Origin of the sequence: Achromobacter sp. UMC71, assembly GCF_014170305.1 — a bacterium.
In the GTDB taxonomy this organism is placed as follows: Bacteria; Pseudomonadota; Gammaproteobacteria; order Burkholderiales; family Burkholderiaceae_B; genus Achromobacter.
This window is the reverse complement of sequence record NZ_LZZT01000052.1, coordinates 1-56,285: the sequence shown is the minus strand read 5'-3', so window position 1 is coordinate 56,285 and position 56,285 is coordinate 1. Positions and strand designations below refer to the sequence as shown.

Below are 56,285 nucleotides of genomic sequence, written 5' to 3'. Positions count from 1 at the left end.
CCGTCGGCCACCGTGTGCGCCCGGCCGGCTTCGGGCTGGAAATCGGCCCAGGGATACTGCAGCTTCTGTTCGTTGGGGTTCATTGCCTCGCTCTCCACGCTTGACGATCGGGTCAAGTCATCATAATTTACGTTTACGTAAACTGCCACACGCCGCATGCCCTCGTCAACCTGGACCATCTCCGAGCTCGCCCGCGAGTTCGACGTCACGCCCCGCACGATCCGCTTCTATGAAGACCAGGGGATCGTCAGCCCGGCGCGGGAAGGGCGCAACCGCATCTTCGGGCCGCGCGACCGCACGCGGCTGAAGCTGGCCCTGCGCGGCAAGCGGCTCGGATTGCAGCTGTCCGAAATCCTGACGCTGATCGACATGTACGACGGCCCGGGCGACACGGAAGTCCAGTTGCGGCAATACCTGGCGGTGCTGGAGCAGCACCGCGCCACGCTGGAACAGCAGCGCCGCGACATCGAAGACACCTTGCAGGAAATCGCGGTGCAGGAACGCCAGTGCCGCGACCTGCTCGCGCAGCATCCCTGACGGCGGCACCATGGGCATACTGCAAACCCTGGCGCTGTTCATCCTGACGGCGCTGGCCGAAATCGTCGGCTGTTACCTGCCTTACCTGTGGCTGCGGCGCGGCCATTCCATCTGGCTGCTGGCGCCCGCCGCCGCCAGCCTGGCGCTGTTCGCCTGGCTGCTGACCCTGCATCCCACGTCGTCCGGGCGCGTCTATGCGGCCTATGGCGGCGTTTACATCGGCATGGCGCTGCTGTGGTTGTGGGCGGTGGATGGCGTGCGGCCCAGCGTCAGCGACTATGTCGGCGTGGGCCTGTGCCTGGCGGGAATGCTGGTCATCATGTTCGGGCCGCGCGGCGGCTAGGGCGCCGTTATCGTCCATATCCCGCCAAAAAAAGGCGCGCGCTCCTTGCGGATCGCGCGCCTTTTTTACAGCAGTGCCTATTCAGACGTCTGCGTCCCGGGCGGCGCCGTCTGAGGCAGCTCCACCCGGGCGGCTCAACCTAAGTGTCCCGTCACTCCGCCTTGATGTTGCCTTCCTTGATCAGGCGGGCATTGTTGGCGAACTCGGCCTGCACCTGCTTGGCGAAGGCCTCGCCCGTTGCGGTGCCCGGTTGCAGGTAGGACTTGGCCAGCAGATCCTTGAAGTCGGCGCTGGCAACGGCCTTGGCCAACGCGACCTGCAGGGGACCTGAGACCGTCGGCGGCAGATTGGCCGGCGCGAAGATGCCGAAGTTCGAGTAGTACTGGGCCTGCGGCAGCTTCAGTTCGGCCATGGTGGGTACGTCGGGCCAGGCGGCCAGGCGTTCGGGCGCCATCACCGCCAGCGGCTTGAGCGCACCGCTAGCCACATGCGGCAGCACCACGTCGGTATTGACCACCAGCAGTTCGACCACGCCGCCCAGGCCGTCGGTCAGCGCCTGGCTGTTGCCGCGGTAGGGCACGTGCAGCATCTTGGTGCCGGTCTGCGCGGTCAGCGCCGCCATGCCGATGTGGGCCACGGTGCCCTGGCCCGGCGTGCCGTAGCGCACGCCGTCCGGGTGCGACTTGGCGTAGTCGATCAGGCCGGCGAAGTCCTTCACGGGCAGGGACTTGGTCGCGACGATGGCCACCGGGGCCACGGCCACGCTGGCCACCGGCGTCAGGTCCTTCATCGGGTCGTAATTGGTCTTGGCCAGGTGCGGAAAGATGGTCAGCGGGCTGGTCGACGCCAGCAGCAGCGTGGTGCCATCAGGCTGGGCCCGCGCCACGAAATCGGTGCCGACGGACGCGCCCGCGCCCGGCTTGTTTTCCACGATGACGGTAACGTTGGCTTCCTTGCGCAGGATGTCGCCCAAGCGGCGCCCGATCGCGTCGGCGCTGCCGCCGGCGGTGTAGGGCACGACCAGCGTGATGGGCTTGGCCGGCCAGGTTTGCGCCATTGCGCCACCCGCCATGATTGCCAGGGCCGCCCCCGCGGCCGTGAACAGCATCTTCTTTTTCATACTTTCCTTGTGGTGTTGCGTAGCACTGCGTCAGGTAAAGCGTGTTGCAAAAATCGCGTCAGGCCGCAAGGCGTCATGCGCGCCCATGCTGGCGTCAAAGTCGGAATCAGGCCGCGAGGTAACGCTGCGTCAGGCGGATCCAGTAGGCCGCGCCGGCCGGGATCAGGGCATCATTGAAGTCGTAGCTGGCGTTGTGCAGCATGCACGGGCCCAGGCCGTGGCCGGCCATGCGGTGGTCGCCGTCGCCGTTGCCCAGGAACACATAGCAACCCGGCTTGGCCTGCAGCAGGAAAGCGAAATCCTCGGAGGCCATCACCGGCTCGATGACGCGAGCACGGTCGGCGCCGGCCACGTCGCGCATGACGTCCATGCAGAAATCGGTCTCGGCCTGCGTGTTGACCAGGGCCGGGTAGCGGCGCTCGAAGAATACGTCGGCCTCGCAGCCGTGGGCGGCGGCGATATTGCCGGCGATCTCGTGCATACGGCGTTCGATCAGGTCGACCACATCGGTGCTGTAAGCGCGCACCGAGCCGCCCAGCCAGGCGCTGCCGGGAATCACGTTGATGACGCTGCCGCCGGCCTGCACCTGGGTGATGGACAGCACGGCGGCATCCAGCGGGCGTTTGCTGCGGGTCAGGATGGTCTGCAACGACTGGCCGATGGCGAACAGCGCCGGCACCGGGTCGGCACAATCCTGAGGCGCGGCGGCGTGGCCGCCCTTGCCGCGCACGGTGATCTTGAAGCCGTTGGCCGCGGCCATCATCGGGCCGGCGCAGACGCCGAACGACCCGGCTTGCAGGCCCGGCCAGTTGTGCATGCCGAATACGGCTTCGCAGGGGAAGCGGTCGAACAGGCCGTCCTGGATCATCGCGCGCCCGCCCGCGCCGCCTTCCTCGGCGGGCTGGAAGCAGAAATAGACCGTGCCGTCGAAGCCGCCCGACTGTTGCAGATGCCGGGCCGCGGCCAGCAGCATGGCGGTATGGCCGTCGTGGCCACAGCCGTGCATCTTGCCGTCGTGGCGCGAACGGTGGTCGAACTGGTTTTCTTCCTGCATCGGCAGGGCGTCCATGTCGGCGCGCAGCATGATGGCGCGGTCCGAGGTGCCGCGCTTGATCACGCCGACCACGCCCGTCTTGGCAATGCCTGTGTGCGTCTCGATGCCCCAGCCGCTCAGGGCGTCAGCTACCACCTTGGCGGTGCGGTGCTCTTCGTAGCAAAGCTCAGGGTGCGCGTGCAGATCACGCCGCAGCGCCACAATATCGTCCAGATTGGATAGTTCGAGCACCGCCTACTCCGTCACAAATTTCAGGTTTCAAGGATCGGGGGCAATAGTACCCAGGGCGCTTGCCCGGGGACGCAAACATTTGCCTAGGGAAAACCCGACTCAAATTTACGTTTACGTAAACGTAATATTTGCGGTGCATCATTGCGTAGCCCCAGCCGATCGGCGCATCATGAGGTCACGCGACAAGCCATGGCGCGGTAGCTGGCGCCCATAAAAATGTAAGTACCCACTATCACGGAGACAGCGATGAACCTTCCCGGCCTGAATTTCGACCTGGGCGAAGATCTGGACATGCTGCGCGACGCGGTGCGCACCTTCGCGCAGGCCGAAATCGCGCCGCGCGCCGCCGACGTCGACCGCAACGACCAGTTCCCGATGGATCTCTGGCGCAAATTCGGCGACCTGGGCGTGCTGGGCATGACGGTCGGCGAAGAATACGGCGGCGCCAACATGGGCTACCTGGCTCACATGGTGACGATGGAAGAAATCTCCCGCGCCAGCGCCTCGGTCGGCCTGTCCTACGGCGCGCACTCCAACCTGTGCGTGAACCAGATCAATCGCAACGGCACCGCGGCCCAGAAAGCCAAGTACCTGCCCAAGCTGATCTCCGGCGAACACGTGGGCGCCCTGGCGATGAGCGAACCCGGCGCCGGCTCGGACGTGGTCAGCATGAAGCTGCGCGCCGACAAGAAGGGCGACCGCTACGTGCTCAACGGCACCAAGATGTGGATCACCAACGGCCCCGACGCCGATACCCTGGTGGTCTACGCCAAGACCGACCCCGAGGCTCACCAGCGCGGCATCACCGCCTTCCTGGTCGAAAAGGGCTTCAAGGGCTTCTCCGTCGCGCAAAAGCTGGACAAGCTGGGCATGCGCGGCAGCCACACCGGCGAACTGGTGTTCCAGGACTGCGAAATCCCCGAGGAAAACGTGCTGGGCCAGGTCAACGGCGGCGTGAAGGTGCTGATGAGCGGCCTGGACTACGAACGCGCCGTGCTGTCCGGCGGCCCCATCGGCATCATGCAGGCCGTGATGGACGTGGTGGTGCCCTACATCCACGACCGCAAGCAGTTCGGCCAGGCCATCGGCGAATTCCAGCTGATCCAGGGCAAGGTCGCCGACCTGTACACCACCCTGCAGGCCAGCCGCGCCTTCTGCTACCAGGTGGGCAAGAACCTGGACCGCCTGGGCGCCGAACACGTCCGCCAGGTCCGCAAGGACTGCGCCGCGCTGATCCTGTACACCGCCGAAAAGGCCACCTGGATGGCGGGCGAGGGCGTGCAGATCCTGGGCGGCAACGGCTACATCAACGAGTACCCGGTGGGCCGCCTGTGGCGCGACGCCAAGCTGTACGAAATCGGCGCCGGCACGAGCGAAATCCGCCGCATGCTGATCGGCCGCGAACTGTTCAACGAAACCGCCTGAGGCCTGCTGCGCCATGATCCGCACGTCCGACGTCCAGCACATCGAGCCGGCGCCCGCCAAGGGGCCGTCGCCGCTGGACGTCGCACGGCTGATCCTGGCCGGGTTCGATCGGCATTACGCGCTGTTCCGCTATAGCGCGCAGCGCGCCAAGGCGCTGTTCGAATCGGGCGATTGGCACGGCATCCAGCAACTGTCGCGCGAGCGCATCGAGTACTACGACATGCGGGTGCGCGAATGCGCGGCCCAGCTCGAAGGCCTGCTGCGCGGCCGGCCCGAGGGCGCGGTGGGCGCAAACGGCGCCGCCAGCCCGGCCCTGACCGCTGAGCAGACCGCGTACTGGCAGCAGATCAAGCAGGAATTCGTGGGCCTCTTGGCCGAGCATCGCCAGCCGGAATGCGCCGAGACCTTTTTCAATTCGGTGTCGTGCCGGCTGCTGCACCGCGACTACTTCCACAACGATTTCCTGTTCGTGCGGCCGGCGGTGGCCACCGAGTACCTGGACAGCCGCATGCCGTCGTACCGGGTGTATTACCCGGCCACCGAGGGCCTGCAGAAAAGCCTGATCCGCATGGTCGCGGACTTCGGCCTGGCGCTGCCCTTCGAGGACCTGCCGCGCGATGCCCGGCTGCTGGCGCGCACGGCGATCCGGCAACTGCGCACGCTGCTGCCGCGCCATGTCGGCCGTCGCATCGCCAGCGATTGCCAGGTGCATGCGCTGGGCGCGCTGTTCTTTCGCAACAAAGGCGCCTACATCGTTGGCCGCCTGATCAACCAGACCACCGTCTACCCCTTCGCCGTGGCGCTGACGCGCAACCCGGCCGGGCAGGTCACGCTGGACGCGCTGCTGCTGGGGTCCGACGACCTGAGCACGCTGTTCAGCTTTACCCGCGCGTACTTCCTGGTCGACATGGAAACGCCCGCCGCGGTGGTCAATTTCCTGTCCAGCCTGCTGCCGCGCAAGCCCAAGGCCGAGCTCTACACCATGATCGGCCTGCAAAAGCAGGGCAAGACGCTGTTCTACCGCGACTTCCTGCATCACCTGGCCCATTCGCGCGACGCCTTCGACATCGCCCCCGGCATCAAGGGCATGGTGATGTGCGTGTTCACGCTGCCTTCGTATCCGTACGTGTTCAAGCTGATCAAGGACCGCATCGACAAGGACGGCATGGATCACGCAACCGTGCGGCGCAAGTACCAGATGGTCAAGCTGCACGATCGCGTCGGCCGCATGGCCGACACCTGGGAATACTCGCAGGTGGCGCTGCCGCGCAGCCGCTTCGCGCCCCAGTTGCTGGACGAATTGCGGCGCCTGGTGCCCAGCCTGATAGAAGAAACCGGGGACACGGTTGTCATCCGTCATGTCTACATCGAACGGCGGATGACGCCGTTGAACATCTACCTGACGCAAGCGCCCGACGCGCTGCTGGAACCGGCCGTACGCGAATACGGCGACGCCATCCGCCAGCTGGCCGCCGCCAATATCTTCCCCGGCGACATGCTCTACAAGAACTTCGGCGTCACGCGCCTGGGCCGGGTCGTGTTCTACGACTACGACGAAATCCAGCGCATGACCGAAATGAATTTCCGGCGGATTCCGCCCGCCCCGAACGAAGAGGCCGAAATGGCCGCCGAACCCTGGTACGCCGTCGGCCCGAACGACGTGTTTCCGGAGGAATTCGGCCGCTTCCTGCTGGGCGACGCGCGGGTGCGCGGCGCCTTCCTGCGCCACCATGCCGAGCTGCTGGAACCGGATTGGTGGCAGACCTGCCGCGCCCGCGTGGCGCAAGGCCGGATTGAAGAATTTTTCCCTTACGATACGGACAGGCGCCTGCGCCCGGCACACGCCGGCGCAGCCTGAAAACATACGCTGTCCCGACCCTCACAGGAGCTAGTCATGTCAGATCCCGTTGTTATCGTTTCCATCGCCCGCACCCCCATGGGCGGCATGCTGGGCAGCCTGTCCGGCCTGGCCGCGCACGAACTGGGCGCGGTTGCCATCAAGGCCGCCGTCGAACGCGCGGGCCTCAAGCCCGAGCAGATCGAAGAAGTCATCATGGGCAACGTGCTGCAGGCCGGCCAAGGCCAGGCGCCCGCGCGCCAGGCCGCGCTGGGCGCGGGCCTGCCGCTGGGCGTGGCGTGCACCACCATCCACAAGGTGTGCGGCTCGGGCCTGAAGGCCGCCATGTTCGGCCACGACCTGCTGGCGGCCGGCTCGGCCAACGTCATCGTCGCGGGCGGCCAGGAAAGCATGAGCAATGCGCCCTACCTGCTGCTCAAGGCCCGCCAGGGCTACCGCTTCGGCCACAACACCGTGTATGACCACATGGCGCTGGACGGCCTGGAAGACGCCTACGACAAGGGCAAGGCCATGGGCGTGTTCGCCGAAGACTGCGCCGCCAAGTATTCGTTCACCCGCGAGCAGCAGGACGCCTTCTCGCTGGAGTCGCTGCGCCGCGCCCGCGCCGCCACCGAAGACGGCACCTTCAAGTGGGAAATCGCCCCCGTCACCGTCGCCGGCCGCAAGGGCGACACGGTGGTCGACACCGACGAGGCGCCCACCAAGGCCATGCCGGAAAAGATCCCGACCCTCAAGCCCGCCTTCAAGAAAGACGGCACCATCACCGCCGCGAACTCGTCGTCGATCTCCGACGGCGCCGCCGCCATGGTGCTGATGCGCGCGTCCACCGCCGAAAAACTCGGCGTCAAGCCGCTGGCGCGCATCGTGGCCCACAGCCAGCACTCGCAGGAGCCGGGCTGGTTCACCACGGCACCCGTCGGCGCGCTCAAGAACCTGTTCACCAAGACCGGCTGGAAGGCCGAGGACGTGGACCTGTACGAGATCAACGAAGCCTTCGCCGTGGTCACCATGGCCGCCATGACCGACTTCAAGCTGCCGCATGAAAAGGTCAACATCCATGGCGGCGCCACCGCCCTGGGCCACCCGATCGGCGCGTCCGGCGCCCGCCTGATGGCAACCCTGGTCGGCGCGCTGCGCAAGACTGGCGGCAAGCGCGGCGTGGCCACGCTGTGCATCGGCGGCGGCGAAGCCGTGGCCATGGCCATTGAAATGATCTAAGCACGGCCCCGCTCCCTTCGGGGAGCGGGCTGCCCGCAAGGCGGGCATGCATTCCGCTGCGCCTTTCCGGCATGGCGCTGTCCGCGGCGGGTCGGCCGCGGGCCGTGCAGGAAGGGCGCACAGGAATGCATCCGCAGAAACGATAGAACGCTGACAAGAACGCCTGGCCCACCAGGCGGCGAGACAAACCGCTCTCATCTCGTAGAGAGCGCCTTCAAATTCCAATCAAGCAGGACGGGTGGAACCCCATGCCCATCATCGAATCCCGCATCAATCCGCGGTCGCAGGACTACACCGACAACGCCCGCGCCATGCAGGCGCAGCTGGATGATCTGAACCAGCAGCTGACGCAGACCGCCCTGGGCGGCAGCGAAGCGTCCCGCGCCAAGCACGTGGCGCGCGGCAAGCTGCTGCCGCGCGACCGCGTGGAGCAATTGATCGACCCGGGTTCGCCGTTCCTGGAACTGTCGCCCATGGCGGCCCACGGCATGTACGACGGCGACGCCCCCGGCGCGGGCGTCATCACCGGCATCGGCCGCATCGCCGGCACCGAATGCGTCATCGTCTGCAACGACGCCACGGTCAAGGGCGGCACCTACTACCCGATGACCGTCAAGAAGCACCTGCGCGCGCAGGAAATCGCCGCGCAGAACCGCCTGCCCTGCGTCTATCTGGTCGACTCGGGCGGCGCCAACCTGCCGCAGCAGGACGAGGTCTTTCCCGACCGCGACCACTTCGGCCGCATCTTCTACAACCAGGCCCAGATGTCTGCGCAGGGCATCGCACAGATCGCCGTAGTGATGGGGTCGTGCACCGCCGGCGGCGCCTACGTGCCCGCCATGAGCGACGAGTCCATCATCGTCAAGAACCAGGGCACCATCTTCCTGGGCGGCCCGCCCTTGGTGAAGGCCGCCACCGGCGAAGAAGTCAGCGCCGAGGACCTGGGCGGCGGCGACGTGCACACGCGCCTGTCCGGCGTGGTCGACCACCTGGCCGCCAATGACATGCACGCGCTGCAACTGGCGCGCAGCGCCGTGGCCCGCCTGAACCGCAAGAAGCCCGCGCCGCTGGCCACCGTGCCGGTGCGCGAGCCGCGCTTTGATCCGCAGGAACTGAACGGCATCATCCCCGCCGACACGCGCAAGCCCTACGACGTGCGCGAAGTCATCGCCCGCATCGTCGATGGTTCCGAATTCGACGAGTTCAAGGCCCGCTTCGGCCCCACGCTGGTCACCGGTTTTGCGCACATCCACGGCATGCCTGTGGGCATCGTCGCCAACAACGGCATCCTGTTCTCGGAATCGGCGCAAAAGGGCGCGCACTTCATCGAACTGTGCGCGCAGCGCAAGATCCCGCTGGTCTTCCTGCAGAACATCACCGGCTTCATGGTCGGGCGCAAATACGAAAACGAAGGCATCGCCCGCCACGGCGCCAAGATGGTGACGGCGGTAGCCACCGCCGCCGTGCCCAAGTTCACCGTGCTCATCGGCGGCTCGTTCGGCGCCGGCAACTACGGCATGTGCGGCCGCGCCTATTCCCCGCGCATGCTGTTCATGTGGCCCAACGCCCGCATCTCGGTCATGGGCGGCGAACAGGCCGCCAGCGTGCTGGCCACCGTCAAGCGCGACGGCATCGAGGCGCGTGGCGGCCAGTGGTCGGCGGACGAAGAAGCCGCCTTCAAGGCGCCCATCCGCGAACAATACGAACACGAAGGCCACCCGTACTACGCCACCGCCCGGCTGTGGGACGACGGCATCATCGCCCCGGCCGACACACGCCGCGTGCTGGGCCTGGCCCTGTCGGCCGCGCTGAACGCGCCCATCGAAGACACGCGCTTCGGCGTCTTCCGGATGTAAGGCGGCACCGCCCCAAGACGCGTTCACGACGAATTCCAGCCAGGATCACATTCATGTTCGACACTTTGCTGATTGCCAACCGCGGTGAAATCGCCTGCCGCGTCGCCGCCACCGCCCGCCGCCTGGGCATCCGCACGGTTGCCGTGTATTCGGACGCCGACGCTAACGCGCGCCACGTGGCCGCCTGCGACGTCGCCATCCACATCGGCGGCCCGGAGCCCCGCGCCAGCTACCTGCGCGCCGACGCCATCCTGCAGGCCGCGCGCGACAGCGGCGCCGGCGCCATCCACCCCGGCTACGGCTTCCTGTCCGAAAACGAAGCCTTTGCCGAGGCCGCCGAAAAGGCCGGCATCGCATTCGTCGGCCCGCCCGCGTCCGCCATCGCCGCCATGGGCAGCAAGTCCGCCGCCAAGACGCTGATGGACAAGGCCGGCGTGCCGCTGGTGCCCGGCTACCACGGCGACAACCAGGACCCGCAGTTCCTCAAGGAGCAGGCCGACGGCATCGGCTACCCGGTGCTGATCAAGGCCAGCGCCGGCGGCGGCGGCAAGGGCATGCGCGTGGTCGAATCGTCGGCCGCGTTCCTGGACGCGCTGGCGTCCTGCCAACGCGAAGCCGCCTCCAGCTTCGGCGACGACCGCGTGCTGATCGAGCGCTACCTGCAAAAGCCGCGCCACATCGAAATCCAGGTGTTCGCCGACACGCACGGCAACTGCGTCTACCTGTTCGAGCGCGACTGCTCGGTGCAGCGCCGCCACCAGAAGGTCATTGAAGAAGCCCCCGCGCCCGGCATGACCGAAGAACGCCGCCGCGCCATGGGCGAGGCCGCCGTCGCCGCGGCCCGCGCCGTGGGCTATGTGGGCGCCGGCACCGTGGAATTCATCGCCGAGCCGGACGGACGTTTCTACTTCATGGAGATGAACACCCGCCTGCAGGTCGAGCATCCGGTGACCGAAATGATCACCGGCCACGACCTGGTCGAATGGCAACTGCGCGTGGCCGCCGGCCAGCCACTGCCCGCGCGTCAGGAAGACCTGCGCATCCAGGGCCACGCCATCGAAGCCCGCATCTACGCCGAGAATCCCGAAAAGGGCTTCCTGCCGTCGATCGGCACGCTGGCCTACCTGGGCCTGCCGGCCCACACGGCGTTCGCCAATGGCGATATCCGCGTCGATGGCGGGGTGCGCACCGGCGACACCATCACGCCGTTCTACGACCCCATGATCGCCAAGCTGATCGTGCGCGGCGCCGACCGCGACCAGGCCCGCGCCCGCATGCTGCAGGCGCTGGCGCAGACCCAGGCGGTAGGCGTGCAGACCAACGTCGCCTTCCTGTCGCGCCTGATGCGCGACAGCGCCTTCGCCGCGGCCGACCTGGACACCGGCCTGATCGAACGCCAACGCGCGACGCTGCTGCCCGAACCCGCACCCGCCGCCCCCTTGGCGCTGGCCCTGGCCTCGGCCGCGGTGCTGGTGCGCCAGGGCCTGGCGCAGCCCACCGCGCCGGCGGCGGCCGCGCGCCCCGCCGATCCCTGGGACGCCCGCGACGGCTGGCGCCTGGGCAACCGCTACCAGCGCACGCTGCAATGGATCGACAACGGCGAGACCCGCCACGTCGTGGTCGCACGCCAGGGCGGCGACTGGACCCTGGACAGCGGCGCCGGCCCGCAACCGTTCACCTGGCGCGCGCTGGGCGGCAACGCGGCCGGCACGCCGGGTTTCGTCCATGACCTGCGCATCACCCTGGGCGGCTTGGAAAGCGCCGGCACGGTGGTGCTGCACGCCGACAAGGCCCACGTGTACGGCACAGGCGAAACCGGCGGCGCTCACGTGCTGGACCTGTACGACCCGCTGGCCCACGCCCAAGACACCCAGGGCGAACATGGCGGCGGCCTGACCGCGCCGATGCCGGGCAAGATCATCTCCATCGCCGTCAAGGCCGGCGACAGCGTCACCAAGGGCCAGCCGCTCCTGGTCATGGAGGCCATGAAAATGGAGCACACCATCTCGGCGCCCGCCGACGGCAAGGTCGAGGAACTGTTCTATGCCGTGGGCGACCAGGTGACCGAAGGCGCCGAGCTGGTGGCCATCGGCCAATAGCCGCCGCGCGGTTGTCGAGCGTCTCGACAGCCGCGCTTCCTCTTTCCCCGGAGTCCTTGCCATGACCCCATCCGCCCCTCGTCTTTTCCCCACCCTGCGCTGCCGCGACGCGAACGCGATGGTTCGCTGGTTGATCGGCGTATTGGGCTTTACCGAAGTCGCGGTCTATCGCGACGGCACCGTCATCCAGCACGCCGAACTCGCCTATGGTTCATCCATCCTGATGCTGGGCCAGGACCGCGACGACGCCTACGGCAAGCAGGTCGGCTCGCTGCAAGGACGGCGCACCGATGCGCTGTATCTGGCCGTGGATGACCCGGACGCGCTGCACGCGACCGTGAAGGCCGCCGGCGCCCCCATCGAGACCGAGCTGTACGACACGCCCTACGGCAGCCGCGAATTCGCCTGCCGCGACCCGGAAGGCAACCTGTGGAGCTTCGGGACCTACTGGCCCAAGGTCTAGGACCGGCCGGGGCGGTTGCGCCCGCCAGTCCGGCCCTCTTAGTTTCCCGTCAGCGTGTTCTGCCTAGAATGCACATTCCGGCGCCGCCCGCGCGCCTGCCGCGCGTTCTTTGCCAATGCCTGCCCCCGACTCCCCCAGTCCGCTGTACCGTCCCGCATTCCTGCATTTCCTGTCCGCGCGCATCGGCGCGTCGCTGGCCTTCCAGATCGTCTCGGTGGCCGTGGGCTGGCAGATCTACGCCCTGTCCGGCAGCGCGCTCGACCTGGGCCTGATCGGCCTGGCGCAGTTCCTGCCCATGGCGGCCCTGACCCTGGTGGTGGGACACGTGGCAGACCGCTACGACCGCCGCAAGATCGTCGCCCTCTGCATGGCGGTCGAGACCCTGGCCACCCTGGTACTGGCCATTGCCGCGCTGCATGGCTTTGGCGGCAAGCCCCTGATCTACGCCACGCTCATCCTCATGAGCTCGGCGCGCGCCTTTGAATCGCCCACCCTGTCCACCCTGATCCCGGCGGTGGTGCCGCGCGAATGGCTGCCGCGCGCCACCGCGCTGTCCTCGTCCGCCGGCCAGATCGCGCAGATCGCCGGCCCGGCGCTGGGCGGCATCGGCTACGGGCTGGGCGCCGGCTGGATCTACTGCGTGGCCGCCGCGCTGTACCTGTGCGGCTTCGCCTCCATCGCCAGCATGTCCATCGACCGCGCGCCCCCGCGCAAGGAACCCACCACCTGGCGCACGCTGTTTGCCGGCATTACCTTTATCTTCCAGCGGCGCCTGCTGCTGGGCACGTTGTCACTGGACCTGTTCGCCGTGCTGCTGGGCGGCGCCACCGCCTTGCTGCCGATCTTTGCCAAAGACATCCTGAACGCCGGCCCCTGGGCGCTGGGCGCGCTGCGCGGCGCGCCGGCCTGCGGCGCCATGCTGATGTCGCTGACCCTGGCCCGCCTGAGCCTGGGCGAACACGTCGGCCGCCTGCTGTTCGGCGCGCTGATCCTGTTCGGCCTGGCCACCACCGTGTTCGGCCTGTCCACGTCGATCCCGCTGTCGATCGGCGCGCTGGTCGTACTGGGCGCGACCGACGCCATCAGCGTGGTGGTGCGCTCATCCCTGGTGCAGCTGAACACCCCCGACCACATGCTGGGCCGCGTCAGCGCCGTGAACACGCTGTTCGTCGGCGCATCGAACCAGCTGGGAGAATTTGAATCCGGTGTCATGGCCGCGCTGTTCGGTGCGGTGCCCGCGGTGGTGATCGGCGGCGTCGGCACTATCGCGGTGGCGGGGCTGTGGATGCGGTGGTTTCCTGAACTGAGAAAACTCAAGAGCCTGCATGGGGAATCGGCGCCCGCCTAGCCCCGCGCGGCGGACGGCGCAGGCCGCCTCATCGCATCGGACGCATTATCCTATCGCCACGCATCGTTCCGTGACCACGCGGGCGCGCGCTGGCCCCCCGCTTCATCCCCTCATCACGTAAAGGTTCTTGCCATGACAGCTTCTTCCCAAACCCCGTTGATCCTGATCACAGGCGGCAGCCGCGGCGTGGGCGCGGCCACCGCGCGCCTGGCCGCCGAACAGGGCTACGACGTCGCGATCAGCTACGTCTCGAACGAGTCCGCCGCGCATGACGTCGCCGCCCACATCGAAGCCCATGGCCGCCGCGCGCTGGCCGTGCGCGCCGACAGCGCCGACCCCGAGCAGGTCACCCAGCTGTTCGCCGCCATCGACCGCGAATTCGGCCGCATCGACGTGCTGGTCAACAACGCCGGCATCATCGCGCAGCAGTCACGGCTGGAAGACCTGGGCTACGAACGCATGCAACGCATCTTCGCCGTCAACGCCATCGGCCCCATCCTGTGCGCCCAACAGGCCATCAAGCGCATGTCCCACCGCCACGGCGGCCGCGGCGGCGCCATCGTCAATGTCTCGTCGGGCTCGGCGCGGCTGGGCAGCCCCAATGAATACGTCGACTACGCTGCATCCAAAGGCGCGCTGGAAACCTTCACCATCGGCCTGGCCAAGGAAGTCGCGCGCGAAGGCATCCGCGTGAACTGCGTGCGTCCCGGGCACATCTACACCGAGATGCATGCCAGCGGCGGCGAACCGGGCAGGGTGGACCGCGTCAAGGACACGATCCCCATGGGGCGGGGCGGTCAGCCCGAGGAAGTGGCGCGCGCGATCCTGTGGCTGGCAGGGGCGGAAGCGTCGTTTGTGACGGGGACGTTCCTGGATGCGACGGGCGGGAAGTGAGGGCCCGTCATCCCCACCCCAGCGCCCCCGCCACCCCATCCCACAACAGCTTCGTCGCCGTCACCACCAGCAAGCCATAGCACGCCCGCACCATCTGCGCCTGATTCAGCCGATGGTGCAGCCGCCACCCCGCCCACACGCCAAAAAACGCCGCGGGCAGGCAGATCGCGACTAGCCCCCAGAACCCCGCCGTCAGTTCCCCCACCGCCAGCCAAGGCCCTGCCTTGAGCAGGTTGCCGAGGGTGAAGAACATGCTGGTCGTGCCGCCATACATCTCCTTGGACAGGCCCAGCGGCAACAGGTACATGGCCAGCGGCGGCCCGCCCGAGTGCGCCACCATGGTCGTGATGCCGGATGCGCTGCCCGCCAGCAAGGCCTTGTTCTTCGACCTGGGGCGTTCCACCACCGCCGCGCCGCCACGCCACCACAGCCAGGCAAAGAGCAACGTGGTGACGGCCATCAATATTTCGACGAAGTGCCGGTTCACATGGCGCAGCACGAAGTAGCCCGCCAGCACGCCCACCAGCAATCCCGGCACCAGATACGCCAGGTCCGGCCGCGACCATGTGCGCGGACGCCAGTAGCGGAAGGCATAGAAATCGGTCGCCACGAAGATCGGCGCCAGTAGGCTGCCCGCCTTGATCGGGTCCATCACCAGCGCCAGGAGCGGAATGCCGATGATGGCGAAGCCGCCCCCGAACGCCCCTTTCATGAAGCCGATGACACCGACGGCGACGACGGATACCGCAATGACCTGAAAACTGAAATCCATGATTGAAAACCGCTGACACTGGCTATCGGATACGCACCGCCCGGTGCGTTGTGCGATGCCATCCTAGGCCCGATAATCGGCGCATCCAAATAATCGTCATGGATACGCTTTTCCATGCCCCTGTCCCGTTATAAAGACGTGGTCGACCGGCTGGCGTCCGACATCCGCGCCGGCCGCCTGCGCCCCGGCACGCGCCTGCCCACGCACCGCGACCTGGCCGCCCGCGAAGGCCTGGCGCTGGCCACCGCCACACGCGTCTATGCCGAACTGCAGGGGATGGGACTGGTCAGCGGCGAGTCCGGCCGCGGCACCTTCGTCAAGGAAGCGCTGCCGCGCGGCCACGGCATCGACCTGCGCGCCTGGAGCGACGACACCACCGAACTCACCTTCAATTCCCCGACCCTGCCGGGCCAATCCGACCTGTACCGCACCGCGCTGCGCCGGCTGGCCGCCAAGGGCGACGCCGACGCGCTGTTGCGCTATCGGCCCCACGGCGGCAGCGAGGCCGAAAGGGCGATTGCAGCGGCCCACATGGTGGCCCGAGGCGTACCGGCCACCGCGGACTCGGCCTTGCTCGTCAGCGGCGCGCAGCACGGCCTGACCATCGCCGCCATGGCCTTGTTCGAGCCGGGCGACGTGGTGGCCGTCGACGCGCTGACGTACCCCGGCTTCATGCTGGCGGCGGAGTTCTCGCGATTGGAACTGGCCCCTGTGCCCGCCACGCCGGACGGCATGGATCTGGATGCCTTGGCGGACCTGTGCCGCCGCCGGCGCGTGCGGGCGGTGTACACCATGCCGACGCTGCACAATCCGTTGGGCTGGGTGACAAGCCTGGCTTGGCGCGAGGCGCTAGCGGCGATCATCCGCCGGCATGGATTGATATTGATCGAGGACGGCGCCTACGCCTTTCTGGCCGAACCTGCGCCGCTTCCGCTGGCGGCCTTGATACCCGAGTCCACGCTATACGTCTCCAGCCTGTCCAAGAGTGTGGCCACGGGCCTGCGCGTAGGCGCCATCAGCGCGCCGGCGGCCTGGGTGCCGAAGCTGGAACGCGCCATCCGCGCCACCACCTGGAACACGCCCGCCACCATGACGGCCATCGTCTGCGGCTGGATCGAAGACGGCACCGTGGCGCGGCTCGAAGCCGAAAAGCGTCGCGACGCCGCACAGCGCCAGCGCATCGCCGCCGACATCCTGGACGGGCTTGGCCCGGTCAGCCACCCCACGTCCTACTTCGTCTGGCTGCCGCTGGCGCAAGAGGTGCGCGCCGACGCCATCGCGATGGCCTTGATGCGTGAGCGGATCTCGGTCTCTACGGCGCATCCCTTCGCCGTCTCGCACGTGCCGCATGCCATCCGCTTGGCGCTGGGGTCGGTTGGGCTGGACGAACTGCGGCGGTCGTTGACAGCCGTGGCGCGGGTGATCGCAGACCAGACCGACCGGTAGTTCAATGAGCGGTTCGCGATCAAATGGGCTGATGCGTTTTCAGCCAGTCTTTCAACGCATTGTTGATGCGCGTCTGCCAGCCTTGCCCCGTTGCTTTGAACGCGGCTAGGACTTCCTCATCAAGACGAATGGTCGTGGCCGCTTTGCGCACCGCCGCGGTACTGCCTACCGGCCGACCGCGACGCCGCACGATCTCCTCGGGCGTGTGCACACGCGCATACTGACCATTGACGGCTTGCTTGGCACTACGCAACAACGCGGCTTCCAATTCAGATATCTCATCGCGTTTCTTGGGCATCAACGCACTCCTTGAGTTTGGCGAGTACGGGCTTTCCCGTACCGGGAGGCGACCCTCGAACTTTTCTGCACCCTCCGGGATGCCTGAAACAACGTCACCCGCCTCTCGGTTAACTGCGATCCAAGCGAGCTTTTTACAGATGACCCGTTCGCCGCTGGGATAAGCGAGCGATCCAGAACGTCTTCAGCCGATCATTGTGCAAGCGATCTCCCCACAATTTGCCCTGATACTGCTGATCTCAGACCAAGCAACGCAACAAGTCACTGCCAGGTCATCTCCAACGGTTGGCCGCAGACCAGACCGACCGGTAGCACCCGGGTAAAACCCGTAGGCGGCCTGCTGTGCCACCGCCCCGTTTCCCCCTTATGATCAATAACGCGCCAGCCCTGCCACCCGCGGCCGGCCGCCAGAACGTCATCCCCGTTCCCAGTACCTTCCTAACGGATACCCGCCATGTCCTCACGCGTTGAATCCGGCCACACCCTCGTGCCGGCAAAAACCGCCTTGCTGGTCATGCACTACCAGACCGACATCACCACGCTGTTCCCGTCGGTTGCCCCCACCTTGCTCGCCAACACGCGCCAGCTCTGCGACGCCGCGCGGCACGCCGGCATCCCCGTCTATTTCGCCAAAATCCACTTCAGCCCCGACTACCCCGAGGTCAGCCCGCTAAACAAGAACGGCCAGGGCATCAAGCAGATGGGCCTGTTCACCGACGACGAAATCTCGCCCGAGCTCGGCCGGCGGGTCAGCGAACCCGTCATCATCGCCCACCGCGCCAGCGTGTTCTTCGGCACCGACCTGGAACTGCGCCTGTCCGCCCAGGGCATCGATACGCTCATCATGGTCGGCATCGCGTCCACCGGCGTCATGCTGTCGTCCATCGCCTATGCCAGCGATGCGGACTTCCGGCTGTACACCGTCAAGGACTGTTGCTTTGATCCGGACCCGGTCGTACACGAGCATCTGTTCGCCACGGCCTTCGCCTCGCGCACCCACGTGCTGTCGCTGGATCACGCCTTGTCGTTGCTGGCCTGACAGCACGGCAACGCACGCGGACGCCAGCGGCCGGCAGCCACCCGGCGATCCGTCAGCCAGGCCCACCAATTGCAGTCCGACACAATTGGCAAACTGCTGTCCGACGCGTAGCCGGGCAGCCCACTAACATGGCGCCGCACATTGCGCCCAGACGCGGGCGGCACTGAAGATCCAGGCCGTCACCCGGGAGGGGCTTGCCCTGGCAATCGCTTGCCAGGGCAGGCAAGCGCAAGGCGCTTTTCACGAGTCCGACAAGAAGATATCCAACATGCAAACCCGTCCGAACGCTCGCTTCCCCACCCGCCGCCTGCGCGCCGTCCTGGCCGGCCTGTGCGCCGCTACCCTGGCCACGGTATTCGTGCCCGCCGCCACCGCTGCCGAGGCTGCCGCCCCCAAGCTGGACGTCGCCCAGGGCGCCGCCGTGACGCCGCCCGACGGCCCCACGGTCCTGTACTTCATCTACCAGATCGACGGCAAGGGCGCCGATTCCTACGAAGTCGCCAACGGCAGCATCGCCACCTACTGGTTCGGCCACGCCTTCGAACTGGACGGCACCCGCTACTTCACCGGCTTTGCCTGGGACACCCGTGAAAAATACGGCAAGCCCGGCGAAGACGACGTCGGCCCCGAAACCCAGGTCAACCTGGCCGAAGCCACCTTCACCCTGACCGGCTCGTCGCCCGAACGCCCCTGGCAATTCCGTGGCATGGAACACACCATCGGCCAGTTCGGCGCCTACGAGCGCCCCGAGAACGTCGACACCCGCCGCAAGCCCCTTGAATACCGCACCCCCGCCGGCAAACTGCTGCTGGCCGTGCCCACCGAAGGCTTCGAAAACGGCGTCAGCTTCGAAGGCTACGCCCTGTTCGTCTTCAACATCGGCCCGCGCGACGAACTCAAGGACAACGTCTGGACCTACGTCGGCAGCCTCCTCACCGGCGATGACAACGCCGCGGCTTGCGACGGCGGCGAGGTCATGCCTTGCGCCACCCGCAGCGGCAAACTGGGCTTTGCCGCGCAGGCCGGCAGCGACATGCCCCGCCTGACCGTCACGCCCAGCGGCACCATGATCACCGGGCCGGGCAAGACGCGCCAGCTGGGCGCGGCCGACACGGTCACCTACGTCTACGACGCGGCCAAAAAGAAGTACGCCGAGAAGTAAGCCGCAAGGCAAGCCGCGACAATCACATTGCAAGCCCGCGGCCGGACCCGCGGCTTGCGATGAACCCCGTGTCGTCGGGGACGTGTAGGGCCCGAAGTGACCTGCGATCGCCAAGGCCCATTGCATTGGCACCCACGGCGACATCATCCACCCCAGGCGCGAGCGCACGATGCAGAAAATCGAAGGCGCGACATTGCGGATGGCCCATGACAAAGGCCAATCCCATTTTCAGGACCTGCATCTGCACGACTGCACGTTCGACAACTGCAGCTTGTCGATGGTGAAAATTCCCGCGCGCATGTCACGCGTGCAGCACGTCCGCCTGTCCGGCTGCCGCGCCGTCAACGCGATGATCATGCCCTGCGTGTTCGAAGACGTGGTGGTCCAGGACTTGTCCACCAACCCCATCCTGCTCGTGTGGGCCTCATTCTTTCGGCGCGTGACACTGGTCGGCAAGATCGGCAAGATCAACCTCAACCTCACCCCCGAAGCCTTCTGCCAAGACGGCCCGCGCCTGGCCCAGTTCGCCGCCGCCCGCGCCGCGTTCTACGCCAACACCGACTGGGCCCTGGACATCAGCGAAGCCAAGCTGCTGGGCCTGCGCTGCGAAGGCGTACCCCTGCACCTGATCAAACGCGATCCGCGGACTCAGGTCATCCTCGACAAGCGCGGCCGCTATCCCGGCCACCATGCCCTGGACAAACGCTTTGCCCAGGCCTTCCCCATTGCCGACAGCGTGCTGAGGGGATTCGATGAGTCCGACCATCCCGCCATGCTGATGGCCGCGTCGCTGGCCGCGCCCAAGAAGCGGCGCGACGAAGAGCTGGGCGCGATTGCCGAGCTGCGAACCCTGGGGTTTCTGGAAGACGCCTAGCCTAGCGCAGCGCCGCGACTTCAACCGAGCGCGCGCCACATGCCTGCACCAGCTCGGGATCATGGCTGGCGAACAGCACCACGCGGTCTTGCGCCCAGGTCTTGAACACCTCGGCCAGCACATTGCGCGCCGCCGTATCCAAGCCATTGCTCGCGCCATCGGCAATCACCACCGCCGGATGCCCCAGGTTGGCCGCCGTCAGATAGACCTTGCGGCGCGTGCCCGTCGACATCTGCTCGAAGCGCTTGTCCAGATGCGGCTCCAGGCCCAGGCGGCGCGCAAGATCGAGCGTGGCGTCGTCCAGCGGCACGCCTTTCTCGGACGCCACCTGCGCCAGCAAGCCGCGGCCCGTCTGCATGGGCGCCGTCAGGCAGTTGTCCGGCACATACGCCAGCCGGGCTCGGGCCGCTTGCGGCGCGTGCGTCAGCGAATGGCCGTCGATCCAGACGTCGCCGGCATCCGGCGCGACCACGCCCGCGATGATGCCCAGCAGGCTGGATTTGCCCGTGCTGTCTTCTTCGCACAGCGCCACGCAGCCCGGCGGGAACGTGTGCGTCAGGCCTTGGAAGACGACGTAGTCGCCGTAGTGTTTGGTGAGGTTGTCGATGCGTAGCATGGGGGGAGTTTACGCAGGAACATCGTGCGGAGCCAGATCGAATGGCCTTCGGGCGGAGGGTTCGTGTCGGAATCGCGAGCCGACATGCGGTGCCCCAAAATGCACCTGAACTTTTGCCGGTTTTTTTCCCAATTTGTCCGGTCTCTATTCCATTGAATTTTCAGGATTCTTCAATGAAATTGACCACTCTGCTGTAGAGAAAATTTCCGGTTATTTTGCCGCTCTATTTGCCGATTTATTGGCCTATTTTTTCCAGAATCCGGACTACCAGCCCAGGGGCTGTGGGCCCTCCCACCCTGGCCAGCGTCAGAATGGCTTCACCACCACCAGCAGCACAATCAGCACCGGCGCCGTGAGCACCACCGGTAACAGCCGTCCGCGTCCCAAGTCGCCCGCATCCCCCGCCGCGTCGGCCAGCCGCCGCAACCGCCCCGCCTGCATTCCATGCACCGCCGCCAGGGCCAGCACCAACGCCAGCTTCACCGACAGCCATCCGCTGCCAAACCATCCCGCGCTCGTCGCCAGATACACGCCGCTGGCCAGCGCGCCCACCATCGCCGGCGTCGTCAGCATGCGCTCCCACTTGCGCAGCAGGCGCAGCCGCGCCAGTTCCTGCGGCAGCGCCGGCCCAGGCAGCTTGTCGGCCGCCGCCAGCACGAACGCCTGCACCACCATCCCCGACACCCAGAACAGCACCAGCGCGAGGTGCAGCGACTTGACCATCAGATACGCCATCGCCTACGCCCGCACCGTGCGGCCCAGCGACCGCGCGATTACAAAGCCGCCAAACGGCACCGCCGTCGCCACCAGTGTCCACACCAGCCGCTTGCGAGGCCACCCCTGCGCCGCCGCCACATTGCAGGCCAGTGCGATATAGACCATGAACGCCACCCCATGCACCGGCCCTACCCACGACACCACGCTGGGCATGCCGGCAACGTGCTTCAACGGCACCGCGATGCCCAGCAGCACCAGCAGCGTCACGCCTTCCAGCATGGCTGCCCATTTGAACAGGACAGGGGTTGAGGGGTCGGGGTCTTTCCGGGACATGGCGTTGGTGGCTCGTGATGGGATCAGCCGCATTGTCGGGGGTGGCAGGATTGACGGCCATTGGCCAAAATGCCAATCTTCGAAAGAAATCGGCCAAGTGGGTTTTATTGCCGGATCCGGCGGCGTCGGTCGTCCAAAGTGGGGCTGGCGTCCTTATCCGGCGGCCACTGCCGCGCCAAGCGGGTGTGGCCGCCCAGATCCGCCTGTCCCCGCCATCCCAAGCGGGTCCGGCAGTCTGATCTGCCGGCCCCAGCCGCCCGCCCCAACGCACCTCCAGCCCACCCCTTCGGAACTTGATGCATGCCCAAGCCAGCCCCCCACCGCGTCGCCGTCCTCGCCTTTGACGGCCTGGTCGCGGGCGACCTCGCCATGCCTTGCGAGATCTTCCAGCTTGCCGAAACGCTGGATGGACGTTTGCCGTACCACGTCGACGTCTGCGCCAGCCGGCCGCGCGTCAAGAGCCATGCCTACGACCTGCACGTCCGAGCGCGGCTCGACGTGGCGCGTACGGCGGACACCCTCGTCATTCCCGGCTTGGCAGACCCCAGGCAAGACGTGCCGAACGACATCGTGGACGTCGTTCGGCACGCCCATGCGGCGGGCGCCCGGATTGCCTCCATCTGCACGGGCGCATTTGTCCTGGCTGCCAGCGGCATCCTCGACGGCCTGAAGGCCACCACGCATTGGAAAGCCGCTGATCAGCTGGCGCTGCGCTATCCGAAGATTCAGGTGAACCCCAACGTGCTGTTCGTTGACAACGGTCAGGTGCTCACGTCCGCGGGCGCGGCGGCCGGCATGGATCTGTGCCTGCACATGATCAAGCGCGATCACGGCGCGGCGGTCGCGGCCAATAGCGCGCGGTTGGCGGTGGTGCCGTTGGAACGCACGGGCGGGCAGGCGCAATTCATCGTCAGGCCAACGCCCACGTCGCATACAGATCTGACGCAATTGCTGCATTGGATAGAAGGCCGACTGGGCGAGAACCTCGCCGTGCGCGCGCTGGCCGACCAGGCTGCGGTCAGCGTCAGGACGTTGAATCGGCGGTTTCAGGAACTGCTGGGGGTGAGTCCGCTGCAGTGGGTAATCCAGGCCAGGGTGAATCGTGCGCGCGGGATGCTGGAGACGACGGACCTGCCGGTGGAACGGGTCGCGATGGAGGTCGGGTTTGGGTCAGCGGTGTCGCTGCGGGAGCATTTCTTGGGGATCGTGGGGACGAGCCCGATGATGTATCGACGGGCGTTTCGACGGATGGGGTGAGGGCTTGGGTGACGGTTTGGCTGGCGGCTCTGGTGTGACGGCTGGGCCTTGATGCGCATCGCATCGTCAGGCCCGAGCCGTCTGAGCAGGCCTACTGCATCGACCTGGGCGCGTCGTGTGTAAGGCAGCCCAGGCTTGCGTCATCCGTGCAGGCACGCGCGGATTCCAGCAGGGCGTCGGTCAAGGTGCCCACATGCGCGCACAGGCCTTCCACACCGCCCATCAATGCGGTGATGGTCCATGCATCCAACGGCTGTGCGCCGGTTGCGTCGGGTTCGGAGGCGCTGTTGCCGACGAGGCGTGCAATGGTCTCGATCGCGAAGCGGGCGCGTTCGATGTTGTAGAGCGGGGCGAGGGGAACCAGGCCGTGTTCCGGGTCGGTGTCGACCAGCCAAGGGTTTTGGGTGAGGGGGTGGGATTGCATGACAGGCTCCAAAGACTGATGAAGCCCGCTCCCCACTTCCAAATGGGGTGGGCGGGCACGAGGCAAGGTTGGAAGACCGGCGTCTTTGGAAACCGGCGTGCGCGAACGCACCCTCGCCAAGGCCCGCCCATAGGGACGTGCAAAGGCGCTCGGACATGAAAAAGCCGCCAGAGCGGCGGCGGTCCGCCAAAGACATTGCCGGCTTCCAAACCGGGCTACCGGTGGTGCGGTAGTGAAGGGGAGTATACGGCGGCGACCTCAGGCGTTGGTAGGTAGGAAGACCAATTCGCTACAGGATTAAAGCGGTCCATGTCGAGACCACGTCCACCTTCTACCGCTTGGTCACGCGTCAATCGGACGCTAGGTTGTATAAGCACTCGGCTGCATAGCAGCACGACGGATCAGGAAAATCGTAGTCTGAAACCATATTTTTTCCCGCTACGAATGGCTGTCCCAGTATGAATGGGAAAACCTTGAGCATGTACAGGAACACGCCACGAGGTGGATGTGGTCCTACAATCACGAACGCCCAAATATCGCCTCGAGCAGCATTACTCCAAAAAAAGCGGTCTGCCATGGCCACTTAGTTCCTCCTTCTGCTAACCGTGCAAAACAGGGGTATTACCGAGCCCCCAGCCTTAGTCCATAAAATAATTATTTTGAAATTTTTGTATTAAGACATTAGTCAAGCGATGACAAATCATTAACCCAATATATATTATTTTCTCGCTCCCCCACCTTACATAAAGCTCACCCAATCATGAATGAAAAAGAAATCATAGATTATCTAAGAAATGTTCAAAAATCCGCAGAAATAGAAGCAAAGATAAACGGCATAAATATTTGGGCACTTTTGGGCGCGGCAGCACTTATTGCTTGGCAACTTTTGGGCTCCATCGCGCTATGGGATGATATTTATGCCGAGCTGGCTCTACGCGCAACACTGTGTGCGCAAGCACTATATTTTTTGATTTCCCTTACTATACCAAGCAATTATCGCAAAGACGAACCTCGATACATCTCCACTTTCCGCGAAGATGCCTACACACCATTAATTGTAGGCGTCGTGGTATTGCTCCCGGTTTTTTTATATTGGCATTTTATCGGAAGTTCGCTCATCCTAATCCTCCCCGGACTGTTCGGATGCGTTGCCATGTGGATAAGTATAAGCACAATATGTCATTGGCTTAGAGGACCTCACGAGCACCAACTAGATAGACTTCCTAAATCCCACCTATCACTATCTCCCGTGCGCGATCACGTGGTTACTATTATTTTTATAATTTCATTCGGAGTCATGATCGCGAGTGAGCTAAAAAACATGATCCCTACCCTGGCCGTATTACCAGCGGAAGTAAGCAAGAGCTTATGTCTGGTCGCCGTCCTATATATGGTAATTTTGGCCATAATAGCAAAGCGCCAAAAAAATCATAGCATTTCGTGGACATATGGACTGGAAACCGATCTGTTGCTCAAATTAACAGCGCCTGAAGACGCACTAAAGCAAATCGAATACCGCCGCTTGGGCATCCGCCTTCAGGAAGTTATGAACAATTTTTTTAATGATTTGGATGAGACATTTGAAAAATTTGATTATGCTGTGAGACTATGCGCAGAGCAATTGAACACGGCTAGCCAAGTTCCCTCGTATGATGCCGAGGAACGTGCCGCGAGAAGTCAGCGAATAGCCAGCACAGCAGCCAGCCTAATTGCAGAGGCAGAGACAGAACTGGGCAAACTCATTGACTACTTGGATAGACTTGATATCAAACATAAGCTCGATAAGAGGTCGATAGCGCTTGTTTTGCGAAACATTCGAAAACGCCAAGAGGAGTATTCTTCGAAGGCAGTTCAAAAGAAGCGCGAGCTCCAGCTGTTGGTAGAACAATACGCACCTGAGCCTAGATCCAATAAAAACATTTAGAGACTATCGAACCGATATTAAGCTGAAATTTCTCTCGATCTAATTTTAGGCCTCTAGCTGTGCAACTGCAGGGATTCAAGCGCCTCAGCTTTTTTGGCCTGTAGGTCGCTTGCCAGTATGCTCTCCAGCACCCTCTTGATTTTTTATAGTGTCGCGAAAAATAGTGGGAGAACCTCAGAGTCTGACACTTTATTTATCTACCGTATAAAACTTCCGCGGAGCGTCAATTTTGTCTAATATCTACAAATATGCGGGTCCAGACACCTTGGATTTGATTGTTAAAGATAACGGTATTGCGACGCTGAAATGTTCGTACCCGAAGGATTTTAATGATCCGTTTGAACTCTTTCTCACAATTGATTATCAAACCGAGCCAGAGCTTCTTGCGTATTACGAAGAAATTATCGGAGAAATTCCACAACTACCAACGACGTGTTTTTCTCGCTCCCCTGCGGTCGCTCCTATGTGGGCACACTACGCGAACAATCTTCAAGGGTTTGCTATTCAGTTCGATGAACCCTTATTACAGGAAGGACTCCCCGATAGTGGATTCGGCAATGTGTCGTACCTTAGTGGGCCGTCAAAAGGTCTGTTAGATCTTTTAGAAAAGGCCTACACCCTACAAAAACCTAGATATATTGCATGGCTGCAACAAGGTGCTTTCCAAGCGGCATACTATACAAAGGCCGACTATTGGAACTACGAGAATGAACGGCGCATGATCGTCGGGGAAAGCGAAGTTCGATCAATCGGTAGCGTGATGTTGATGGATGCGCCTAAGGGCAGCGTTACCGCCCTCATAGCAGGCCCGCGCGCAAGTGGGGAGCTGTGCCGAAAGCTACAAGAAAAGGCGGATTTATTTGAATGTGAATATTTTCAAATGAAAATCGGGCGTAGCTCGATAACGCCATTTTTTTTAGATGCGGATGGTATCGCCTATCAATTTAACGGGCAGAATTTAGTGCTTGGCCGTGATTTGTGCGATGTTTGCCAAGAGCCCGTGCGAGTCGGGATGGCAACGTGCTCATGGTGCCGGATAAACAAATCGCATCGGGATGAGGCCGCCGGCCGAAATACATTTAGGATAATGGAGAATTATGGAATCCTGGATGGTTATTTGGAAAGTGTTCGACGAATGAATTCAAATAAATGAGCAATTTGGCTCAATTTCGTGATGCTTCTGCTTTTGTTTATTTGGATTTCGCCGATTTAATTTTTTGGATGCCGTTCGTTCCCGACATTCACTAAATATAGCAATGTTGCTGACTTGAGTGCTTCGGCGGACAGTGAAATTAACGGTGTCAGACTCTGCGGTTTCCCCACAAATTTATCGCAATCCTCCCGTGGGTTCAGCGGGTTTGAACGGTCTTTGCAAAAGGCCAAGCATTGACGCCTCAGTCAAAGTCAGCGCACGCTCGGTATAGATCATGGCCCCTAGCGTAAGCAACGAGATGGTTGGCCGGTCTTAGCGATTGTTGGATTCGTAGGGCGGTCTCAGTTTCTCGCGCTCGGCCAGTTTGCCCACCAGCCACAGCAGAAACGTTGCCAACGCGTGGATCAACAACAGAACCTGCAAGCGTGCCGCACCCGCACTTTGGCTGTCCTCGAACGAGAATCCGAACTGATGGGATTTCAAACTACGGAAGGTGCATTCGATGCTCATGCGCTTGCGGTAAATCTCAACAACCTCACGTGCGGTCGTCTCGATTAGCGACAACGATGCACACAGCAACCATTGCTCGCTTTCGCGCCGGGCGCAGACCTCGCTGTGGCTGCTGCGCTTTCGCTGCTTGAATTGTGTCAGGGCCTGGCGTTGCTGGGGCGGCTTGCGTTACAGCACGAGCCGCGCTTGCACAGAGCGCGCTCGGATCATTTCCTGCTCGCCCAGATCTGTAGGTCCAGAACTGGCTGCTGCGTAATCGTCCGTGCATCGACGCCACGGTTCTTGGCCTGAGCGCAGGAACGTGCGGCCACGGATGCGTCCTACCCAGTACCAGTTCAGCTGATTTAGATGACTGAACCAAGGCCCTCGGTCAACAAGAATTTGAGCGTGGTCAGAAATGTCTGTTCTACGTTCGGCGAGTTCTGATCGCGTAGCGGATACACGCTCTCGTAAATCGGCATGGCCGCGCCGCGGGTCGATAGTGCCGCTCGCAATACCAACCAACTGCGATCAGCCTCCAAATCAGACCAATCCACCAGGATCACGGGATGCTGGGCCTGGCCCATGAACTCGCGGCACAGCAGTTAATAGAACATGGGCGTTCGCCATGCAGATGGGTATTGCCCAGCAACCAGTCCATTCGCTTGACCCGATGCCGGATTGCCTGGCCGGCCGGTAAACCGCGCGCCAGTCAGCTTAGGGTCAGCCGGCGCGGTGTCATTGCACTTCGCACCGCGCTCATCAAGGCCTTGAGCCGACTCAGATGCAGGCTTAGGATCGTATCCTGAAGCAGTTTCTGCAATACTCCGACTGCGTGCATGGCCTGTCTTCCTTCAAACGGTTTGGTCGCCTGATGAAGGGTATAGGACTGGGGCCATGCACGCCCTGATCATCCAGCAGCGAATCGTTTGACTTCGCCCGTTATCTCAAGCTTCTGACTTTAAATGAATTTTCCTGAAAATTCATGGGAAAACCTCAGAGTCTGACATCTTTTTCATGCACATTAATGAAAGACGACAAAGTGCGCGAAGGGGCAAACATTTCACTAGTAAGTGTTATGCCGTAGTCTTCTAATATCCGCCGTTTAAAGGGAAATATTTATACATGCGCACCGCCCGCTCCGCTTCTTGCTCCGAAACACACTACATCATTTACCCGCTCAACCCTAGCTTATCAAACAGAATGCGATTACGTCGCTGAGCATTCCGCAGCAACCTATCGTATGAAATCACTTCAATGTATGCAGGAAGATTCGGGGGTTGAAAGTAATATCCCTCCCCATCAAAAGTCTCATGGGCAAAGCTCCGCAGACAGCGCTTTAACGACGGCGTAAGGTCAGCGATAAAATAACCGACAAATCTCAAATTTTTACCATTGATTTGGCGACCCGTGACTGAAGTTACCGAACCATCCCTCAATTCAAAGAAACGATCTGTAATTTGTCTTAATGGATCAGTAATTGAAAAATCATCTCGCTTCGGTCGCTTGAATTCGATTACAACGGCAGCGCCTGTAGCATCCTCAGAATCTGGCCCTACAGTAATTGCACGATCATAAAAGCATCCAATAATGTCAGGCTCTTTATTGGATGTACTCTCAAGACCTGGAATTGATTTCATCTTTTTGTCGGAAGCCAAAATCGAATGAAAACTAAGCCCCTCATCAATTACCCACAAATTCTGCTGATCTCTGAATATATCGACAGAAGTCTTTCCCATTGGAAAAACAAGATTATGTAGATCTTGTTCTAAAGCATATTTTTCATCGTTGGCCAATTTTTGCAACGATCTGTCCAGCAGATCCAAAATGACACGACGATGCACGATATATTTGGCCAACTGGGATTTTCCAAGCTCGTTTTCAGTTTCTGTATATTCTTCCAATCTTTGACGATAATCTGCTTCCAACCCATCGTCCAACAACTTGCGTATTTGCGAGCCTTCGGCGCGATGGTCGGATTCAATCTCTCGAAGCTCCCGCCACAATTCCGCCTCGATGGCATTTCTCCCTCCGCTAAATCTCACTCGCCGAAGGACACGAGCACGGTATTTTGTGTGTGACAGAATTCGATACTCAGGCATCTCTCGGACAAGCTCTTCCAATTGAGCTTCCCTTTTTGAGACAGTCTCGTCAATTTCCTTCCTGAATCTATCTCGCACAGTCTCCCCGATTTTTTCCAGAAGATCTGCTTTGTTAATTAGCTGTTCGTCTTCGAACTCACCGTTATCGCTCTGAAAAATTACGCTGGTACGCGTTAGATCCAAATGTCGATCTAGATAATCACCACTTACAAGCACCCGAAGCCCGTATGGTTTGCCATTCTCATCGAGCAGACGTTCAGGCATTTCTGTAGCAATTTTTCCAAGCTCTTCTTCGGTAACAGCCCTTCCGTTTCCGCACAACACAATCCGAGGCACCGCGTTTGCTCTATAACTCCGGACATAAGCTAGTTCGAAGGGATGCCCTAGATAGTTGATCGTATCTCGCGCCGTACGTGATCCAATACTGTCATCATACAAAGCCCTGAGATCTACTGTCCTGTCACCAGCTCGCACCGAGATTTTTGGCATCCGTCCCAACGCGAACAGCGGCAAAAAGTGCTCAATTATTCGTTCCGCTACTACTGTAGGATCCGACGGAAGAAATCTGACATATGTTTCACGAGCGCCCCTCAGACGAATAGCCGTTTGGCACGGCCCCACATATTCAGCCTTCGATTCGATCTGAACTTCATTGGCCGCATCAAAAGTGAAGCAAATGCGTTCGTATAGCCGATCACCATTTCCATACACACTCTCCACTTTCGCATCAGCGAAGACTTTCAGGAAGGTAAATCGGCCAAAACCCTTTCCGCCAATTCCGAGTTTTCGATTGCTATAGACCTTTTTAAAGGAAGCCAAATTATCGGCATGAAAGCCAGCGCCATTATCTGCAATGGCAATTTCGTCGACGGGCCAGGCTGCACCCTCCGTTTCTGGAGCGCCCAGCAGATCACGACGTTCGAATATATCGACTTCAATTACACCTTGCCGCGTATCGTCGTCGAACCGTTCGTCGATCGCATGCATGCTGTTTGAAACTGCTTCAAACAGCGGAATCATTGCCCGCTTGGCAGGCAGACCAATCGATCGAACCAGGTTTTCTACGTCGCTATCCACAGGCGTCCTCTTTTTGGCGTTGCTCTATTTCTCTTCGTAGCGGGCAAACCGTCAGATTTTCAACAAAGCGGTATTGCAAACTAATGTTCCATTGAGCATAGAGTGAAATATATCTCTGTTTACGTATCAGCGATAGTATATGTTTCGAAGCCAGCTTGAACCATTATGTGGAATTAGCAAATTCAGGGTTCGCACTGACATGGAGTCATCGACTGAGAACCTATTCGGATCTTACTTGTTTTCAAAGACATTTTTGAAAGAATCGCCGAACAACCATTGAAACCGCCTTACACTTTTCACACCTATAAACAATAACCGCCGATAAAACAAGGGCCGCAAATGCGGCCCTTTTTAAAACATAAAAACAGATTACTCTTTACGCACCCGCGCAATCAACCCATCCAGCTGCTTGAGCATCGTCTCAATCTCCTCAGCCGTCACATTCAACGCCGGCATGAAACGCAGCAGATTCGGACGCGGCGCATTCAACAGCAACCCAGCCGGAGCCAGATTACGCGCAGCTTCAACGATGGCGGGGCCGTCGTCGCGATCCATGATCAGAGCGCGCAGCAACCCCATCCCACGCTCGCCCTTCATGCCGTACTTAGCCGACAGCGCCAACAGCCCTTCGGACAACTGCTTCGCACGCGCATTGACCGACTCCATAAACCCAGGCGCAGCCAGCGCATCAAACACCGCCACCCCCACAGCCGCCATCAACGGATTGCCGTTATACGTGCCGCCCTGGTCCCCGTGCGAGAACACGCAGACTTCCTGACGCGCCAACAACGCCGCCAGCGGCACACCGCCACCAATCCCCTTGGCCAGCGTCATGATGTCCGGCACCACGTCCGACTGCTGATACGCAAACATCGTGCCCGTACGGCCCATGCCGGTCTGCACTTCATCCACAATGAATAGCAGCTTGTGCTCATCGGCCAGCTTGCGCAGGCCCTGCATGAATTCCTTGGTCGCGGGGATGACGCCAGCTTCGCCCTGGACGGGTTCCAGCATGATGGCGACGGTCTGATCATCAATCAGCTTGCGCACCGATTCAAGATCATTGATCTCCGCCTTCGGGAACCCTTCCACCTGCGGCGCGAACATCTTGTCCCAGCCCGGCTTGCCCGACGCGGACATCGTGGCCAGGGTGCGGCCGTGGAAGCCGTGGTTCATGGTGATGATCTTGTAGGCGCCTTTCTTGTTGACCTGGCCCCACTTGCGCGCCAGCTTGATGGCGCCTTCGTTGGCTTCGCCGCCGCTGTTGGCGAAGAAGACGCGGTCGAAGACCGAGGCGCCGGTCAGGCGCTGGGCCAGTTCGATGGACGGGAGGTTGTAGAACGCCGGAGACGGGTTCATCAGCAGTTTGGACTGCTCGAGCAGGGCTTTCTGCATTTCCGGGGCGCAGTGGCCCAGGGTGTTGACGGCCCAGCCCTGGACGAAGTCCAGGTATCGCTTGCCCGCGTGATCCTCCAGCCAGGATCCCTGGCCGCGCACGAACACGAGGTCCGGGCGGGAGGTGATCTCCATGAGGGCGTTGACGTTGAACTGGCTGAATTCCATGGCGGTTCCTGCTGAAATGGGAGGACAGGGGTTGAAAAGGGTGGGAAACGCTAAAAGGTGAATTTAGCACCGGCGCGGGAATGCTATCGTGACGCACCCCCTGCCGATCCGCCCCCGGGCCGCCCCAAAAGGGCCGCCAGCGCGGGGCTCTCTATTTTATGCAACAGGCGCGGCACTGCGCGGCGCCTTCTGTCGCTTTTTACTGACCGATCATGACAAGAATTCTTTCCAGTCTCGCCGCCGGCCTGGTGCTGGCCGCTGCCGCCACGGCGGCGCACGCTGAATATCCCGACCGCGCCATCCGCCTGATCGTGCCTTTCCCGCCGGGGCAGGCCACCGACATTTTTGCCCGGGCCCTGGCCGAAAAGCTGGGCACGGCGCTGAAACAGCCCATCGTGGTGGAAAACCGCGCGGGCGCGGGCAGCAATATCGGCATGGAGCAGGCCGCGCGCGCGACGCCGGACGGCTACACGCTGGTGATCGCGGGCTCTGCCGCGGCGGTGAACCAGACGCTGTACAAGACCATCAATTACAGCCTGACGAACGATTTTGCGCCGGTCTCGGGGGTGTTTTCGGTGCCGCTGATGTTCCTGGCGACGCCGGCGTCGGGGATTACGTCGCTCAAGCAATTGGTGACGCAGGCGCGCGCCAATCCGGGCGAGCTGGCCTACGCTAGCGCGGGGATCGGCGGCACGCAGCATTTGTCGGCCGAGATGTTCAAGGCGGCGGCCAATATCGATATCCGCCACATTCCGTACAAGGGCAGCGGCCCGGCGCAGGCGGATTTTCTGGGCCATCAGGTGCCGTTGATGGTGGATTCGGTGACGGCGGGCCTGCCGCACGTGCAGAGCAAGAAGGCGGTGGCGCTGGCGGTGACGACGGCCAAGCGCCTGCCGCAGTTGCCGGACGTGCCGACGGTGGCGGAAAGCGGTTATCCGGGCTTTGAGGCGATCGGCTGGGCGTCGGTGCTGGCGCCGCGTGATACGCCGCCGGCGATTACGAAGTACCTGAGCCAGCAGATCGGCCATGTGCTGGGCACGCCGGAAATGCAGAAGTTCTTCCGGGATCGTGGCGCGGAACCGATGCCGCTGACGCCCGAGGCCACCGGCACGTTCATCGCGGGCGAGGTGGACAAGTGGGGCAAGGCTGTGAAGCAGTCCGGCGCACAGGTGGACTGACGGCGAGTGAAATAGGACGGGTCGCAGGCGTTTGCCCCATGGGCGCTGCGACCGGCCCGCCCGCCAATGCGTGGCTGGCCAGCCATCAATGCGACGAGCAGCGGCCGCATGGCGTGACGTCCTGCGGCCGCTGCCGTTCGCCCAGCCGGCAGCGCAACGCCGCCGGCTTGCCCCGGGTCAGGTGTTGTCTTTCACCGTGGGGGTCGGCCCGTTGGTCTTGACGGACGCAATGCCGTTATCCCGGGCCGAGGTGCTGGAATACATTTCGCTGCGGCCAAGGGTCTGGCCGTTGGATGCGGTCAAGGTGAAGTAGGGCGAGTTGTCGGAGGCGGTCTTGCGCTGATAGCGCGCGTCGATGGGCGAGTTCTGCTGCACCGAGCGGATGCCTTCCTGTGCGCTGGCCTTGGTGGTGTAGCGCTCGCTGGTAAGTATGACTTCGTGGTTCGCGGCTTTCAGATTGAACAGGTACTGGTCGCCACTGCGCTTCAAATCGTAGTAACCACTCATGGAAATCTCCGGTCAGGGGATGGATTCAAGAATTGGCCAATACTGCGATGCGTGCGTTGTGAACGCCGGGCCATCGTAATGGATGTGCCGCCCAGGGGAAATAGCGGCGCAGGTTCCAAACCGGTGCGCGCCATGCGCCGGGACGACGCGTCACGCACCAATCGGGTGCACATTCAGCGGCCCGCTACGCCGTGCTCCCGGCGGCGGCGAAATGGCACGGAACTTGCTTTTCCAGTTTTGTATACCGAATTGGTGTGCAACGCCGAACCCCGCTCTTGGGACGGCGCGCCCTGGAGAGTTCCTCATGAAGCGTAGAACCCTGTTGCTGTCCCTTTGCACCGCCGCCACGCTGCTGGCCGCGCCGCTTACGCATGCCGACACGCTGGACGATATCGTCAAGAGCGGCACCATCAAGATCGCCGTGCCGCAGGACTTTCCGCCGTTTGGGTCGGTGGGCGCGGACATGAAGCCGCTGGGCTACGACATCGATACCGCGGCGCTGATCGCCAAGCAGCTGGGCGTGAAGCTGGAACTGGTGCCGGTGACCAGCGCCAACCGGGTGCCGTACTTGCAGACGCGCAAGGTGGACCTGGTGATTTCCAGCCTGGGCAAGAATCCGGAACGCGAGAAGGCGATCGACTTCTCGGACGCGTATGCGCCGTTCTTCAATGGCGTGTTCGGCCCGGCGGACCTGAAGGTGGCGTCGGCCGCGGACCTGGCGGGCAAGACTATCGGCGTGACGCGCGGTGCGGTGGAAGACATCGAGCTGACCAAGATTGCGCCGCCCACGGCCACGCTCAAGCGCTATGAAGACAACAACGGCACCATCACGGCCTTTCTGTCGGGGCAGGTGCCGCTGATTGCGACGGGCAACGTGGTGGCCGCGGCGATTCTGGCGCGCAACCCGCCCAAGAAGCCCGAGACCAAGTTCCTGATCAAGGATTCGCCCTGCTACATCGGCCTGAACAAGGACGAGCCGAAGCTGCGCGCCAAGGTCAACGAGATTCTGGCGGGCGCCAAGCGCGACGGGTCGCTGGCGGCGATTTCGAAGAAGTGGCTGGGCGCCGACCTGCCCAAGGATCTGTAAGGCAGGCGCGAGCGCCGGGGCGCCCTGATGGCTTATCAATTCGACTTCGCTTCCATGCTGGACTACACGCCGGTGCTCATCAAGGGCATCGGCGTGACGGTCGAGCTGATCGCCTTTGGCGCCGTGGCCGGGGTGGCGCTGGGCATCGGCTGCGCGTGGGCGCGCACGCACGGTCCGCGCTGGCTGCGCGTGCCGGTCGCCGCATATGTGGAGGCGGTGCGCAACACGCCTTTTCTGATCCAGCTGTTCTTCGTGTTTTTTGGCCTGCCGTCGCTGGGCATCCAGCTGGGCGAGATGCAGGCGGCCTGTCTGGCGATGGCGTTGAACCTGGGCGCCTACAGCGCCGAGATCATCCGCGCGGGCATCGATGCCACGCCCAAGGGCCAGTACGAGGCCGGCGCGAGCCTGGCGATGACGCGCGGGCAGGTGTTCCGGCACATTGTGCTGAAACCCGCGCTGGCGCGCATCTGGCCGGCGCTGTCGTCGCAGATCGTGATCGTGATGCTGGGCTCGGCGGTGTGTTCGCAGATCGCGGCCGAGGACCTGACGTTTGCGGCCAACTTTATTCAGTCGCGCAATTTTCGGGCGTTTGAAGTGTATTTCGTGACGACCGGCATCTATCTGGCGCTGTCGGTGCTGCTACGCCAACTGCTGCGCATGACGGGCAAGCGGCTGTTTCGCAAGGCGGTGCGATGATCGAATTCTCTACCTGGGACATTGTCCGCAACCTGCTGCTGGCCGCGCGCTGGACCATCGTGCTGTCGCTGGTGGCGTTCGTGGGCGGCGCGTTGATGGGGTCGCTGGCGCTGATGATGCGCACTTCGCGCGTGACGCTGATGCGGCGCATCAGCTGGGCCTACATCGAACTTTTTCAGGGCACGCCGCTGTTGATGCAGCTGTTCCTGGCGTTCTTCGGGCTGTCGCTGGCGGGCATCGAGGTGCCGCCGTGGCTGGCCGCGGGCGCGGCGCTGACGCTGTGGTCGGGGGCCTTTCTGGCCGAGATCTGGCGCGGCTGCGTCGAGGCGATTCCGAAAGGACAGTGGGAAGCCTCGGCCAGCCTGGCGCTGGGCTACGTGCAGCAGATGCGCTACGTGGTGCTGCCGCAGGCGCTGCGCATCGGTGTCGCGCCTACCGTCGGCTTTGCGGTGCAGATCGTCAAGAGCACGGCGCTGACCTCGATCATCGGTTTCACCGAGCTGTCCAAGGCCAGCACGGTGATCACCAACGCCACCTTCAGCCCCTTCACCGTCTATGCCTGCGCCGCGCTCATCTACTTTGCGCTGTGCTGGCCCCTGTCGCGCCTCAGCCTTAGGCTGGAAAGGAAGTTGCATGCCCCTCATCGCCCTTGAAGACGTCCGCAAGAAGTTCGGCGACAACGAAGTCCTGAAAGGGGTGACGTTGCGCGTGGAGCCCGGCGAGGTGATCGCCATCATCGGCAAGAGCGGCTCGGGCAAGAGCACGCTGTTGCGCTGCGTGAACGGGCTGGAACAGATCGACAGCGGCGCCATCATGGTGGCTGATGCGCAGTTGGGCGACGACGAGCTGCGGCTGCGAGCCTTGCGGCTGAAGGTGGGCATGATCTTTCAGCAGTTCAACCTGTTTCCGCACCTGACGGTGGGACGCAACGTGATGCTGTCGCCGATGGTGGCCAAGCGGCTGCCGGAAGCGCAGGCGGCCGACCTGGCGCGCGCCATGCTGACGCGCGTGGGCTTGGGTCACAAGTTCGATGCGTGGCCCGAGGAATTGTCGGGCGGACAGCAGCAGCGCGTGGCGATTGCCCGCGCGCTGGCGATGCAGCCGCTGGCGCTGCTGTGCGATGAAATCACGTCGGCGCTGGACCCGGAGCTGGTCAACGAGGTGCTGGCGGTGGTGCGCGAGCTGGCCGCCGACGGCATGACGCTGTTGATGGTGACGCACGAAATGCGCTTTGCGCGCGAGGTCTGCGACCGCGTGGTGTTCATGCACCAGGGCAGGGTGCACGAGATCGGTCCGCCCGAGGAATTGTTCACGTCGCCGGCAACGCCAGAGCTGCGGCAGTTTCTGGGGATGACGGACCTGGCGCGCTAGCCAGGCGCCCGGCGCCGACGCATCGCGGCGCCGGCCCCAGGCAACCGGGTATCAACGCGAGAAGCCGCGCGCCGAGATTTCCCAGATGTCCTGCACGATGCCGTCGCGAACCACCACCAGGCCGTCGTGCAGGTTGAAGGTGGGGTCCACGTGCGACGGCACCAGCAGCAGCGTGTCGCCCAGCGCGGGGGGCTGCGTGCCTTCGGCGACACGCACCACGCCGTGCTCGTCGTTGATGGCCGCGTACTTCAGGCCCGGCGTGCCGTGGATCGCGGGCGGGCCGCATTCGGCGGTGGTGGACTTCAAGCCCGCGTCCAGGATGACGCGGCCGGGCGCGGGCGTGCTCATCACGGTCGACAGCACGAACAGGCTGTTCTTGAAGGTGAGCGGGCCGTCCCAGTCGTTGGCGCCATAGTCGCCGTCCATGAAGGCATACGACCCGGCCTGCAGCTCGGTGAAGACGCCGCTGGCGGCGTCGAATTCGGCGCTGCCGGTGCCGCCGCCCGTGATGGTGTCGCAGGCAATGCCGCTTTCCCGCAGCAGCAGCTGGTACGAGGCGGCGATGCGCGCGGCCTGGCGGCAGACCTCGGCGCGTTCCTGACGGGTACGGAAATGCTGCACCGACCCGTGATAGGCCTGCAGGCCGGCGAATTCCACGCCCGGCAGCGCCCGCGCCTGTTGCGCCAGCGCCAGCACCGTGGCGTCGTCGGACACGCCGCAGCGGCCCTGGCCGACGTCCACTTCCACCAGCACGTCGACCTGGGCGCCCGCGGCGGCCATGGCCTGCGAGATCTGCGCCAGGTTGGCGGCATTGTCGACACAGACACTGATCTTGGCGGCGCGCGCCAGCTGGGCCAGCAGCTTGAGCTTGGCCGGGCCGACCACTTCGTTGCTGATGTGGATGTCGCGGATGCCGGCGGCCACGAAGGGCAGGGCCTCGCTGACCTTCTGGCAACAGATGCCGCGCGCGCCCAGCGCCAGCTGGCGCAGCGCGATCTCGGGGCATTTATGAGCCTTGGCGTGCGGCCGCAGCGCGACCTCGTGGCGGTCGGCCCAGGCCTGCATGGCGCGCAGGTTGGCTTCGAAGGCGGCCAGGTCCAGCACCAGACTGGGCGTGTCGACGCTGGCCAAGGGGTCGCCAACCTGGGCGGGCGGGGGCAGCGCGATGCCGCGTATGACTTCCTGGGACATCTGGACACTCCGTTATCTGCTGTACGAAAGAAGTCGCCACCCCCAGGTAAACGATAGCCCTGCAAGCATTGGCTGGGGGGTGCCGCCATGCCAGAATTTCACCACAAATAGAGCCCCCCACGGCGGGCCCGCGACAAGCGGGCCTTTTGCTCGATAAGGGGGGCCAGGCCCCGAAACGGCAACGCAGCGCAAAGCATGCCCCTTATCGAACCCTGGAGAAGCTCGCATGAAATCAAAAAGCTGGATCACCACCCTGGCCTTGGCGTTGTCCCTGACGGCCGCGGCCGGCGCGGCGCAGGCGCAGCAGTTCTTCCGCATCGGCACCGGCGGCACCGCCGGCACCTACTATCCCATCGGCGGCATCATCGGCAACGCGGTATCGCAGCCTGGCAAGCTGATCGCCACGGCGGTGGCGTCCAACGGCTCGGTCGCCAACATCAACGGCATCATCGGCGGGTCCTTTGAGGCGGGCTTCACCCAATCCGACGTGGCGTTCTGGGCCTACAGCGGCACCGGCACCTTCGAAGGCAAGCCCAAGGCCCAAGACCTGCGCCTGATCGCCACGCTGTATCCGGAAAGCATCCACCTGGTGACGCGCAAGGGCGCGGGCATCAAGGGCGTGGCGGACCTGAAGGGCAAGCGCGTGTCGATGGACGAACCCGGCTCTGGCACCCTGGTCGACGTGCGCCTGATCCTGGGCGCCTATGGCCTGACCGACAAGGACATCAAGGCCGAATACCTCAAGCCCAACCAGGCGGGCGACAAGCTCAAGGACGGCGGGCTGGATGCGTTCTTCTTCGTGGGCGGGGCCCCCGCCGGCGCCATCGCCGAACTGGCGTCCACGGGCGGCATCGAACTGGTGCCGCTGGTGGGACCGGAAATCGACGCGCTGCGCGCCAAGCAGGAGTTCTTCACGCCCGACGTGATCGCCGCCAACACGTACCAGAACGTGCCCGAAGTGAAGACCATTTCGGTCAACGCGCAGATGGTCACATCGGCCAAGATCCCCGAGCAGACCGTGTACGAGGTGACCAAGGCGCTGTACAGCGACGCCACCCGCAAGACGCTGGACTCGGGCCATGCCAAGGGCAAGCTCATCACGCGCGACAACGCGGTCAAGGGCGCCGGCATTCCGTTCCATCCCGGCGCCGAGAAGTTCTACAAGGAAGTCGGCCTGCTGAAGTAGGCCCTGGCCCCCAAGCCTGTCCGTCACAACCCGCGCGTATCGCCGCGCGGCGTAGGGGCGGGGCCGCAAGGCCCCGCCCGCGATGCATTTCCCGAGAACCACGGCTATGGAAATAGACCACCAGAAGACCCAGCAATTGGCGGAGAAGTACGACTCGGAAATCCGCTTTCGCCCGCTGGACAAGACCGCCACGTGGATCGTGTCCGGCCTGCTCGTCACGCTGTCCCTGTTCCACTACTACACGGCGGGTTTCGGCCTGCTGCGCGAAGCCACGCACCGCGGGGTGCATCTGGCGTTCGTACTGAGCCTGATCTTCCTGGTGTTCGGGTTTTCCAAGTCGCACTACCAGCGCGAGCCCCGTTCCACCTGGTATGCGCCGGGCGGCATTCCGCTGTATGACTGGCTCATTGCCGTGGCGCTGGCGTTGTCGGTGCTGTATATCCCATACATCTTCGAGGACCTGGCCTTCCGGGTGGGCAACCCGATGCCCCTCGATGTCTTCATGGGTTCGATCCTGCTGATCGGCCTGCTCGAAGCCACGCGCCGCGCCATGGGCTGGCCCCTGCCCATTATCGCCATCGTGTTCATGGCCTACGCCATGTTCGGGCCGTATTTCCCCGGGCTGCTCAAGCATGCGGGCAACAACTGGTCCCAGATCGTCAACCACATGTACCTGACCAGCCAGGGCGTGTACGGCGTGGCGGTGGGCGTGGTGGCCACGTATGTCTTTCACTTCGTGCTGTTCGGCGTGCTGGCCACGCGCATCGGCCTGGGCCAGCTGTTCCTGGACGTGGCGTCCACCATCGCGGGGCGCTATGCCGGCGGGCCGGCCAAGGTGTCGGTGTTCGGCTCGGCCATGTTCGGCATGCTGTCGGGCTCATCGGTGGCCAACGCGGTCACGGTGGGGTCGCTGACCATTCCCGCGATGATCCGCGTCGGCTATCCGCGGCATTTCGCCGCCGGCGTCGAGGCGGCCAGCAGCACGGGCGGGCAGATCACGCCGCCCATCATGGGCGCGGCGGCATTCCTGATGATCGAATTCCTGGGCATTCCGTACCAGCAGATCGCCATCGCCGGCATCTTCCCGGCGTTCCTGTATTTCTTCGGCATGTTCATGCAGGTGCACTTCGAGGCCAAGCGCGAAGGGCTGCGTGGGCTGACCGAAGCCGAAATGCCCAAGCTCAAGCAGTCGTTCAAGATGCGCTGGCCGACGCTGATTCCGCTGTTCCTGCTGATCGGGGTGCTGGCCAGCGGCCGCACGCCGTACCTGGCGGCGTTTGCCGGCATTACCGGCTGCATTGTGGTGGGGCTGCTCAATCCGTTCCAGCGGCTGCGCTGGCGCGACCTGTACGAAGCGTTCGAGACCGGCGCGAAGTATGCCCTGGCCGTCGGCGCGGCGGCAGGCACGGTGGGCATCGTGATCGGCGTGGTGACGTTGACCGGCGTGGGCTTCAAGATCTCGTACATCGTGATCGCCGCCTCGCAGGCGCTGGCCGGCGGCGCCGCGATGGTCATTCCCGACGCGCTGGCCGACTTGCAGTCGCTGACGCTGATGGCCGCATTGATCATGACGGGCATCGTCTGCATCCTGATGGGCTGCGGCGTGCCCACCACCGCCAACTACCTGATCATGGTCGCGGTGGCCGCGCCCACGCTGGTGCAGTTGGGCGTGCAGCCGATCGCGGCGCACTTCTTCGTGTTCTATTTCGGCATCCTGGCCGACATCACACCGCCGGTGGCGCTGGCGGCCTACGCGGCGGCGGGCATGGCGGGCAGCGATCCGTTCAAGACCGGCAACACGGCGTTCAGGCTGGGCATCACCAAGCTGATCGTGCCCTTTGTGTTCGTGTTCTCGCCGTCGCTGCTGATTTCCGTGCAGGGCTTCACCTGGTACGACTTTTTCGTGACGCTGTTCGGCTGCATGGTCGGGCTGGTGCTGCTGTCGGCGGCATTCTCGCGCTACATGCTGGTGGGCATGAAAAGCTGGGAACGCTGGCTGTGCACCGTGGGCGCGTTGCTGACCATCATTCCGGGCCTGGCGAGCGGGCTGGTGGGGCTGGCGATCTGCATCCCGGTGTTCCTGCGCCAATTCGCGCAGCTCAAGCTACAGGCCGTTCCCAAGACAGCCGAAGGCGTGGGTCCTTAAGGGGGACACGACACGGGCGCGGGGCGTTAAAAAGGGGCAGACCCTTAAAGGCTGCCCCTGGCGTAGGGGAATCGCTAATTTTGTCAGCATCGGGGCGCAGAATGTGTGACTGTAGCGGGCCGGCGACGGCCCGCGTCATTCCGCCTTTTCGCCGGTTGCCCGGCTAAATAAATCAGCGTAAAGTAAAATTCATGTTTGCTGGTCTGCCGATATGCGGGCCGACTGTGCAAACAGGCACAAAACTGCGCCATATGTTCGATATCCTGGTTTATCTGTTCGAGAATTACTACACGCCGCAAGCCTGTCCTGCCGCTGACGTGCTGGCCAAACGGCTAGCCGCTGCCGGGTTCGAGCACGAAGACATCGATGATGCGCTCGGGTGGCTATACGGCTTGGCCGAAACCACCGAACGTTGCGTCGATCTCGCCACGGCGCCTACCACCGGCACCCGGATCTACACCGATAACGAATACCAGCAGCTCGGCACCGAATCCATCGGCTTCATCGCCTTCCTGGAATCGGCTGGCGTGCTGCCCGCGCCGCTGCGCGAAATCGTTATCGACCGGGGCCTGGCGTCACCGGAAAGCCCGGTGCCGCTGGACAAGATCAAGATCATCGCCCTCATGGTTCTCTGGAGCCAGGAAGCCGAGATCGACAATCTGGTCCTGGAAGAGCTGCTCGACGAAGACGGCGTGCGCCTGCTGCACTAAGGCGCCGCTCCCCGCCAGGACCTGCTCGCCGACGGCGTTGCGTGCATCCGCGCGCGGCGCCGTCATGCCTTGCCCCCGCCGTAACCCCGTTACCCCGTCCGCCGCACCGTGACCTACACCGGCCGCTTCGCCCCCAGCCCCAGCGGCCCGCTGCACGCGGGGTCGCTCGTGGCCGCCCTGGCCAGCTGGCTGGATGCGCGCGCGCACGGCGGCCGCTGGCTGCTGCGCATCGAAGACGTGGACACGCCACGCACGATGCCCGGCGCGGCCGACATCATCATGGCGCAATTGCGGGCCCTGGGCCTTTATTGGGACGGCGAGGTCATCTGGCAATCGCAGCGTGGCCAGGCCTACCAAGCGGCCTTCGATGCGCTGGCGGCGCGCGGGCTGGTCTACGGCTGCGGCTGCACCCGGCGCGAAATCGCCGATTCGGCGTTACGCGGCCAGGCCGCCCCCGGCGCGGATGGTGAACGCCCCTATCCCGGCACCTGCCGCCATGGCTTGCCGCCCGGCCGCCAGGCCCGGGCCTGGCGCCTGGTGATACCCGATGGGCTGGAACGCTTTGAAGACCGCTGGCTGGGGCCGCAAGAGCAGGACGTGGCCCAGGCCGTAGGCGATATCGCCTTGAAGCGCGCGGACGGCCTGTGGGCCTATCAGCTGGCCGTGGTGGTGGACGACGGGTTCCAGGGCGTCACCGACGTGGTGCGCGGCGCCGACCTGCTCAGTTCGACGGCGCGCCAGCGGGTGCTGGGCCGGCTGCTGGACCTGCCCCCGGTGCGCTATCTGCATGTGCCGCTGATCCTGGATCCCGCCAGCGGCCTGAAACTATCCAAGCAGAATGGCGCCCCGGCCATCGATACCCACGCGCCCCTGGCGTCGTTACAGGCCGCCTGGCACGCCTTGGGTTTTGCGCCCCTGGCGGCTGATGGCGTCGAGGCCTTCCTGGGCGAGGCGACGGCGCGCTGGGCGGCGCGCTTTCCCTAGGCCTGTTAACACTAAAGGAGCCCCGCGCAGGCCAGTAATCGGTCGCCAGACTAGGCGCGGTCGCCGCCGCCCGGCTGGGTTTGCGCCCAAGCGGCCGCGTCGCCGCGGCCCGCTCGTCATAGCGGTTGCAGATCTTCGCCCAGCATGCGCACCAGCAACGCCTCGCCATTGTCGGCCACGCGCAGCTCGCCGAACTTGGCGACCTCGTAGCGCTTGGCCTGGCCTTCCGGGAAGAAATAGGCGTTGGTGACGATGCGCACGCTGTTGTCACGGACGCGGTAGCGCAGCGGCACTTCGGCCTCGGAATGCGGCTTCGCGTCGGGCTGGATCCGCACCGGCTGCCCCACGCCGCGCGCATCGACCGTCAGCATCACGTAGCCGTCGGGTTCGAAGCCCATCACCGAGTCGTCGTCCTTGCGATCGCCGCCCAGGCGCAGGCGGGTGACTTCACGGCCGGCGGCGAAATTGAGCGCCATGTAGTCGCCCTGCATCAAAGAACGGGGGTCGACCGGCGCCAGCTCCAGGATCACCACCTTGCCGGTGGCCAGCAGCTTTTCGCGCTGCCAGATGCCGCCGTTGGCCACCACCAGCACCAGCGCCAGGCCGCCCAGGATGGCCAGGGTGCGCCAGCGCAGGGCGCCGGACACGGGCGGCAAGGGCACCCGCCGCGACGGCGCCTGGGTGCGCATCAGCCGCGGCACCAGCCACACCAGCACCCGCAGCACGAACAGCAGCACGGCGGCGCCGCCCAGCCACAGGGCTTTTTGCAGAAGCGGCACATCCAGCTGGTAATAATAGATACCCAGGTACGCCAGCAGGCTGAGCACGCCGAACAACGCCACCCGCGGCTGGTTCATGCCAAAGCCCAGCAGCAGCCAGGCCAACGCGAAGGCCACGCCCGGGCTGGGCAGCCAGAACAGGGCCAGCAGCAAGAGGGCAATGGGCACGCCCCAGGTGACGCCGGCCGTGAGCACATGGCGCCGGGGCCACAGCACCGCCAGGGCCGCCGCGGCGGGCAGCAGCGCCCCCGCGCACACCAGCACCGCGGTCTGCGGATTCAGTTGCCACATGACCGGCAGTTGCTGGATCGCCAGGCCGCTGGCCAGCCAGACCATGCCCTGCACCGACAGCAGGAACGCCCAGGCCAGCGGCTGCAGCGTGTGGCTGCGCTTGCCGCCCAGGCGATGGGCCACCGTCAGGAGCACCGCGGTGGCCCAGGCGCCAGTGACGGCGATGGGCAGCCAGACGAAGGCGGCATGCGCCATGTCGAAGTCCAGCAGGGCGTCCAGCATGTCGCGGCGCATCAGGTCCGGCGCCAGGGTGCGCCAGATCAGGCCGGCGCCGGCCATGGCGATGAGCAGGCCGCTGAGAAAGCGCAGGATCACGTCCGGCCCCAGCACGTAGACGGCCGTGGCCAGCAACATCACGAACAGGCAGGCATTGGCAAACGAGGTCGAGCTGGACATGCCGTAGATGATGAGGATCTGCCCGGCGAAGGCCATGGCCGTGCCGCACTGGCGCCAGAACGGCCCGGCGTCGCTGCGCAGCACCGCCACGCCGGCGGCGCACAGCACCAGCCCGGCGATCAGCGCGCCTTCCTCTGAATTGATCACGCCGGAGAACGCCACGAACACCAGCAGCAACAACGTCGCCAGCCAGGCGCTCAGGCCCAGCAGGCACTGCACGTACCAGGGCGGTTCGGTATGCGGCACCGCGGGCGGCGCGACTTGGGCGACGGGCTCGCCCGCCTCGGCGGGGTCGACCGCAATGCCGGCCGAGGCGACGGCCGGCTCGGAATCGGCGGGCGCGGCCGCCACTTGCGGCGGCTGGGCCAGTCCGCGCAGCCAGCGCGCGGCCCAGACGGCTTCAGCCATCAGCAGCGCCGCCAGGGGCAGGGCCGCCCAGACGCCGGGTTCAAGACGCAGCAGCCATTCGCCCACTACCCGCAGCGACACGCAGATGACGCCAGCGGCCAGCATGGCCAGGATGACCAGGTCGCGCCGGCCCCGCTGGTAGTAAAAGCCCAGGCCCAGGGTGACGGCCAGCCAGGCGATGCCACTGGTGACGCCTGCGCTGCGGCCGATGAAGGCGTCGGACATCAGCGACATGACCAGCACGCTGATTGTCAGCGCGGCCAGGACGCGCGGACCGATGAGCGTGCTGGCGCGCCAGCGGCGGGCGGCGATTTCCCAGCCCAGCAACATCAGCAGGTTCAGGGCGGCGATGAACAGGCTGGCCAGGCCCGGCCCGCCCAGGATCAACCACCAAGTGAAGGCGCGTTCGCCCAGCCACAGGACCAGCGCCACGTTCATCACCAGCGCCCACAGCAGCCAGACGGCCTGACTGGCGGCGGCCAGCGCCCAGGGCAGCAGCAGGACCGCCCACCAGGCGAACAATTCCCAGGTATCGGCGCCAGTCTGGTAAGTTTGGCCTAATAACGCGAGCAAGGCGCCCAGCAATATGCCGGCTAGGGCCAGCAGCGCGCCGGGAATGCTGCGGCGCACGCCAGGGGTACCGCGCAGACGCAGTCCGGCCCAGGCCGCGGCCAGCGCGCTGAGAGCCAAAAGGCCCTGCACGCCCGCAAAGCGCTGCACTTTTGTCATGTCTTGCCAGTTGGCCGCGACCCAGCAAACCGCGGCGCTGCCGAGCAGCAAAACGCCTAGCCACAGCGTGCTTCGCGCCAGGAATTGACGCCAAGCGTGCAGTTCGGATCCCGCTTGTCTTTCAGTGCCGACTTGCATCTGGCGAATCTCCGATCTTATTATCCGCGCTACTAAGGCGGGACTACCGCCACTGGATACACATGAATAAAACGCTGATTATTGCCGAGAAGCCCTCGGTGGCCCTTGATATATCACGCGCCTTGGGAGGCTTTGCGCGCGAGGGCGACTATTTTGAAAGCGAACGTTACGTACTCGCGTCCAGCATAGGCCATCTGCTGAGCTTGGTGGCGCCCAATGATCCGGTCAAGGGAAAGTGGAGCTTCACGCACCTGCCCGTGATTCCGCCCGAATTCGAACTGGGCCCGACCGACAAGAAGTCGGCCGAACGCCTGAAACTGCTGGTCCGCCTGGCCAAGCGCAAGGACGTCGATGCCATCATCAACGCCTGTGACGCGGGGCGCGAGGGCGAACTGATCTTCCGCTACATCATTCAGTACGCGGGGGTGAACAAGCCCATCCAGCGCCTGTGGCTGCAATCCATGACGCAGGCCGCCATCCGCGAGGCCTTCGCCAACCTGCGCGACGACAGCCAGCTCAAGCCGCTGGAGGCCGCCGCGCGCTCGCGCGCCGAGGCCGACTGGCTGGTGGGCATCAACGGCACGCGCGCCATGACCGCCTTCAACAGCAAGGACGGCGGCTTCTTCAAGACCCCCGTGGGCCGGGTGCAGACCCCCACGCTGGCGATCGTGGCCGAGCGCGAAGAGCGCATCCGCCGTTTCGTGCCGCGCGACTATTGGGAAGTGCGCGCCACCTTCGTCGCGGCCGCCGGCCTGTACGAAGGCCGCTGGATCGACCCGGAATTCAAGAAAGACGACCGCGACCCCGAAAAACGCGAATCGCGCCTGTGGTCGCAAGCCGCCGCCCAGAGCGTGGTGGCCGCCTGCCGCGACCAGCCGGGCAATGTCACCGAGGAATCCAAGCCGTCGACCCAGATGTCGCCGGCCCTGTACGACCTGACGTCGCTGCAGCGCGAGGCCAACGGCCGCTTCGGCTTTTCGGCCAAGACCACCCTGGCGCTGGCCCAGACCCTGTACGAACGCCACAAGGCGCTGACCTACCCGCGTACCGATTCGCGCTACCTGCCCGAGGACTACATCGCCACGGTGCAGGAAACGATGCGGGCGCTGGCCAAGGGCGGCTCGAACGCCGTGGGCGGCCTGTCGCGCCACGCCGAAACCGTGGTCAGCCAGCACTGGGTCAAGCCGAACCGCCGCATCTTCGACAACAAGAAGGTGTCGGATCACTTTGCCATCATCCCCACGCTGCAGATCCCGCATGACCTGAGCGAAGCCGAGGCCAAGCTGTACGACCTGGTGCTCAAGCGCTTCCTGGCGGTGTTCTTCCCGGCGGCCGAATACCGCGTCACCACCCGCCTGACCGAAGTGCAGGGCCACCGCTTCCGCACGGACGGCAAGGTACTGGTCAATCCGGGCTGGCTGGCCGTCTACGGCAAGGAAGCCCAGGGCGAAGACGCCAACCTGGTGCCGGTGGGCGACGGAGAAACCGTCCGCACCGAGGACGTCGAAGCCGTGGGCCTGACCACCAAGCCGCCGGCGCGCTTTAACGAAGGCACGCTGCTGTCGGCCATGGAAGGCGCCGGCAAGCTGGTGGACGACGAAGAATTGCGCGAGGCCATGTCCGAGCGCGGCCTGGGCACGCCGGCCACCCGCGCGGCCATCATCGAAGGCCTGCTCAACGAGGTCTACCTGCGCCGCGAAGGCCGCGACCTGGTGCCCACCGCCAAGGCGCGCCAGCTGATGACGCTGCTGTCCGGCCTGGACGTGTCCGAACTGACCTCGCCCGAACTGACCGGCGAATGGGAACACAAGCTCAAGCAGATCGAGCAGGGCGCGCTGGACCGCCAGGCCTTCATGCGCGAGATCGCCCAGATGACCCAGGTCATCGTCAAGCGCGCCAAGGAATACGAGCGCGACACGGTGCCCGGCGACTACGCCACGCTGCAGACGCCGTGCCCCAAGTGCGGCAACGTGGTCAAGGAAAACTACCGCCGCTACGCCTGCACGAACTGCGACTTCTCGATCGGCAAGCACCCGGGCGGGCGCACGTTCGAAATTCCGGAAGTCGAGGAACTGCTGGCCAAGCGCGAAATCGGCCCGCTGCAAGGCTTCATCAGCAAGATGGGCCGGCCATTCGCCGCCATCCTGCGCATCAGCGACGAGTACAAGCTGGAATTCGACTTCGGCCAAAGCGACGAGGACGACAACGAAGCGGTGGACTTCTCCGGCCACACGCCGGTGGGCAGTTGCCCCAAGTGCCAGTCGCGGGTGTTCGAGCACGGCATGAGCTACGTCTGCGAGAAGTCGGTCGGCCCGGAAAAGACCTGCGACTTCCGCTCGGGCAAGGTCATCCTGCAGCAGGAAATCTCGCGCGAGCAGATGGAAAAGCTGCTGACCAACGGCCGCACCGACCTGCTGGACGGCTTTGTTTCCAGCCGCACCAACCGCAAGTTCAAGGCTTTCCTGGTGCGCCAGCCTGACGGCAAGATCGGCTTCGAGTTCGAGCCGCGTCCGGAGAAACCCGGCCGCGCCCCGAGCAAGACGGCAACGAAGACGGCGACCAAGACGGCCACCAAGACCGCTGCCAAGAAGGCGCCGGCCAAGAAGGCGGCCGTCAAGAAGACCGCAACAAAGACCGCAACCAAGACGGCCACCAAAACGGCCGCCAAGAAAGCGGTGAAGAAAGCCGCGCCCAAGAAGACCGCGGCCTAACGCCGCGACGGACGCCGCGCCTGTCGTGCGCGGCACCACGGAAACGCCCGGGCGACCGGGCGTTTTCCATTGTTGGACCGGAACCGCTGCGGTATTGTTGTCGCCAAACAGCGGTAACCCAATCAACGCCGAGGATGACATGAGCACCCGCCCCCAATTCACTACCCGCCGCCGTGTGCTGGCCGCTGCCGGCGCGCTTGCCGGCTTCAGCCTGCTCGATGGCCGCGTGGCCTTCGCCCAGCCCAAGCTGGGCCGCGTCGTCTACGGCCAGGGCAGCATCGACCCGTTCTTTGCCGCGGGCTACGTTGCGCTCAAGAAAGGCTACTTCGGCGACGCCGGCCTGGAAGTCGAATATCTGAATTCGCAAAGCGGCCCGCGCACCAACCAGCTGCTGGCGGCCGGCCAGATCGCGTTCGGCGCCACCGCCGCCACGGCCGCCCCCGCGTTGACGCTGGCCGGCAAGCCCGCCACGCTGGTATTCGGCTTTGACCGCAAGCTCACCTACGCCAATGTCATCGTGCGCCGCGAGGACTTCGACAGCGGCAAGATCAAGTCGCTCAAGGACCTGGCCGGCAAGCGCGTGGGCGCCACCCAGCCGCAGTCCAGCACCTGGCTGATGGCGCTGTACCTGATGCAGAAGGCCGGCGTGGCCGACAAGGTCGACATCCGCCCCCTGGGTGACCTGGCGACCATGCTGGGCGCGCTCAAGACCGGCTCGGTGTCGGCCAGCATGGCCACCATGTCGATGATGGAACAGGCCCGCCAGGAAGGCTGGGGCGTGCCGATCTTCGACGCCACCACCGAGAGCTCGTGGAACGAGTTCATGGGCGGCGACGTGCCCGGTATTGCGGCGTTGACGCTGCAGGACACCATCCAGAAGCGCCCGGAAACCGTGCAGGCCTTCGTCACCGCGCTGGTCAAGGCGCAGGATTTCATCTCGGGCCACAGCGCCGCGGTCGTGGCCGACGCCATCTACGACGACTACCTGAACGCGTTTCCGCGCGCGGCCATCGAAAAGACGCTGGGCGTGTACCAGGAAACCGTGTTCCTGAAAGACAACCTGATCACGCAGGACGCCTACGACCGCATGACGGCCATCATGGGCGATGGCCGCCAGTTTTCGAACGACGAGATCAAGACCGTGCCCTACGCCCGGTGCGTCGACATGAGCTTTGTGCGCCGCGCGCGGGGGCTCTGATGATCACGCTGGACAGCGTCGGCAAGGCCTACCAGACCCGGCAGGGCACGACCCACGCGGTGGGCGAGGTCAGCCTGGAGATCGCGGCGGGCGAGTTCGTATCCATCGTCGGCCCCTCGGGCTGCGGCAAGAGCACGCTGCTGAACATGATTGCCGGCTTCCTGCCGCCCACCACCGGTCAGATCCGGGTCGATGGCCAGGTGGTCGACGGCCAGGTGCCGCCGGCGCTGGGTTACATCTTCCAGAAAGACACGCTGCTGCCGTGGTTCAGCGTGAAAAAGAACGTGGCCCTGGGCCTGAAGTTCCAGGGCGTGCCGCCTGCCCGCATTGCCAGCCGCGTCGCCGAGCTGCTTGAACTGGGCCACCTGACCGACTTCGCCGATGCCTTTCCGCACCAGCTGTCGGGCGGCATGCGGCGGCGCGTGGCGCTGCTGATGAGCCTGGCGGTGGAGCCGCGCATCCTGCTGCTGGACGAACCCTTCGGCGCCCTGGACACCCACACCAAGACCCACCTGCACCGCGAGCTGATGGAGATCTGGCGCAAGCTGGGCCAGACCGTCGTGCTGGTCACCCACGACCTGGACGAAGCCATCCTGCTGTCGGACCGCGTGGTGGTGCTGTCCGGCCCGCCCAGCCGCGTGCTGCTAGACGAGCGCATTCGCATTCCGCATCCACGCGACGTCTTCACCGTGCGCGAAACGCCGCAATTCGTCACCCATGTGCAAAGCCTCTGGAGCGTGCTGGGCCAGCAGTTCCGCGCCGCCGCGTAGATTCCCATGACCGCATCCCCTATCGCCGATACCCTGCAGGACCAGCTGCGGCTGGACCGCCGCGCCAGCGCCGCGCGGCGCCTGCGCATCACGCTGTGGCAAGTGCTGATCCTTGCCCTCATCCTGGGCTCTTGGGAGACGTTGACGCGCATCCCGTGGTTCACGCAGAACACGCTGTTCGATCCCTTTTTCATCAGCCAGCCGTCACGCGTGGCGGTCCGGTTGTGGGAATGGCTGCAACCCGGCCCGCGTTCGGTCTGGCCGCACCTGTGGCTGACCCTGCAGGCCACGCTGGTGGGGCTGGTAGTGGGCGTGGGCAGCGGCTTCATCGTCGGCATGACGCTCAGCCGCAGCCGCTTCCTGGCCGACGTCTTCAACCCCTTCATCGTGGCGTTCAACTCGATGCCGCGCATCGCCTTCGTGCCGCTGATCACCATGTTCTTTGGCCTGGGCCTGGCGTCCAAGGTGGTCACGTCGTGGTTCGTGGTGTTCTTCCTGGTGTTCTTCAACACCTACAAGGGCGGACGCAGCGTCGAGCGCGAGCTGGTCGACTTTTGCCGCACGCTGGGCGGCTCGCCGCGCCAGATTCTGTGGCGCGTGCGCATTCCGACCGCGGCGGCCTGGACCTTTGCGTCGCTGCCCAACGCCATCAGCTTCGCGCTCATCGGCGTGGTGCTGGCCGAGTTCGTCGGCTCGACCACCGGCATGGGCTATTTGATGATCACCGCGCTGGCCACCTTGAACGCCACCGACATGTTCGCGGCCGTCACGCTGCTGTCCATCGTCGGCATCGTGCTGGTGTACTGCGTCACCTGGCTGGAACGGCGGCTGCTGCATTGGGCGCCGGAGTTCCGCGAATGAATGGAACCCGACCATGACAACGTCTTTGCCTTATCTGCAGCACTTCGACCTGAGCGGCCAGGTCGCGCTGGTGACCGGCTCGGCCCGCGGCCTGGGCTTGTGCATCGCCCGCGCCTTGGCCGGCAGCGGCGCGCGCGTGCTGATCAATGGCCGCAACGCGCAAGCGGCCGAGACCACCGCGGCCGCGCTGCGCGCCGACGGCCTGGACGCCCATGCGCTGGCGTTCGACGTGAGCGACGACGCGGCCATGGCGCAGGCGTTCGACCGCATCGACCGTGAACACGGCCGCCTGGACATCCTGGTGAATAACGTGGGCGCGCGCAACCGCAAGACGCTGGCCGACACCAGCGCGGCCGAGATCCGCGAATTGATCGACACCGACCTGGTGGCCGGCATCCTGCTGGCCAAGCTGGCCGCCGAACGCATGGTGCGCCAGGGCGGTGGCCGCCTGATCGCCATTACGTCGGTGGTGGGGGAACTGGCCCGCGCCGGCGACGCCGTCTACCCGGCGGCCAAGCAGGGCCTGACGGGCCTGGTGCGGGCGCTGGCGGCGGAATTCGGCGGCCGCGGCATCACCAGCAACGCCATCGCGCCGGGCACTTTCGCCACCGAAACCAATGCCGGCATGGTGGCCGACCCCGCCGTCGGGCCGCGCATCGCGGCGCGCAATCCCATCGGCCGCTGGGGCGAACCGGAAGAGATCGCGGGCGCCGCGGTGTTCCTGGCCTCAAAGGCCGCGTCGTACGTCAACGGCCACGTGCTGGTCGTGGACGGGGGCTTGTCGATTCAGTTCTAAACGGCAACCCGAATTAGACGGCGAACCGAAGGACCGCACGCCGCGAGCAATTGGTTTTCAGCTGCTCGCCAGAAAAGCCGCCCGGCCGCCCGAAGGCCGGGCAGCCCCCTCGGGGGGCAGCAAGCGCGCGAAGCCGCGCGCGGCGTGGGAGCTAGCACCTTCGGCGTGGGGGTCAACTCTCGTCTTGGTACCAGACGCCTTCGGCCAGCATCATTTTCTGGTGGCCGTGGCCGGCAGGCATCATCGGGAAGCAGTTTTCCTGGGCGGCGACCGCCACATCCAGGAAGTACGGGCCATCATGCGCCAGGCACTCGGCCAGCGCGGCGTCCAGCTGTGCCGGGTCGTCGACCCGCGCCGCGCCCCAGCCGAAGGCGCGCGCCAGCGCCACGAAATCGGGCAGCGACGCGTTGTAGCTGTGGCTGTAGCGGCCGCCGTGGATCAGTTCCTGCCACTGGCGCACCATGCCCATGTAGCCGTTGTTGCACAGCACGACCTTAACGGGCGCCTGGTGCTGCATGGCCGTGGACAGTTCCTGGATGTTCATCAGCACCGACGCGTCGCCGCTGACGCACACCACCGTCTTGTCGGGATGCGCGATCTGCGCGCCGATCGCGGCGGGCACGCCGTAGCCCATGGTGCCGGCGCCGCCTGACGTGAGCCAGCGGTTCGGCCGGTCAAAACGCAGGTACTGCGCCGCCCACATCTGGTGCTGGCCGACATCGGTGGAGACGATCGCGTCGCGGTCCGCCAATGCGGTGTTCAGGCGCGACATCAGGTGCTGCGGCAGGATGGCGTCAGCCGCGGGCGTATAGCCCAGGCAGTCCTGGGCGCGCCACGTCTGCACCCGCGCCCACCAGGGCGCCAGCCGGGCCGGGTCCAGCGGCGCGTCGCCCAGCTCGGCGTGCAGCGCGCGCACCAGCGGCAGGCAGTCGCCCACCAGCGCCACGTCCACCCGCACCACCTTGTTGATGGATGCCGGATCGATGTCGATGTGGATCTTGCGGGCGTGCGGGCAGAATTCGGACAGCTTGCCGGTGATGCGGTCGTCGAAACGCGCGCCGATGCACACCACCAGATCGGCATTGTGCATGGCCAGGTTGGCTTCCACCGTGCCGTGCATGCCCAGCATGCCGACGAACTGCGGATCGGACGCCGGAAACGCCCCCAGCCCCATCAGCGTCAGTGTGCAGGGCGCGCCGCTGGCGCGCACCAGCTCGGTAAAGGCGGCGCAGGCCTCGGGGCCGGCGTTCACCAGCCCGCCGCCGCCGTAAAAGATCGGCCGCTTGGCCTGGGCGATCAGCGCGGCGGCGCGGCGCACGGCCGACTGCGGCAGCTTGGCCGCAAGCTTGCCGGCCTGGCGCCGGGCGCGCAACGCGGCCAGCTTCTGCTGCGACGGCGCATATGAATCATCGTCGGCATCGCGCGGCACGGCCAATTGCACGTCTTTCGGAAAATCGAGCAGCACAGGACCGGGCCGGCCCTGGCGCGTGAGTTCGAAGGCTCGGGCGGTCACGGCCGCCACGTCGTCCACCGCGCGCACCTGGGTGTTCCACTTGGTCACCGAGCGCGAGATACCGATGGCATCGCATTCCTGGAAGGCGTCGGTGCCGATGGCCGCCGTGGTGACCTGGCCGCTGATACACAGCACCGGGATCGAATCGCACATGGCGTCCAGCAGGCCGGAAGTGGTGTTGGCCATGCCGGGGCCGGACGTCACGAAGACCACGCCGGTGCGGCCGGTGCTGCGGGCGTAGCCCTCGGCGGCGTGCACGGCCGCCTGTTCGTGACGCACCAGCACGTGGCGCAGCCGCGGCTCGGCATACAGGGCGTCGTAGAGCGGCAGCACGGCCCCGCCGGGATAGCCGAACACGGTATCCACGCCGTGCGCAATCAGCGTATCGAGCAGAATCTTGGCCCCATTCGCAGGGGGCGTAGCAGGGGCGGCAAGCGCAGTGACGGCGGAGGGGTGCAGGCGATCGTTCATGCTATCCATCTTAGGGGGAAGTCCGAAGAATTTTTATCTTCTTTTCCGCGAATTGCCGTCAAACGCAGTAAATTTGTCTGCGAATGGGAGGAAACAAAGAAAATGAACCTGGACAAGTTTGATTTGGCGATTTTGCGAGTGCTGCAAGAGAACGCCCGCGCCAGCCTGAACGACATCGGCGCCGCCGTGGGCCTGTCGTCCACGCCGTGCTGGAACCGGATCAAGAGAATGGAGGCCGCCGGCGTCATCCGCGGCTACACGGTCGACATCGACCCGGCCAGCCTGGGCTTCATGGACACCGTCATCGTCCACGTCACCCTGGAAAGCCACAGCGAAGAAACGCTCTATGAATTCGGGCGGGCGCTGGCCCAGATCCCGGAGGTGCTCGAAGCCTTCCTGGTGTCAGGCGACTATGACTACTACATCCGCATCGCCGTGCGCGACACCCGCGACTACGAGCGGCTGCTGCGTGAGCAGCTTTATCGCATCCCCGGCATCCGCCACAGCAAATCCTGCTTCGTGCTGCGCCGGTTGAAGGAAACCATGCTGCCGTTGACCGGCCCGGCTGCCTGACCGGGCGCCATCAGGCCGATGGCCCCTGGCACGCCGTTGCGGCGTGCACGACAGACAGCCGTTGGCGTTGCCCCAAGCGGGGAGGGCGGCTGCCGGCCCCTTATCGCAGTACGAAATCGACCGGCGTGGCCGCCTCGGGCAGGGGCCGCACACCCAGGCCTTCCAGCAGGTCGATCTCGATCACCCGCGCCAGCGCCGACAGCGGCAGGTCGTTTTCCTCGAGCCCGAACGGATCTTCCAGCTCGTCGCCCAGCGCATCCAGCCCGAAGAACGTATAGGCGATGATCGTGACCGCCACCGGCATCAGGTATTCCAGCGTGCCCACCAGCCCGAACGGCAGCAGCAGGCAGAACAGCCAGGCCGTACGGTGCAGCAGCAGGGAATAGGCATAAGGCGAGGGCGTGAACTTGATCCGTTCACAGGCGGCCTGAATCGCCGCGCACTGGGCCACCCGCTGGGTCAGCCCCTGGTACAGGATGTCGCTCAGTTCCCCGCGCCGCAAACACGCCGCCAGATCGCGGTTGATCGCCATCAGCAGCGCGTCCGGCACATTGCGGCAGCCGGCCAGCGTATCCAGTTCGTCCTGCTGCACCCAGGGCTGCGCCGCCGCCACCATGTCCTGGTCGCGCAAGCGCGCCGCCAGCGCATAGCCGAACCCGATGCAGCGCCGCACCAGCCTTTCCTGCAGCGGATTGGCCGTGCTGGCTGCCAGCAGGACCGCGCTTTCGCGCGCCAGGCTGCGGGCCTGCACGATCAGGTCGCCCCACTGCTTGCGCGCTTCCCACCAGCGGTCATAGCAGACGTTGTTGCGAAACCCCATGAACACCGACAGCGCCAGGCCGAACAGCGAAAACGGCACCGCCGACAGATGCGTGGGTGAAAACCACTGCCGGTGATACATCCACACCACCACGCACGACAGCAGCGTGATGACCAGGATCCGGCTGAAGATGCGGGGAATGATGGAGCCGCGCAAAACAAAGAACAGAGCCAGCGCGGAAGGACGCGGACGGACGATCATGGTGCGTATCGGTAAGGAACAAGGCGGCGCTCACTATACGCCTGTCATCGTGTCATGAGCGCGCCGATATAATTCTGTTTCGTCTCACCGCCCCACCCGCCGCCAATGACCACCGAAGACACCCCAATCAAGCCCTGGCACGTCGTGCGCCGCTCCAAGCTGCACGGCAACGGCGTCTTCGCCGCCCGCAAAATCCCCGCAGGCACCCGCATCATCGAATACGGCGGCGCCCGCATCAGCGCCAAGGAAGCCGACCGTCGCCACCCCACCAACCCGGACGACCCCTTCCACACCTTCTTCTTCGCCCTGAGCTCCGGCCGCGTCATCGACGGCGGCGACGAAGGCAACGACGCCCGCTGGATCAACCACTCCTGCGAGCCCAACTGCGAAGCCCAGGAAGGCAAGCACGGCAAACGCGTCTACATCGTCGCCCTGCAAGACATCCCGCGCGGCACCGAACTGTCCTACGACTACGGCCTGGTCCTGGACGGCCGCATCACCAAGGCCCTGAAGCAGGGTTACCGCTGCCTGTGCGGCACCCCGCCGTGCCGCGGCACCATGCTGGCCCTGCCAAAGAAAAAGAAAAAGACGGCGGCCACCGAGAAAGACGCCGCGCCGCAAGCGGCGGAGTAAAACCGGGGCAGGGAAGATCACCATGCTGCCGTCCCCAAGGACATCATCCCGACGGCCAAGCGCCCCCCCGGCGAGGCCACGAGCAGCGGCCACAGCGCACCGCTAACGCAACTGCGCCCCGCCGCAAGACTCCCAAATGCCAAAGAAGACCGCCCGCGCGGTCGCTTTGGCGACCCCGCAAAATCCTCCACCCACCCCCAACCCTTGGCAAGAATGCCAAGCACGCCACCCGCCCCAGCAACCGCAAAGA

General features: G+C 64.4%; 51 protein-coding genes and 1 pseudogene (1 of these 52 running past the window's edge). 34 read left to right on the top strand and 18 right to left on the bottom strand.

Features of this window, described 5'->3' with window-relative positions:
* Positions 1–83 carry the 5' portion of an MBL fold metallo-hydrolase gene (locus A9974_RS26070; RefSeq protein WP_183007074.1) on the bottom strand. It extends 985 nt beyond the left edge of the window, so the window shows 83 of its 1,068 coding nt (coding positions 1–83); its start codon is at positions 81–83; the stop codon falls past the left edge of the window.
* A 73-nt stretch (positions 84–156) separates the two neighbouring features.
* On the opposite strand from A9974_RS26070, the gene A9974_RS26065 reads away from it, so the two are divergent.
* Together A9974_RS26065 and A9974_RS26060 are read left to right on the top strand one after the other, a co-directional pair.
* Positions 157–537: a MerR family DNA-binding transcriptional regulator gene (locus A9974_RS26065; RefSeq protein ID WP_183007073.1), complete on the top strand. Its 381-nt coding sequence runs from the start codon at positions 157–159 to the stop codon at positions 535–537.
* A 10-nt stretch (positions 538–547) separates the two neighbouring features.
* Positions 548–880 (top strand): YnfA family protein, encoded by a 333-nt coding sequence (locus A9974_RS26060; protein ID WP_183007072.1) that lies wholly within the window; start codon positions 548–550, stop codon positions 878–880.
* 151 nt (positions 881–1,031) lie between these two features.
* Here the strand turns inward: A9974_RS26060 and A9974_RS26055 are convergent, their stop codons facing one another.
* Positions 1,032–2,000 (bottom strand): tripartite tricarboxylate transporter substrate binding protein, encoded by a 969-nt coding sequence (locus A9974_RS26055; RefSeq protein ID WP_183007071.1) that lies wholly within the window; start codon positions 1,998–2,000, stop codon positions 1,032–1,034.
* A gap of 106 nt (positions 2,001–2,106) precedes the next feature.
* On the bottom strand, positions 2,107–3,285 hold the full coding sequence (locus tag A9974_RS26050) for a M20 aminoacylase family protein (protein ID WP_183007070.1): 1,179 nt from the start codon (positions 3,283–3,285) through the stop codon (positions 2,107–2,109).
* 246 nt (positions 3,286–3,531) lie between these two features.
* Here A9974_RS26050 and A9974_RS26045 point away from each other — a divergent pair, with 246 nt between their 5' ends.
* The 8 genes from A9974_RS26045 (at position 3,532) to A9974_RS26010 (ending at position 14,446) form a co-directional block, all read left to right on the top strand.
* Complete coding sequence (locus tag A9974_RS26045; protein ID WP_183007069.1) at positions 3,532–4,710, top strand: isovaleryl-CoA dehydrogenase; 1,179 nt, start codon at positions 3,532–3,534, stop codon at positions 4,708–4,710.
* A 13-nt stretch (positions 4,711–4,723) separates the two neighbouring features.
* The gene (gene aceK, locus A9974_RS26040) at positions 4,724–6,568 is read left to right on the top strand and encodes a bifunctional isocitrate dehydrogenase kinase/phosphatase (protein WP_183007068.1); all 1,845 of its coding nucleotides are present in this window, start codon (positions 4,724–4,726) and stop codon (positions 6,566–6,568) included.
* Positions 6,569–6,604: 36 nt separating this feature from the next.
* Positions 6,605–7,786 carry an acetyl-CoA C-acetyltransferase gene (locus A9974_RS26035; protein WP_183007067.1) on the top strand — a complete coding sequence of 394 codons (1,182 nt, stop codon included), beginning with the start codon at positions 6,605–6,607 and terminating at the stop codon, positions 7,784–7,786.
* 248 nt (positions 7,787–8,034) lie between these two features.
* The gene (locus A9974_RS26030; protein WP_183007066.1) at positions 8,035–9,642 is read left to right on the top strand and encodes a carboxyl transferase domain-containing protein; all 1,608 of its coding nucleotides are present in this window, start codon (positions 8,035–8,037) and stop codon (positions 9,640–9,642) included.
* Between the two features lie 53 nt (positions 9,643–9,695).
* Positions 9,696–11,741, top strand: a complete 2,046-nt coding sequence (locus tag A9974_RS26025; protein WP_183007065.1) for an acetyl/propionyl/methylcrotonyl-CoA carboxylase subunit alpha — start codon at positions 9,696–9,698, stop codon at positions 11,739–11,741.
* Between the two features lie 61 nt (positions 11,742–11,802).
* Positions 11,803–12,204, top strand: coding sequence for a VOC family protein (locus tag A9974_RS26020; protein ID WP_183007064.1), 402 nt, complete (start codon positions 11,803–11,805; stop codon positions 12,202–12,204).
* A 115-nt stretch (positions 12,205–12,319) separates the two neighbouring features.
* A complete protein-coding gene (locus A9974_RS26015) occupies positions 12,320–13,552 on the top strand; it encodes an MFS transporter (RefSeq protein ID WP_183007063.1) in 1,233 nt (410 codons plus the stop codon).
* A gap of 132 nt (positions 13,553–13,684) precedes the next feature.
* Complete coding sequence (locus tag A9974_RS26010) at positions 13,685–14,446, top strand: SDR family oxidoreductase (RefSeq protein WP_183007062.1); 762 nt, start codon at positions 13,685–13,687, stop codon at positions 14,444–14,446.
* Between the two features lie 7 nt (positions 14,447–14,453).
* Here the strand turns inward: A9974_RS26010 and A9974_RS26005 are convergent, their stop codons facing one another.
* Entirely contained in the window at positions 14,454–15,218 is a 765-nt protein-coding gene (locus A9974_RS26005) for a sulfite exporter TauE/SafE family protein (protein ID WP_183007061.1), read from the bottom strand.
* 114 nt (positions 15,219–15,332) lie between these two features.
* Between A9974_RS26005 and A9974_RS26000 the strand changes: the two genes are divergently transcribed.
* Complete coding sequence (locus tag A9974_RS26000) at positions 15,333–16,664, top strand: PLP-dependent aminotransferase family protein (RefSeq protein WP_183007060.1); 1,332 nt, start codon at positions 15,333–15,335, stop codon at positions 16,662–16,664.
* 19 nt (positions 16,665–16,683) lie between these two features.
* Here A9974_RS26000 and A9974_RS25995 read toward each other — a convergent pair whose 3' ends face one another.
* Positions 16,684–16,962, bottom strand: coding sequence for a BrnA antitoxin family protein (locus A9974_RS25995; RefSeq protein ID WP_183007059.1), 279 nt, complete (start codon positions 16,960–16,962; stop codon positions 16,684–16,686).
* Between the two features lie 453 nt (positions 16,963–17,415).
* Between A9974_RS25995 and A9974_RS25990 the strand changes: the two genes are divergently transcribed.
* From A9974_RS25990 to A9974_RS25980, 3 genes are all read left to right on the top strand, one after another.
* Positions 17,416–18,000 (top strand): isochorismatase family cysteine hydrolase, encoded by a 585-nt coding sequence (locus A9974_RS25990; RefSeq protein WP_183007058.1) that lies wholly within the window; start codon positions 17,416–17,418, stop codon positions 17,998–18,000.
* 268 nt (positions 18,001–18,268) lie between these two features.
* The gene (locus A9974_RS25985; protein ID WP_183007057.1) at positions 18,269–19,162 is read left to right on the top strand and encodes a hypothetical protein; all 894 of its coding nucleotides are present in this window, start codon (positions 18,269–18,271) and stop codon (positions 19,160–19,162) included.
* Positions 19,163–19,331: 169 nt separating this feature from the next.
* Positions 19,332–20,036, top strand: a complete 705-nt coding sequence (locus tag A9974_RS25980; protein WP_183007056.1) for a hypothetical protein — start codon at positions 19,332–19,334, stop codon at positions 20,034–20,036.
* Position 20,037: 1 nt separating this feature from the next.
* On the opposite strand, the gene A9974_RS25975 is transcribed toward A9974_RS25980, so the two are convergent.
* The 3 genes from A9974_RS25975 to A9974_RS25965 all read right to left on the bottom strand — a co-directional run bounded on the left by A9974_RS25975 (position 20,038) and on the right by A9974_RS25965 (position 21,702).
* Positions 20,038–20,652, bottom strand: coding sequence for an ATP-binding cassette domain-containing protein (locus A9974_RS25975; protein ID WP_183007055.1), 615 nt, complete (start codon positions 20,650–20,652; stop codon positions 20,038–20,040).
* Positions 20,653–20,958: 306 nt separating this feature from the next.
* Positions 20,959–21,387, bottom strand: coding sequence for a CopD family protein (locus tag A9974_RS25970; protein WP_183007054.1), 429 nt, complete (start codon positions 21,385–21,387; stop codon positions 20,959–20,961).
* A 3-nt stretch (positions 21,388–21,390) separates the two neighbouring features.
* Positions 21,391–21,702: a DUF3817 domain-containing protein gene (locus A9974_RS25965; protein ID WP_183007053.1), complete on the bottom strand. Its 312-nt coding sequence runs from the start codon at positions 21,700–21,702 to the stop codon at positions 21,391–21,393.
* 300 nt (positions 21,703–22,002) lie between these two features.
* On the opposite strand from A9974_RS25965, the gene A9974_RS25960 reads away from it, so the two are divergent.
* Positions 22,003–22,959: a GlxA family transcriptional regulator gene (locus A9974_RS25960; protein WP_183007052.1), complete on the top strand. Its 957-nt coding sequence runs from the start codon at positions 22,003–22,005 to the stop codon at positions 22,957–22,959.
* A 91-nt stretch (positions 22,960–23,050) separates the two neighbouring features.
* Here the strand turns inward: A9974_RS25960 and A9974_RS25955 are convergent, their stop codons facing one another.
* On the bottom strand, positions 23,051–23,383 hold the full coding sequence (locus A9974_RS25955) for a hypothetical protein (protein ID WP_183007051.1): 333 nt from the start codon (positions 23,381–23,383) through the stop codon (positions 23,051–23,053).
* A 436-nt stretch (positions 23,384–23,819) separates the two neighbouring features.
* Here A9974_RS25955 and A9974_RS29560 point away from each other — a divergent pair.
* From A9974_RS29560 to A9974_RS25940, 3 genes and pseudogenes are all read left to right on the top strand, one after another.
* A pseudogene (locus A9974_RS29560) lies at positions 23,820–23,948 on the top strand (integrase core domain-containing protein); the annotation flags it as partial.
* Between the two features lie 195 nt (positions 23,949–24,143).
* Entirely contained in the window at positions 24,144–25,307 is a 1,164-nt protein-coding gene (locus tag A9974_RS25945; RefSeq protein ID WP_183007050.1) for a hypothetical protein, read from the top strand.
* 229 nt (positions 25,308–25,536) lie between these two features.
* Positions 25,537–26,460 (top strand): DUF2971 domain-containing protein, encoded by a 924-nt coding sequence (locus A9974_RS25940; protein ID WP_183007049.1) that lies wholly within the window; start codon positions 25,537–25,539, stop codon positions 26,458–26,460.
* Between the two features lie 312 nt (positions 26,461–26,772).
* Here the strand turns inward: A9974_RS25940 and A9974_RS25935 are convergent, their stop codons facing one another.
* From A9974_RS25935 to A9974_RS25920, 4 genes are all read right to left on the bottom strand, one after another.
* Complete coding sequence (locus A9974_RS25935; protein ID WP_183007080.1) at positions 26,773–27,111, bottom strand: transposase; 339 nt, start codon at positions 27,109–27,111, stop codon at positions 26,773–26,775.
* Positions 27,112–27,314: 203 nt separating this feature from the next.
* On the bottom strand, positions 27,315–27,536 hold the full coding sequence (locus A9974_RS25930) for a hypothetical protein (protein ID WP_183007048.1): 222 nt from the start codon (positions 27,534–27,536) through the stop codon (positions 27,315–27,317).
* Positions 27,537–28,121: 585 nt separating this feature from the next.
* Positions 28,122–30,128: an ATP-binding protein gene (locus A9974_RS25925; RefSeq protein ID WP_183007047.1), complete on the bottom strand. Its 2,007-nt coding sequence runs from the start codon at positions 30,126–30,128 to the stop codon at positions 28,122–28,124.
* 369 nt (positions 30,129–30,497) lie between these two features.
* Positions 30,498–31,691 carry an acetylornithine transaminase gene (locus A9974_RS25920; protein ID WP_183007046.1) on the bottom strand — a complete coding sequence of 398 codons (1,194 nt, stop codon included), beginning with the start codon at positions 31,689–31,691 and terminating at the stop codon, positions 30,498–30,500.
* Positions 31,692–31,903: 212 nt separating this feature from the next.
* Between A9974_RS25920 and A9974_RS25915 the strand changes: the two genes are divergently transcribed.
* Positions 31,904–32,869, top strand: a complete 966-nt coding sequence (locus A9974_RS25915; protein WP_183007045.1) for a tripartite tricarboxylate transporter substrate binding protein — start codon at positions 31,904–31,906, stop codon at positions 32,867–32,869.
* Positions 32,870–33,046: 177 nt separating this feature from the next.
* Here the strand turns inward: A9974_RS25915 and A9974_RS25910 are convergent, their stop codons facing one another.
* Positions 33,047–33,376, bottom strand: coding sequence for a YegP family protein (locus tag A9974_RS25910; RefSeq protein WP_183007044.1), 330 nt, complete (start codon positions 33,374–33,376; stop codon positions 33,047–33,049).
* 304 nt (positions 33,377–33,680) lie between these two features.
* Between A9974_RS25910 and A9974_RS25905 the strand changes: the two genes are divergently transcribed.
* The 4 genes from A9974_RS25905 to A9974_RS25890 are packed head-to-tail and all read left to right on the top strand — an operon-like array spanning position 33,681 to position 36,530.
* Positions 33,681–34,463: a transporter substrate-binding domain-containing protein gene (locus A9974_RS25905; RefSeq protein WP_183007043.1), complete on the top strand. Its 783-nt coding sequence runs from the start codon at positions 33,681–33,683 to the stop codon at positions 34,461–34,463.
* 27 nt (positions 34,464–34,490) lie between these two features.
* Positions 34,491–35,159: an amino acid ABC transporter permease gene (locus A9974_RS25900; RefSeq protein WP_183007042.1), complete on the top strand. Its 669-nt coding sequence runs from the start codon at positions 34,491–34,493 to the stop codon at positions 35,157–35,159.
* The gene (locus A9974_RS25895) at positions 35,156–35,812 is read left to right on the top strand and encodes an amino acid ABC transporter permease (protein WP_183007041.1); all 657 of its coding nucleotides are present in this window, start codon (positions 35,156–35,158) and stop codon (positions 35,810–35,812) included. The genes A9974_RS25900 and A9974_RS25895 overlap by 4 nt, the downstream gene beginning before the upstream one ends.
* On the top strand, positions 35,793–36,530 hold the full coding sequence (locus tag A9974_RS25890) for an amino acid ABC transporter ATP-binding protein (RefSeq protein WP_183007040.1): 738 nt from the start codon (positions 35,793–35,795) through the stop codon (positions 36,528–36,530). Before A9974_RS25895 ends, A9974_RS25890 begins: the two co-directional genes overlap by 20 nt.
* 51 nt (positions 36,531–36,581) lie before the next feature.
* Here the strand turns inward: A9974_RS25890 and A9974_RS25885 are convergent, their stop codons facing one another.
* Positions 36,582–37,721, bottom strand: a complete 1,140-nt coding sequence (locus A9974_RS25885; protein ID WP_183007039.1) for a DSD1 family PLP-dependent enzyme — start codon at positions 37,719–37,721, stop codon at positions 36,582–36,584.
* Positions 37,722–37,947: 226 nt separating this feature from the next.
* Here A9974_RS25885 and A9974_RS25880 point away from each other — a divergent pair, with 226 nt between their 5' ends.
* From A9974_RS25880 to gluQRS, 4 genes are all read left to right on the top strand, one after another.
* A complete protein-coding gene (locus tag A9974_RS25880; protein WP_175192247.1) occupies positions 37,948–38,907 on the top strand; it encodes a TAXI family TRAP transporter solute-binding subunit in 960 nt (319 codons plus the stop codon).
* A gap of 106 nt (positions 38,908–39,013) precedes the next feature.
* Positions 39,014–41,053 (top strand): TRAP transporter permease, encoded by a 2,040-nt coding sequence (locus A9974_RS25875; protein ID WP_183007038.1) that lies wholly within the window; start codon positions 39,014–39,016, stop codon positions 41,051–41,053.
* Positions 41,054–41,304: 251 nt separating this feature from the next.
* A complete protein-coding gene (locus A9974_RS25870) occupies positions 41,305–41,763 on the top strand; it encodes a DUF494 family protein (RefSeq protein WP_183007037.1) in 459 nt (152 codons plus the stop codon).
* A gap of 108 nt (positions 41,764–41,871) precedes the next feature.
* Positions 41,872–42,747, top strand: coding sequence for a tRNA glutamyl-Q(34) synthetase GluQRS (gene gluQRS, locus A9974_RS25865; protein WP_183007036.1), 876 nt, complete (start codon positions 41,872–41,874; stop codon positions 42,745–42,747).
* Between the two features lie 116 nt (positions 42,748–42,863).
* Here the strand turns inward: gluQRS and A9974_RS25860 are convergent, their stop codons facing one another.
* Entirely contained in the window at positions 42,864–45,488 is a 2,625-nt protein-coding gene (locus tag A9974_RS25860; RefSeq protein WP_183007035.1) for a GDYXXLXY domain-containing protein, read from the bottom strand.
* Between the two features lie 62 nt (positions 45,489–45,550).
* On the opposite strand from A9974_RS25860, the gene A9974_RS25855 reads away from it, so the two are divergent.
* From A9974_RS25855 to A9974_RS25835, 5 genes are all read left to right on the top strand, one after another.
* Entirely contained in the window at positions 45,551–48,199 is a 2,649-nt protein-coding gene (locus tag A9974_RS25855; protein ID WP_183007034.1) for a DNA topoisomerase III, read from the top strand.
* 139 nt (positions 48,200–48,338) lie between these two features.
* Positions 48,339–49,397, top strand: coding sequence for an ABC transporter substrate-binding protein (locus A9974_RS25850; RefSeq protein ID WP_183007033.1), 1,059 nt, complete (start codon positions 48,339–48,341; stop codon positions 49,395–49,397).
* The gene (locus A9974_RS25845; RefSeq protein ID WP_183007032.1) at positions 49,397–50,167 is read left to right on the top strand and encodes an ABC transporter ATP-binding protein; all 771 of its coding nucleotides are present in this window, start codon (positions 49,397–49,399) and stop codon (positions 50,165–50,167) included. Before A9974_RS25850 ends, A9974_RS25845 begins: the two co-directional genes overlap by 1 nt.
* Positions 50,168–50,173: 6 nt before the next feature.
* Positions 50,174–51,028, top strand: a complete 855-nt coding sequence (locus A9974_RS25840) for an ABC transporter permease (protein WP_183007031.1) — start codon at positions 50,174–50,176, stop codon at positions 51,026–51,028.
* Positions 51,029–51,041: 13 nt separating this feature from the next.
* Entirely contained in the window at positions 51,042–51,824 is a 783-nt protein-coding gene (locus A9974_RS25835; RefSeq protein WP_183007030.1) for an SDR family oxidoreductase, read from the top strand.
* A 172-nt stretch (positions 51,825–51,996) separates the two neighbouring features.
* On the opposite strand, the gene ilvB is transcribed toward A9974_RS25835, so the two are convergent.
* A complete protein-coding gene (gene ilvB / locus A9974_RS25830) occupies positions 51,997–53,817 on the bottom strand; it encodes a biosynthetic-type acetolactate synthase large subunit (protein WP_183007029.1) in 1,821 nt (606 codons plus the stop codon).
* Between the two features lie 93 nt (positions 53,818–53,910).
* Here ilvB and A9974_RS25825 point away from each other — a divergent pair, with 93 nt between their 5' ends.
* A complete protein-coding gene (locus tag A9974_RS25825) occupies positions 53,911–54,381 on the top strand; it encodes an Lrp/AsnC family transcriptional regulator (protein WP_183007028.1) in 471 nt (156 codons plus the stop codon).
* 100 nt (positions 54,382–54,481) lie between these two features.
* Here A9974_RS25825 and A9974_RS25820 read toward each other — a convergent pair whose 3' ends face one another.
* Complete coding sequence (locus A9974_RS25820) at positions 54,482–55,402, bottom strand: bestrophin family protein (protein WP_183007027.1); 921 nt, start codon at positions 55,400–55,402, stop codon at positions 54,482–54,484.
* Between the two features lie 105 nt (positions 55,403–55,507).
* Here A9974_RS25820 and A9974_RS25815 point away from each other — a divergent pair, with 105 nt between their 5' ends.
* Positions 55,508–56,035, top strand: coding sequence for an SET domain-containing protein (locus tag A9974_RS25815; RefSeq protein WP_183007026.1), 528 nt, complete (start codon positions 55,508–55,510; stop codon positions 56,033–56,035).
* The last annotated feature ends 250 nt before the right edge of the window (positions 56,036–56,285 follow it).

What these genes read in the sequence shown, in the direction of transcription:
- A9974_RS26065 (WP_183007073.1), top strand. Translation starts at nt 157, where the DNA reads ATGCCCTCGTCAACCTGGACCATCTCCGAGCTCGCCCGCGAGTTCGAC.
- A9974_RS26060 (WP_183007072.1), top strand. Translation starts at nt 548, where the DNA reads ATGGGCATACTGCAAACCCTGGCGCTGTTCATCCTGACGGCGCTGGCC.
- A9974_RS26055 (WP_183007071.1), bottom strand. Translation starts at nt 2,000, where the DNA reads ATGAAAAAGAAGATGCTGTTCACGGCCGCGGGGGCGGCCCTGGCAATC.
- A9974_RS26045 (WP_183007069.1), top strand. Translation starts at nt 3,532, where the DNA reads ATGAACCTTCCCGGCCTGAATTTCGACCTGGGCGAAGATCTGGACATG.
- aceK (WP_183007068.1), top strand. Translation starts at nt 4,724, where the DNA reads ATGATCCGCACGTCCGACGTCCAGCACATCGAGCCGGCGCCCGCCAAG.
- A9974_RS26035 (WP_183007067.1), top strand. Translation starts at nt 6,605, where the DNA reads ATGTCAGATCCCGTTGTTATCGTTTCCATCGCCCGCACCCCCATGGGC.
- A9974_RS26030 (WP_183007066.1), top strand. Translation starts at nt 8,035, where the DNA reads ATGCCCATCATCGAATCCCGCATCAATCCGCGGTCGCAGGACTACACC.
- A9974_RS26025 (WP_183007065.1), top strand. Translation starts at nt 9,696, where the DNA reads ATGTTCGACACTTTGCTGATTGCCAACCGCGGTGAAATCGCCTGCCGC.
- A9974_RS26020 (WP_183007064.1), top strand. Translation starts at nt 11,803, where the DNA reads ATGACCCCATCCGCCCCTCGTCTTTTCCCCACCCTGCGCTGCCGCGAC.
- A9974_RS26015 (WP_183007063.1), top strand. Translation starts at nt 12,320, where the DNA reads ATGCCTGCCCCCGACTCCCCCAGTCCGCTGTACCGTCCCGCATTCCTG.
- A9974_RS26010 (WP_183007062.1), top strand. Translation starts at nt 13,685, where the DNA reads ATGACAGCTTCTTCCCAAACCCCGTTGATCCTGATCACAGGCGGCAGC.
- A9974_RS26005 (WP_183007061.1), bottom strand. Translation starts at nt 15,218, where the DNA reads ATGGATTTCAGTTTTCAGGTCATTGCGGTATCCGTCGTCGCCGTCGGT.
- A9974_RS26000 (WP_183007060.1), top strand. Translation starts at nt 15,333, where the DNA reads ATGCCCCTGTCCCGTTATAAAGACGTGGTCGACCGGCTGGCGTCCGAC.
- A9974_RS25995 (WP_183007059.1), bottom strand. Translation starts at nt 16,962, where the DNA reads ATGCCCAAGAAACGCGATGAGATATCTGAATTGGAAGCCGCGTTGTTG.
- A9974_RS25990 (WP_183007058.1), top strand. Translation starts at nt 17,416, where the DNA reads ATGTCCTCACGCGTTGAATCCGGCCACACCCTCGTGCCGGCAAAAACC.
- A9974_RS25985 (WP_183007057.1), top strand. Translation starts at nt 18,269, where the DNA reads ATGCAAACCCGTCCGAACGCTCGCTTCCCCACCCGCCGCCTGCGCGCC.
- A9974_RS25980 (WP_183007056.1), top strand. Translation starts at nt 19,332, where the DNA reads ATGCAGAAAATCGAAGGCGCGACATTGCGGATGGCCCATGACAAAGGC.
- A9974_RS25975 (WP_183007055.1), bottom strand. Translation starts at nt 20,652, where the DNA reads ATGCTACGCATCGACAACCTCACCAAACACTACGGCGACTACGTCGTC.
- A9974_RS25970 (WP_183007054.1), bottom strand. Translation starts at nt 21,387, where the DNA reads ATGGCGTATCTGATGGTCAAGTCGCTGCACCTCGCGCTGGTGCTGTTC.
- A9974_RS25965 (WP_183007053.1), bottom strand. Translation starts at nt 21,702, where the DNA reads ATGTCCCGGAAAGACCCCGACCCCTCAACCCCTGTCCTGTTCAAATGG.
- A9974_RS25960 (WP_183007052.1), top strand. Translation starts at nt 22,003, where the DNA reads ATGCCCAAGCCAGCCCCCCACCGCGTCGCCGTCCTCGCCTTTGACGGC.
- A9974_RS25955 (WP_183007051.1), bottom strand. Translation starts at nt 23,383, where the DNA reads ATGCAATCCCACCCCCTCACCCAAAACCCTTGGCTGGTCGACACCGAC.
- A9974_RS25945 (WP_183007050.1), top strand. Translation starts at nt 24,144, where the DNA reads ATGAATGAAAAAGAAATCATAGATTATCTAAGAAATGTTCAAAAATCC.
- A9974_RS25930 (WP_183007048.1), bottom strand. Translation starts at nt 27,536, where the DNA reads ATGGGCCAGGCCCAGCATCCCGTGATCCTGGTGGATTGGTCTGATTTG.
- A9974_RS25920 (WP_183007046.1), bottom strand. Translation starts at nt 31,691, where the DNA reads ATGGAATTCAGCCAGTTCAACGTCAACGCCCTCATGGAGATCACCTCC.
- A9974_RS25915 (WP_183007045.1), top strand. Translation starts at nt 31,904, where the DNA reads ATGACAAGAATTCTTTCCAGTCTCGCCGCCGGCCTGGTGCTGGCCGCT.
- A9974_RS25910 (WP_183007044.1), bottom strand. Translation starts at nt 33,376, where the DNA reads ATGAGTGGTTACTACGATTTGAAGCGCAGTGGCGACCAGTACCTGTTC.
- A9974_RS25905 (WP_183007043.1), top strand. Translation starts at nt 33,681, where the DNA reads ATGAAGCGTAGAACCCTGTTGCTGTCCCTTTGCACCGCCGCCACGCTG.
- A9974_RS25900 (WP_183007042.1), top strand. Translation starts at nt 34,491, where the DNA reads ATGGCTTATCAATTCGACTTCGCTTCCATGCTGGACTACACGCCGGTG.
- A9974_RS25895 (WP_183007041.1), top strand. Translation starts at nt 35,156, where the DNA reads ATGATCGAATTCTCTACCTGGGACATTGTCCGCAACCTGCTGCTGGCC.
- A9974_RS25890 (WP_183007040.1), top strand. Translation starts at nt 35,793, where the DNA reads ATGCCCCTCATCGCCCTTGAAGACGTCCGCAAGAAGTTCGGCGACAAC.
- A9974_RS25885 (WP_183007039.1), bottom strand. Translation starts at nt 37,721, where the DNA reads ATGTCCCAGGAAGTCATACGCGGCATCGCGCTGCCCCCGCCCGCCCAG.
- A9974_RS25880 (WP_175192247.1), top strand. Translation starts at nt 37,948, where the DNA reads ATGAAATCAAAAAGCTGGATCACCACCCTGGCCTTGGCGTTGTCCCTG.
- A9974_RS25875 (WP_183007038.1), top strand. Translation starts at nt 39,014, where the DNA reads ATGGAAATAGACCACCAGAAGACCCAGCAATTGGCGGAGAAGTACGAC.
- A9974_RS25870 (WP_183007037.1), top strand. Translation starts at nt 41,305, where the DNA reads ATGTTCGATATCCTGGTTTATCTGTTCGAGAATTACTACACGCCGCAA.
- A9974_RS25860 (WP_183007035.1), bottom strand. Translation starts at nt 45,488, where the DNA reads ATGCAAGTCGGCACTGAAAGACAAGCGGGATCCGAACTGCACGCTTGG.
- A9974_RS25855 (WP_183007034.1), top strand. Translation starts at nt 45,551, where the DNA reads ATGAATAAAACGCTGATTATTGCCGAGAAGCCCTCGGTGGCCCTTGAT.
- A9974_RS25850 (WP_183007033.1), top strand. Translation starts at nt 48,339, where the DNA reads ATGAGCACCCGCCCCCAATTCACTACCCGCCGCCGTGTGCTGGCCGCT.
- A9974_RS25845 (WP_183007032.1), top strand. Translation starts at nt 49,397, where the DNA reads ATGATCACGCTGGACAGCGTCGGCAAGGCCTACCAGACCCGGCAGGGC.
- A9974_RS25840 (WP_183007031.1), top strand. Translation starts at nt 50,174, where the DNA reads ATGACCGCATCCCCTATCGCCGATACCCTGCAGGACCAGCTGCGGCTG.
- A9974_RS25835 (WP_183007030.1), top strand. Translation starts at nt 51,042, where the DNA reads ATGACAACGTCTTTGCCTTATCTGCAGCACTTCGACCTGAGCGGCCAG.
- ilvB (WP_183007029.1), bottom strand. Translation starts at nt 53,817, where the DNA reads ATGGATAGCATGAACGATCGCCTGCACCCCTCCGCCGTCACTGCGCTT.
- A9974_RS25825 (WP_183007028.1), top strand. Translation starts at nt 53,911, where the DNA reads ATGAACCTGGACAAGTTTGATTTGGCGATTTTGCGAGTGCTGCAAGAG.
- A9974_RS25820 (WP_183007027.1), bottom strand. Translation starts at nt 55,402, where the DNA reads ATGATCGTCCGTCCGCGTCCTTCCGCGCTGGCTCTGTTCTTTGTTTTG.
- A9974_RS25815 (WP_183007026.1), top strand. Translation starts at nt 55,508, where the DNA reads ATGACCACCGAAGACACCCCAATCAAGCCCTGGCACGTCGTGCGCCGC.